The sequence below is a fragment of the Streptomyces sp. NPDC033229 genome, assembly GCF_055576875.1.
The window spans coordinates 1-57,671 of the sequence record NZ_JBVIQR010000018.1; the positions used below are offsets into that span (position 1 = coordinate 1).

Sequence of the window (57,671 nt, forward strand, 5' to 3'; positions counted from 1 at the left end):
GCCGCCGCGATCTGGCACAACCACAAGACCGGCCAGCCCGTCATACGCTCCTTGATCGCTTATGACCACTGATCACATCGGAATGACTCGTCTAGAAGGCACAGACCGAAAGGCCGCCGTGACCAGCACAGGCAATCCCTCCCCGGGCCGCCGGCACCGGGTCCGCGAGGACGCGCTGGAGGAGATCCTGCGCACCGCCCGCCGCCTGCTCGTCGAACAGGGCCCGGCCGCCGTCACCCTGCGGGCCATCGCCCGCGAGATGGGCATGAGCGCCCCCGGCCTGTACCGCTACCACCCCAGCCACCGCGACCTGATCCAGGCCCTGACGTCCCACCTGTACGAGGAGCTCGCCACCGCTCTGGCCACCGCACGCGACCAGGAACCCGCCTCCGAACCAGGGGAAAGACTGCGGGCGGTGAGCCGGAAACTCCGCCACTGGGCGCTGAGCCACCCCCGCGAGTTCGGCCTGCTGTTCACCAAGCCGCTCACGGACGCCGACACCACCCCCGGAACCGCCGCCCACGACCCCAGCTGGCGTTTCGGCGGCATCATCCTGGAGCTCATGGTCCAGCTGTGGCACCGCGGCGGCATCCAGCCACCCACCACACTCGACAGGGCCTGGATCACGCAGCTCGAAGAAGTGCGGGAGCACCTGGCCGGCGAGCCGGTCCCGCTGGAGGTGATCTACGTCTTCGTCGCCTGCTGGACCAGGCTCTACGGAACCGTCGCCATCGAGGCATTCGGCCACCTCGACTTCGCCCTCACCGACCCGGAACCCCTCTTCGAGCACACCATCACCGACATCCTGACCACCCTCGGCGCCCCCACGGACTGAACGCACGCCGGAGTACACGGCGAGACGACGTCGTGGCGGCGCTACTGGCGCAGGCTCGGCACGAAGGGCAGGGACGCGTGATCCCGATGCCGCCGCACCGTACGAAGGGGGCCGGGCCCGTAGGGTGAGCGGCAGCTCCGGGGTGCCCGGTGCGCAGGCGACGGATCCTTCCGAGGCGCATGAGCCTCTCGCAGGTTCGAATCCTGTCATCGGCTCGTGAGAGCCGATGTGGCCGAGCGGTCCAAGGCACGAGCACACCGTCACCGACCTTGATCTCGGGCACCCCGGCAGCGTGCCGCCCCTGTCAGTGGCGTCTGCTAAGACTGAGGCTGTGAGCAGCGAGAACGGGCGACCCGGGGAGCCCGCGGGGGAACAGGCGGAGCAGCTCGCGTTCATTCGCGAGACCGTGCGCAAGGCCAAGGTGCCGCGGGCCAAGCCGCGCACCTGGCGGGGGGCCGAGCTGGCCAAGGAGCTGCCCGTCGCGCGCGTGCTGGTCGACAAGGGCCCGGTCCACCTCGACCGCCTGTGGGACTACGCGGTGCCGCTCGAGCTGGACGCCGACGCTCAGCCGGGCACGCGGGTGCGGGTGCGGTTCGGCGCCGGTGCCCGGAATGTGCGCGGCGGTCGCCGGGAGGGCGGCGGGCTGCTCGACGGCTACATCGTCGCCCGGGTGGCCGAGTCCGACTATCAGGGCCCGCTGGCCGCCATCGCCCAGGTGCTGTCCCCGGAGCCGGTGCTCGGCCCCGCCCTGTTCCAGCTCTGCCGGTCCGTCGCGGACCGGTACGCGGGCTCCCTCGCCGATGTCCTGCAGTTGGCCGTGCCGCCCCGGCACGCCCGTATCGAGTCCGAGGCGTCGCCCGAGCCGGTGCCGCCGCCCGCGCCCCCGGAGCCCGGCAGCTGGGCCCGCTATCCGACGGGGCCCGCCTTCCTCGACGCCGTCGCGCGGGGCGACGCCCCCCGGGCGGTATGGACCGCCCTGCCCGGCCCGCACTGGCCCGAGGAGCTGGCGCGGGCCGCCGCCGCCGCGCTCGCCTCGCGTCGCGGCGCGCTGATCGTCGTGCCGGACGGCCGGGCCGCGGCCCGGGTCGATGCCGCGCTCACCGAACAGCTCGGCGCCGGCCGCCATGTGCTGCTGACCGCCGACATCGGGCCCGAGGAGCGCTACCGCCGCTGGCTCGCGGTCAGTCGTGGTTCCGTACGGGCCGTGGTGGGCACCCGGGCCGCGATGTTCGCCCCCGTCCGCGACCTCGGCCTCGCGGCCATCTGGGACGACGGCGACTCCAGCCACAGCGAGCAGCATGCCCCGCAGCCGCACGCGCGCGAGGTGCTCCAGCTGCGGGCCGCGCACGAGAAGGCCGCGTTCCTGCTCGGCGGGTTCGGCTGCACGGTCGAGGCGGCGCAGCTCGTGGACACCGGCTGGGCGCTGCCGCTGACGGCCCCGCGTGAGCGAGTGCGGGCCACCGCCCCCCTGATCCGTACGGTCGGGGACGCCGACCAGGCGCGGGACGAGGCGGCCCGCGCCGCCCGGCTGCCCACGCTCGCCTGGCAGGCCGCCCGGGAGGGCCTCAAGCACGGACCCGTCCTCGTCCAGGTGCCGCGCCGGGGCTACGTGCCCCGGCTGGCCTGTGAGCGGTGCCGGGAGCCCGCCCGGTGCGCGCACTGCGCGGGCCCGCTGGAGGCGCGCGGGGACGACGGTGCGCTGCACTGCACATGGTGTGGGGTGGAGGCCCGGGACTGGCACTGCGGGGAGTGCGGCGGCTTCCGGCTGCGCGCACAGATTGTGGGGGCCCGGCGCACTGCCGAGGAGCTGGGCCGCGCGTTTCCCGCCGTGCCCGTACGGACCTCCGGGCGCGACCATGTGCTGGACACGGTCCCGGACCGGCCCGCCATCGTCGTCTCCACGCCCGGCGCCGAGCCCGTCGCCGAGGGCGGTTACGCGGCGGCCCTGTTGCTGGACGGCTGGGCCCTCCTCGGCCGCCCCGACCTGCGGGCGGGCGAGGAGGCGCTGCGCCGCTGGCTCGGCGCGGCGGCGCTGGTCCGGGGCCAGGACGCGGGTGGCACCGTGGTCGTCGTCGCCGAGCCGACGCTGCGGCCCGTGCAGGCGCTGGTCCGCTGGGACCCGGCCGGACACGCGGTGCGTGAGCTGGCCGACCGCGCCGAGCTGGGCTTTCCGCCCGTGTCCCGGATGGCGGCGGTCGCCGGGCCCCCGGACGCCGTGGCCGAGCTGATCGCCGCGGCGCGGCTGCCGGACGGCACCGAGGTGCTCGGGCCGGTGCCACTGCCGGTGCCGGCGCCCGGCCGGCCGCGCCGCGCGGGTGACCCGCCGCCGGGGGAGAGCTGGGAGCGGGCCCTGCTGCGGGTGCGCCCCGGGCAGGGGGCCGCGCTGGCCGCCGCCCTCAAGACGGCGCAGGCCGCGCGGCTGGCGCGCCGTGACGGGGAGCCGGTCCGCCTGCGCATCGATCCGCCGGATATCGGCTAGCCGGGGCCGCGGCCCCGGCGTCGGCAACGCTCTCCCGGAACGGCCACGTGCCGCCCTCGGGCGCGGTGCCGCGCCGGTGGCAGCCGTCGCGTCGGGCCGTCAGCCGTTGCGCGGGCCCGGGAAGGCCGGGGGGCGGGGCTCGTCGCGGTGCGGCACGGGCGGCTGGCCCGGCATGGAGCGGGCGGCGGGGACGATCGGCACGGACTGCGGCTCGGCGGTGCGTACCGCCTCGGTGCCCTCGGCGGGGACCTGGCCGTTGCTGCGGCGGGCGCCGTAGCGGCGGTGCACGGCCTGCTTGGTGACGCCGAGCGCCGAACCGACCGCGTCCCACGAGAAGCCCAGCGAACGGTCGAAGTCCACCGCCGCCGTCACCAGCGTCTCGACGCTGTCGCGCAGCTCCTGTGCCAGCCGGACGGTCGGGGCGGGGGCGCGCCCGTAGACGACGAAGCCCGCGGAGGGGCCCGTGCGGCGGGGGCGGTAGACATTGCCCAGCTGGGCGGTGAGGGTACGCAGCGCGTCCACCTGTCGGCGGACCCGCTCGATGTCCCGCACCAGAAGATGCAGGCTGGCCCGTGCCTGGGCGTCGTGGGTTGCGTGGTCGGCCATGAACAAGCCTCTCGGACCGGCGGTGAAAAGGACGGAGAAAGCGGAACAAACGGAAAAGGTGCGAGCGGACCGAGAACGGGAGCGGGCCGCGGCAGCGGCCCGTTTTCGGTCAATCTCTCTTGACCACAACGCGCCACAGGCCGCCGGGTCACGGTATGGGGGCGCACGTCAGATGAAATGGGGCGCGCGGCGACCCCTTACGCCCCTCGATTCCGGGCCTTCCGGCACGGCGGACGGGGGAGCGGGCCGCGGCAGCACCCCGGCCCGGTCCCGTCGAGGCCCGGCCCTCGCCCAGCCGTGGTCCGCCCGTGATCACCGCACTAGACTGGGGCGCCGTTCCGCTCGGCGCTTGAGAGGTAGTTCGCCACCCATGAGGCTCGTCTTCGCCGGTACCCCCGAGGTCGCCGTACCCGCCCTCGACGCCCTGCTCGCCTCGGACCGGCACGAGGTCGTCGCCGTGATCACCCGGCCCGACGCCCCCGCCGGGCGCGGCCGCCGGCTCGTCGCGAGCCCCGTCGCCCAGCGCGCGGAGGAGGCGGGGATCGAGGTGCTCAAGCCCGCCAAGCCGCGCGAGCCGGACTTCCTCGCCCGGCTCCGCGAGATCGCCCCCGACTGCTGCCCGGTCGTCGCCTACGGCGCGCTGCTGCCGAAGGCCGCCCTGGAGATCCCCGCCCACGGCTGGGTCAACCTGCACTTCTCGCTGTTGCCCGCGTGGCGCGGCGCGGCCCCCGTGCAGCACGCGATCCTCGCGGGCGACGAGGTCACCGGAGCCTCCACCTTCCTGATCGAGGAGGGGCTCGACTCCGGGCCCGTCTTCGGCGTGCTGACCGAGCAGGTCCGGCCGACCGACACCAGCGGTGACCTGCTCACCCGGCTCGCGTTCGCCGGGTCCGGGCTGCTGCTGGCGACCATGGACGGCATCGAGGACGGCACCCTCAAGGCCGTACCGCAGCCCGCCGAGGGCATCTCCCTCGCCCCGAAGATCAATGTCGAGGACGCCCAGCTGGACTGGTCCGCGCCGGCCCTGCGCGTCGACCGCGTGGTGCGCGGCTGCGCCCCCGCCCCCGGTGCCTGGACGCTCTTCCGCGGCGAGCGGCTGAAGGTCATGTCGGTGGCCCCGGCCCCCGACCGCACCGATCTGACGCCCGGCGAGATCGCCGCCGCGAAGAACTCCCTGCATGTCGGCACCGGTTCGCACGCCGTGGAGCTCCTGTGGGTCCAGCCGCAGGGGAAGAAGCCGATGAAGGCCGCCGACTGGGCCCGCGGCGTCCGTATCGCCGCAGGCGAGCGGCTCGGCGTCGGGTAATCGCAGCGCGTACGCTGGACCCCTTCACCACCCCAGCTCCGGAGCACCTTTCGTGAACGATCGCGCGCCGCGTCGCCAGCCCAGCCGCCCTGCGAAGCCCTACCGCCGTCCCCAGAAGGACCCGGTGCGGATCCTGGCCTTCGAGGCCCTGCGGGCCGTGGACGAGCGGGACGCGTACGCGAACCTCGTGCTGCCGCCCCTGCTGCGCAAGGCCCGCGAGGGCGGCGGCTTCGACGCGCGGGACGCGGCCCTCGCCACGGAGCTCGTCTACGGCACGCTCCGCCGCCAGGGCACGTACGACGCGATCATCGCGTCCTGCGTCGACCGGCCGCTGCGCGAGGTCGACCCGCCGGTGCTGGACGTGCTGAGCCTCGGCGCGCACCAGCTGCTCGGTACGCGCATCCCCGCCCACGCCGCGGTGTCGGCCAGCGTCGAGCTGGCGCGGGTCGTCCTCGGCGACGGGCGGGCCAAATTCGTCAACGCGGTGCTCCGGAAGATCACCGCTCATGACCTCGACGGTTGGCTGGAACGAGTCGCTCCGCCGTACGAGGACGACCCCGAGGCGCACCTCGCCGTCGTCCACTCGCACCCGCGCTGGATCGTCTCCGCCCTCTGGGACGCCCTCGGTGGCGGCCGGGCCGGCATCGAGGACCTGCTGGAGGCCGACAACGAACGGCCCGAGGTCACCCTCGTCGCCCGCCCCGGGCGCTCGACGGTCGAGGAGCTGCTGGCCGCGGTGGGCGAGGACTCAGGCCTGCCCGGCCGCTGGTCGCCGTACGCCGTGCGGCTCGCCGAGGGCGGCGAGCCCGGTGCGCTGCAGGCCGTCGCCGAGGGCCGCGCGGGCGTCCAGGACGAGGGCAGCCAGCTGGTCGCCCTCGCCCTCGCGGGTGCCCCGGTGGAGGGCCCCGACGCCCGCTGGCTGGACGGCTGCGCGGGCCCCGGCGGCAAGGCCGCGATGCTCGGCGCGCTCGCCGCCCAGCGCGGCGCGAGCCTGCTGGCCTCAGAGAAGCAGCCGCACCGCGCCCGGCTCGTCGAGCGGGCCCTGGCCGGCAACCCCGGCCCGTACCAGGTCATCGCCGCGGACGGCACCCGCCCGCCGTGGCGCCCGGAGTCCTTCGACCGGGTCCTCGTCGACGTGCCCTGCACCGGCCTCGGCGCGCTGCGCCGCCGCCCCGAGGCCCGCTGGCGCCGCCGCCCCGAGGACCTGGACGGCTTCGCGCCCCTGCAGCGGGGGCTGCTGCGCGAGGCGCTGGCCGCCGTGCGGGTCGGCGGCGTCGTCGGCTACGCGACGTGCTCCCCGCACCCCGCCGAGACCCGCGCGGTGGTCGAGGACGTGCTCAAGGGCCGGGGCGGCCCGGCGGCGAGCGCCGAGTGGATCGACGCCCGTCCGCTGATGCCGGGTGTGCCCGCACTGGGCGACGGCCCCGACGTCCAGTTGTGGCCGCACATGCACGGCACGGACGCGATGTACCTGGCCCTGCTGCGCCGGACGGCCTGACGGCCGGTGGCGAGTGCACCTCCGCTGCGCGGCGGTGTCCTCAATCTCCCCCAGCTGCCGCTGGGAGGTGCCCCCAGCGGGCTGCTTGGCCGAGCTCGGCCACATCAAGCCCGTCCGGCGATTGAGGACGCGCCCGCAGGGCGCCCTCCGCCGCAGGCGGAATCTTCCCCTCCACCCGGCCGGCGGAGCCGATTGCTGACTCCGGCGTCAAGACCGCGGCGTGGGCATGGCAGGCTTGGGGCATGGCCGTGCAGATCAACCCCAGCATCCTGTCCGCGGACTTCGCCCGCCTCGCCGACGAGGCGGAGGCCGTGAAGGGCGCCGACTGGCTCCATGTCGACGTGATGGACAATCACTTCGTGCCCAATCTGACGCTCGGCGTGCCGGTCGTCGAGTCGCTGAGCCGGGCCACCGAGACGCCGCTGGACTGCCATCTGATGATCGCGGACCCGGACCGCTGGGCGCCGCAGTACGTCGAGGCCGGGGCGGGGTCCGTGACCTTCCACGCCGAGGCCGCCGCCGCGCCGGTGCGCCTCGCGCGGGAGATCCGGGCCAAGGGGGCCCAGGCCTCCATGGCGCTCAAGCCGGCGACGCCGATCGAGCCGTACGAGGATCTGCTGCCCGAGCTGGACATGCTGCTGATCATGACGGTTGAGCCCGGCTTCGGCGGGCAGGCGTTCCTCGACATCATGCTTCCGAAGATCCGCCGGACCCGTGAGCTGATTTCGCGGCACGGTCTGGAGCTGTGGCTTCAGGTCGACGGCGGGGTCTCGGCCGACACCATCGAGCGGTGCGCGGAGGCCGGCGCGGACGTCTTCGTCGCCGGATCCGCCGTGTACGGCAAGGACGACCCGGCCGCGGCCGTGCGGGCGCTGCGCGCGCAGGCGGAGGACGCCACCGCCGCGGCGGCCTGGTCCTGTCGGCACTGAGCCTTCGGTCCGCTCGCCCGAAATGCTGAGGGCGAAGGTCAAGGCCTGATCAAGGACCGCCGTTTCTGACAGGATGACGGTGATAAGTCCACAGCTTCAACGCAGTAGTGAGGAGACCGCGGTGTCGACGGGCCGTTCAGCCACGCCGATGGGGCCCGCCGAGCTGGTGCAGGCGGCGGCCATGGCCCGCCGCTTCTACCTCGAGGGCAAGTCGAAGATCCAGATCGCCGAGGAGTTCGGCGTGAGCCGCTTCAAGGTGGCCCGGGTGCTGGAGACGGCTCTCGAGCGCGATCTCGTGCGGATCGAGATCCGGGTGCCGGCCGAGCTGGACGCGGAGCGTTCCGACGCCCTGCGCGCCCGCTACGGCCTGCGGCACGCGGTCGTCGTCGAGTCACCGGCCGATGCGAGCGATGACGCGCCCGATCCGGAGAACCTCGGCGAGGTGGCCGCTGACCTGCTCGGCGAGCTGGTGAACGAGGGCGATGTGCTCGGCCTCGCCTGGGGCCGCTCGACCATCCACATGGCCGCGGCCCTGCACCGGCTGCCGCCGTGCACGGTCGTCCAGCTCACCGGCGTCTACGACGCGGGCACCGCCGAGCGCGGCTCGGTGGAGGCCGTGCGCCGGGCGGCGCAGGTGTCCGGCGGCGAGGCGCACCCGATCTACGCCCCGATGCTGCTGCCCGACTCGGCCACCGCCGCGGCGCTGCGCGGCCAGACAGGCATCGCCCGCGCCTTCGACTACTTCGACAAGGTCACCGTCGCGGCCGTCTCCATCGGTTCCTGGGCGCCGGGCATCTCGACCGTCTACGACATGCTCGGCGAGGAGGAGCGCGCGCAGTACGCCTCGCTCGGGGCGGCCGCCGAGATGTCCGCGCACCTCTTCGACGCCGAGGGCCGCCGCATCGGCCGTGACCTGGGGGAGCGCTGCATCACCGTCGAGGCCGACCGGCTGCGCCGCATACCGGAGGTCGTCGCGATCGCCGGCGGGCTCCGCAAGGCGGCGGCGATCGGCGCGGTGCTGCGCTCCGGGCTGGTCACCAGCCTGGTGACGGACACCGCCGCGGCGGACTATCTGCTGCTGGAGACCGGCCCGGGCCCCCGCCCGGCCCTGGACCGCGCGGACCCGGACGGCGCGTAGCGCCTGTCCGGCGGATCTTCCCGGGCTCCCGGCGCCCGGACGCGCTTCCCCGGCTACCGCCGGGAGGGGTGGCCCCGGCGCCGCTCGCTGATCCACGAAAATCCGCCGGGCAGGCCCCGGAGTTTGGAGAATCGGACCACGCCGTCCCGGGGAGCCTGGACGTTCGTCCCGGGCATCGCATTCAGGTCGACATGGGACAATGAAGTACGTGCTCTTTCCTCGGCATGAGCTTGTCGAGGGTCACCTCCGAACGACTTGGATGTTCAGCACGTGCGTTTCCTCAATGACCAGAAGCCGCCGTACGACCTGACGTACGACGATGTGTTCATGGTGCCGAGCCGCTCCGCGGTCGGTTCCCGGCAGGGCGTCGACCTGTCGGCGCCGGACGGGACCGGCACCACCATCCCGCTCGTGGTCGCCAACATGACCGCGATCGCAGGCCGGCGGATGGCCGAGACGGTCGCCCGCCGCGGTGGCCTCGTCGTCATCCCCCAGGACATTCCGATCGAGGTCGTCACCGACGTCATCTCCTGGGTCAAGAGCCGGCACCTGGTGCTCGACACCCCCATCGTCCTCGCCCCCACCCAGACCGTCGCCGACGCGCTGTCGCTGCTGCACAAGCGGGCGCACGGCGCGGGCGTCGTCGTCGACGGCGAGCAGCGTCCGGTCGGTGTCGTCACCGAGTCGGACCTGACCGGTGTGGACCGCTTCACCCAGCTGTCCGAGGTCATGTCGACGGAGCTGCTGCTCCTCGACGCCGACATCGACCCGCGCGAGGCGTTCAACCAGCTCGACGCGGCCCACCGCAAGCTGGCTCCCGCGGTGGACAAGGACGGCCGCCTCGCCGGCATCCTGACCCGCAAGGGCGCCCTGCGCGCGACGCTCTACACCCCCGCCACCGCCGCGGACGGCAAGCTGCGCATCGCCGCGGCCGTCGGCATCAACGGCGACGTGGCCGGCAAGGCCAAGCAGCTGCTGGAGGCCGGTGCGGACACGATCGTCGTGGACACCGCGCACGGTCACCAGGAATCGATGATCAGCGCGATCAAGGCCGTCCGCGCGCTGGACCCCCAGGTCCCGATCGTGGCGGGCAACATCGTCGCCGCCGAGGGTGTGCGCGACCTCATCGAGGCCGGCGCGGACATCATCAAGGTCGGTGTGGGCCCCGGCGCCATGTGCACCACCCGCATGATGACCGGTGTCGGCCGCCCGCAGTTCTCCGCCGTCCTGGAGTGCGCCGCCGAGGCCAAGAAGTTCGGCAAGCACGTCTGGGCCGACGGTGGCGTCCGTCACCCGCGTGACGTCGCCATGGCGCTCGCCGCCGGCGCGTCCAACGTGATGGTGGGCTCCTGGTTCGCCGGTACGTACGAGTCCCCGGGCGACCTCCAGCAGACCGCCGAGGGGCGGCTGTACAAGGAGAGCTTCGGCATGGCCTCGGCCCGTGCCGTGCGCAACCGCACCAGCGAGGAGTCGGCCTACGACCGGGCGCGCAAGGGCCTGTTCGAGGAGGGCATCTCCACCTCCCGCATGTTCCTCGACCCGGCCCGCCCGGGCGTCGAGGACCTGATCGACTCGATCATCGCGGGCGTCCGTTCCTCCTGCACCTACGCGGGCGCGGGTTCCCTGGAGGAGTTCGCCGAGCGCGCCGTCGTCGGCGTGCAGAGCGCCGCGGGCTACGCGGAGGGCAAGCCGCTGCACGCCAGCTGGCAGTAACGATCAGCGAACATTTACGCGGACGGCCGAGCGGCCGACCGCTGAGCGTTCCCGACGGGGCGTGGCCTTCCGGCCACGCCCCGTTGTCCTTTCCCGCTGCGCCCCCGCGTCCGGCGTGCGGCTTTTATGCCGCGCGAATGTCCGCCCATGCCCGTGAATATCTTCCGAACTCCTGTCGAACATCCCGGAAGGGGAGGTTCCCTCAGGTTCCTCCCGCGTGGCCGCCGGGCGGCGACATGTACCGATTCATGATGAGGTGTGCAACGATCACCCATTCCGGGCCCCCGCGCGCAACGTTCGTACGCGCATACGCAAGGATGGTGCATTACGAGCGCAGGCACCCACCTCGTAGGGTCTGCGCTGTACGTGGAGTGGCGGGTACCGCTTGCTCGGCGGTCCCCCTCGTTTTCCGGACATCGGCTTCGCCGTGCCCGCACCCCCCGAGTGGCCCGTCGTCGGACCTGCCCTCGACCGGCAGCGATGAACGGAGCCACCCAGTGTTGGACCAGGGCACAGCGCCACCCGCCACCGGCGACGACCAGTCGTCCCCGCGGCCCACCGCGGGTCTCGGCGCCCGTCTGATGCGGCGCAAGCCCGTCGAGCGGCTCGTGGCCGAGGGCGGTCAGGGTGAGGGCGGCTCGCTGCGGCGTTCGCTGGGCATGTGGCAGCTCACCATGATCAGCATCGGGGCCACGCTCGGCACCGGCATCTTCGTGGTCCTCGGCGAGGCGGTGCCCAAGGCCGGCCCCGCCGTGATCATCTCGTTCGTCCTCGCCGGTCTCACGGCGCTCTTCTCGGCCCTGTCCTACGCGGAGCTGGCCGGCACCATCCCCGTCTCCGGCTCCTCGTACTCCTACGCCTACGCCACCCTCGGCGAGATCGTCGCCTGGGTCTGCGGCTGGTGCCTGATCCTGGAGTACGGCGTCTCGGTCGCGGCGGTCGCGGTCGGCTGGGGCGAGTACCTCAACGAGCTGCTGGACGGCACGATCGGCGTGACGATCCCCGCCGCGCTGTCCAACCCGCCCGGCGACGGCGGCATCTTCAACCTGCCCGCACTGCTCGTCGTCCTGCTGTGCATGGCGTTCCTGCTGGGCGGAGCCAAGGAGAGCGCCCGCGCCAACACCATCATGGTCGGTGTGAAGATCGCGGCCCTGCTGCTCTTCTGCGCCGTCGCCTTCATGGGCATCCGCGCCGGCAACTACAAGCCGTTCATGCCGCTCGGCCTCGGTGGCGTCTCCGCCGCCGGCGCCAGCCTGTTCTTCTCCTACATCGGCTTCGACGCCGCCTCCACGGCGGGCGAGGAGGCCAAGGACCCGAAGAAGGACCTGCCCAAGGCGATCATGCTGTCGCTGCTCATCGTGACCGCGATCTACGTCCTGGTCGCCGCGATCGCCGTCGGCGCCATGCCGTGGGGCGACTTCCAGGACTCCGAGGCCGCGCTCGCGGGGATCATGAAGGACGTCACCGGCCAGAGCTTCTGGGCCGTGCTCCTCGCCGCCGGTGCCGTCATCGCCATCGCGAGCGTCGTGCTGACCGTGCTCTACGGCCAGACCCGCATCCTCTTCGCGATGTCCCGCGACGGGCTGGTGCCCAAGACCTTCTCCAAGGTCCACGAGAAGACCGGTGTGCCGCGCGCGAACACCATCATCGTCTCGCTGTTCTGCGGCCTCCTCGCCGCCGCGGTGCCGCTGGGCAAGCTGGCCGATGCCACCAGCATCGGCACGCTCTTCGCCTTCGGGCTCGTGAACATCGCCGTCATCGTGCTGTTCTTCACCCGCCCGGACATGCCGCGCAGCTTCAAGGTGCCGCTGTTCGGTGTCAGCGTTCCGTTCGGCTCGCACCGGATCCCGCTCGCCCCGGTCTTCCCGGCCATCGGCTTCGGCTTCTGCGTGTACATGATGCTGAACCTGCCGGGCATCACCTGGCAGTGGTTCGGCGGCTGGATGGTCGTCGGACTCGTGATCTACTTCCTGTACGGGAAGAACCGCTCGCGGCTCGCCCTGGAAGAGACGCAGGTAACCCTAGAGAAGTGATCCACCCGCAGTGCGACTGAACGATCTCGACGAACGCATCGTCCACGCCCTCGCCGAGGACGCCCGGCGCTCCTACGCCGACATCGGCACCGAGGTAGGCCTGTCCGCGCCCGCCGTCAAGCGGCGCGTGGACCGGCTGCGCGCCGAGGGCGCCATCACCGGGTTCACCGTCCGGGTGGACCCGGCGGCGCTCGGCTGGGAAACCGAGGGCTTCATCGAGATCTACTGCCGCCGGAACACCTCGCCCGAGGCGATCCACCGCGGTCTGTCGCGCTATCCGGAGGTGGCGTCCGCCTCGACCGTCACCGGTGAGGCGGACGCCATCGTCCAGGTCTTCGCCTCCGACATGCGCCACTTCGAGCGGGTGCTGGAGCGCATCGCGGGCGAGCCGTTCGTCGAACGCACCAAGTCCGTGCTGGTGCTCTCCCCGCTGCTGCGCCGCTTCACCTCCGGCGCGCCCTCCTGAGCGGGCCCGCCGTGGGACACGCCTTCGCGCACGGCACGCGGCCGGTACCCGGGCCATGAGCAACGAGCCCGGTGAGGGCGGGCCGCGGGGGACTTGTCGGGGATCGACCTCAATCTGCTCGTCGCCCTCGACGCGCTGCTCGCCGAGGAGTCCGTCACCGCGGCCGCCGGCCGGCTCGGCCTGTCCGGCCCCGCCATGAGCCGCACCCTGGGCCGGATCCGTCGGACCCTCGGCGATCCCGTGCTCGTCCGCGCCGGGCGGCACATGGTCCCCACCCCGCGCGCCCTCGCCCTGCGCGACCCGGTCCGCCGGCTCCTCGACGCCGCCCGCTCGCTGTTCGCGGCCGAGGAGACCCCCGACCCGTCCGGGCTGGAGCGCACCTTCACCCTCAGTGCCCACGACAGCAACGTGCTGGCCTTCGGCGCCGCCCTGCTCGAGGGAGCCTCCCGCGAGGCGCCGGGCGTCACCCTGTGCTTCCTCGCCGAGGGCCCCACGGGCGTGGCACCCCTGCGCGACGGGGTCATCGACCTGGAGATCGGGGTCATCGACCGCGACGAACCGGAGGTCCGCGTCGAGCCGCTGCTCGAAGACCGCATGGTCGGCGTCGCCCGCCCCGGCCATCCGCTGCTGGAAGGGACCGTGACACCGCGCCGCTTCGCCGCCGCGAGCCATCTGCTGGACTCCCGGCGCGGCAGGCGCTCCGGCCCGATCGACGTCGCCCTCGCCGCCCATGGGCTGCGCCGTCGCGTCCTCGGCACCGTGCCCACCTTCGGCGCGGCGCTGCACGTCCTCACGGGCACCGACGCCGTCGGCATCGTCTCCGAGCGGCTCGGCGGACCGGCCGCGGCCGCCCTGGGCCTCAAGACCTTCGAGATCCCGCTGGACCTGCCGCCGCTGGAGATCTCCATGGCCTGGCACCCGCGCCACGAGGCGGACGGCGGTCACCGATGGCTGCGCGGCCTGGTGCGGGACGCCGTGACCGGCTTCGGCCGGCGGACCTTCGGCTGCTGACCGCTGTGCCGCCTTTCGCCCTGGCCGGCGGATGTTCGGCTGCGGGCCGTCTTTGCCGCCTGCGGCGGCGGGCGTCCTGCGGGCGCGTCCGGGGTCGCCGGACAGGCTGAAATCAGCCCGTCCGGCGATTGAGGACACCGCCGGGCCTCACCCCCCGGGACCGCAGGCTACCGGTGAGTCACCTCGGCGTGTTGTCGATCATCCTTCAGTCGGCCCGCGCAACGAATCGGCGCGAAGGGCGGCCAACGCGCAACGAATCGTCCGTCGGTGCGCAACGGTCGCGCCTTGTCCGGTCGAGAGAGCGACCCGTACCGTCAGAACGTCTTGATGAATGTCTGACGAACACCTGTTTGCACGGCTGTTTGTCAGCCGCATCCGCCCCATCGGCTGAAGAGGACGCATGACGCCGCTGCGTATCGCGCTGTACCAAGGCCCCAGCGGCGTTCCCACCTCCACCGCCGACAGCCTCGCCGCCCTGGCCGGCGCCGCCCGCCGCGCCGCGGCCGCCGGCGCCCGGCTGTTGCTCACCAACGAGCTGTACCTCACCGGCTACGCCCTCGGCGACGCGGTCCGCGACCTCGCCGAGCCCGCCGACGGCCCCGGCGCCCGGGCGGTCGCGCGCATCGCCACCGAGCACGGCCTGGCCATCGGCTACGGCTACCCCGAGCGCGACGGCGCCGACCCGGCGGTGATCTTCAATTCCCTCCAGCTCATCGGGCCGGACGGCGAGCGCCTCGCCCACTACCGCAAGACCCACCTCTTCGGTGACTTCGAGACCACCTTCTTCCGGCCCGGCGACGAGCCCGTCGTCCAGGCCGACTTCGCCGGACTCCGGCTCGGCCTGCTGATCTGCTACGACGTCGAGTTCCCCGAGCCCGTACGGGCCCACGCGCTGGCCGGCACCGAGCTGCTGCTCACCCCGACCGCGCTGATGCGTCCGTACGAGATCGTCCCCCAGACGATCGTCCCGGCCCGCGCCTGGGAGAGCCAGCTCTACATCGCCTACGCCAACCGCTGCGGCACCGAGGGCGACTTCTCCTTCGCCGGTCTCAGCTGCCTCGCCGCCCCCGACGGGACGGTACGGGCACGGGCAGGGGCCGACGAGGACCTGATCGTGGCCGACGTCGACCCCGCACTGCTCAAGGCCTCCCGCGCGGAGAACACCTACCTGAGCGACCGCCGCCCCGAGCTGTACGGACGGCTCACCTGACCTGATCCGGCCCGGATCCGTCACCCCAGCACCCCCCAGCTCTTCCCCAGCCCTTTCGCACCCCCTGCCAGTAGGAGTCCCGCCGATGACGTCCACGGTGCCCACCGCCGTCCACGACGAGCAGCACGAGGCCCAGGCCTCGCCGCCGATCACCATGTTCGGCCCGGACTTCCCGTACGCCTACGACGACTACCTCGCCCACCCGGCGGGCCTCGGCCAGATACCGGCGACCGAGCACGGCAGCGAGGTCGCCGTCATCGGCGGCGGGCTGTCCGGCATCATCGCCGCGTACGAGCTGATGAAGATGGGCCTCAAGCCCGTCGTCTACGAGGCGGACCAGATCGGCGGGCGGCTGCGGACGGTCGGTTTCGAGGGCTGTGACGCCGAGGGCGACAGCGGGCCGCTGACCGCGGAGATGGGCGCCATGCGCTTCCCGCCGTCCTCCACCGCCTTCCAGCACTACATCGACCTCGTCGGGCTGGAGACCAAGCCGTTCCCCAACCCGCTCGCGCCGGACACCCCCTCCACGGTCGTCGACCTCAAGGGCGAGTCCCACTACGCCGTCACCGTCGACGACCTTCCGCAGGTCTACCGCGACGTGATGAACGCGTGGAACGCCTGTCTGGAGGAGGGCGCGGACTTCTCCGACATGAACCAGGCCATGCGCGAGCGCGATGTGCCGCGCATCCGTGAGATCTGGGCGAAGCTCGTCGAGAAGCTCGACAACCAGACCTTCTACGGCTTCCTCTGCGAGTCCGAGGCCTTCAAGTCCTTCAAACACCGCGAGATCTTCGGCCAGGTCGGCTTCGGCACCGGCGGTTGGGACACCGACTTCCCCAACTCCATCCTGGAGATCCTGCGCGTCGTCTACACCGAGGCCGACGACCACCACCGCGGCATCGTCGGCGGCTCGCAGCAGCTGCCGCTGCGCCTGTGGGAGCGCGAGCCCGAGAAGATCGTCCACTGGGCGCAGGGCACCTCGCTCTCCTCGCTGCACAACGGCGAGCCCCGTCCCGCCGTGACCCGGATGCACCGCACGGCCGGCAACCGCATCACCATCACCGACGCGACCGGTGACATCAGCACCTACCGCGCCGCCGTCTTCACCGCGCAGTCCTGGATGCTGCTGTCGAAGATCGAGTGCGACGACTCGCTCTTCCCCATCGACCACTGGACGGCGATGGAGCGCACCCACTACATGGAGTCCTCCAAGCTCTTCGTCCCCGTCGACCGGCCGTTCTGGCTGGACAAGGACGAGGAGACCGGCCGTGACGTCATGTCGATGACGCTCACCGACCGGATGACCCGCGGCACGTACCTGCTGGACGACGGCCCGGACAAGCCGGCCGTCATCTGCCTGTCGTACACGTGGTGCGACGACAGCCTCAAGTGGCTGCCGCTGTCGGCGAACGAGCGCATGGAGGTCATGCTCAAGTCGCTCGGCGAGATCTACCCCAAGGTCGACATCCGCCGTCACATCATCGGCAACCCGGTCACCGTCTCCTGGGAGAACGAGCCCTACTTCATGGGCGCGTTCAAGGCCAACCTGCCGGGCCACTACCGCTACCAGCGGCGTCTGTTCACCCACTTCATGCAGGACCGCCTTCCCGAGGACAAGCGCGGCCTGTTCCTCGCGGGTGACGACATCTCCTGGACGGCCGGCTGGGCCGAGGGCGCGGTGCAGACCGCGCTCAACGCGGTGTGGGGTGTGATGAACCTCTTCGGCGGCGCCACGGACGCCACGAACCCCGGCCCCGGTGACGTCTACGACGAGATCGCGCCGGTGGAACTGCCGGAGGACTGAGATGCGTCGAAGGGCCCTGGAACCACCCCGGTTCCAGGGCCCTCGGCCTTTCCCGTCAGCCCAGCGGGGTGAGCAGGCAGCGCCCCACCAGGCCGACGCTCGCGTCGACGCGGTCGGTGAACTCCGCCACCAGATCGGGCAGTCCGCGCACCGCCCACAGCGCGCGGAACGACGCCCACGCCGCGTCCCGCGCGGCCTCCAGGCTCCACGAGCCCACAAGATGCGTCAGCGGATCGGCGACGTCCAGCAGATCCGGCCCCGGCATCAGCTCCTCACGGATCCGCTCCTCCAGGGCGACGAGCAGTCCGCCGATCCGGTCGAAGTCGCCCTCCAGCGCGCGGGGTTCGACGCCCAGGATCCGGCAGGTATCGGCGAGGGCGAGCGCCAGGTCGTGACCGATGTGGGCGTTGATGCCCGCCAGCGCGAACTGCAGCGGGCGTACGGCCGGGTGGCCGCGCATCTGGAACAGCGGCCGCCAGCAGGCGGGCGGCCGCCGGCCCGCGGAACAGCGGTCCACCGCCGCGAGATACCGCCCGGCGAAGCGGACGTCCAGCTCCGCCGCCGCCACCGCGTTTCCGAACGCCCCCGCGCTCACGCGCCGGCCGATCTCCTCGGTGACCGACAGATACACCCGGTTGAAGACGGCCACCCCGTCGCCCGGGGGCAGCGCCGCCCGAAGCTCCCGCATCCGCGCCAGCACGCCGTCGATCCCGGTGGGCACGTGCGACTGTGCCCGCGTCGTCGTCATGCGCACAGAGTGACAGGCGCGTACGCAACGTAGGGGGACGCGTGCGGTGGTGCACCGGAACGGATGAACGGCGCCCGCCGGGCGGCCGGGGGCGGCGTCAGCCCGCGCGGCCCGTCGGCCCCTCACCGGCGGTGCTGTCGTAGCCGCTCGTGCCGGAATCCAGCAGCGGCTCCTGCTGCTTGAGGTGGGCCGGTGCCAGGGCGCGCAGCACGTGGTAGCCGGTGATGACGACGATCGTGCCGAGCGCGATGCCGCTCAGCTCGAAGTTGTCGCTGATCTTCAGGCTCACCCCGCCGACGCCGATGATGACGCCCGCCGCGACCGGCACCAGGTTCAGCGGATTGCGCAGGTCCACCTTGTTGTGCACCCAGATCTGCGCGCCGAGCAGGCCGATCATGCCGTACAGAATGACGGTGATGCCGCCCAGTACACCGCCCGGCACGGCCGCGACGACCGCGCCGAACTTCGGGCACAGGCCGAACAGCAGCGCGAAACCGGCGGCGGCCCAGTAGGCGGCGGTGGAGTAGACGCGGGTGGCCGCCATGACGCCGATGTTCTCGGAGTAGGTGGTATTGGCCGGGCCGCCGACCGCCGTGGAGAGCATCGTCGCCGCGCCGTCCGCGGCGATCGCGGTGCCCAGCTGGTCGTCCAGCGGATCACCGGTCATCTCGCCGACCGCCTTGACGTGCCCGGCGTTCTCCGCGATCAGGGCGATGACGACGGGCAGCGCCACCAGGATCGCGGACCAGCCGAAGCTCGGGGCGTGCAGCGACGGCAGGCCGACCCAGTCCGCCGTGGAGACGCCCGACAGATCGAGCCGCCAGTGGTCGACGGCCTCCGGGCCGCCGTGCACCGAGTGGATCTTCCCGAAGACCCGGTCGAGGACCCAGGAGAGGGCATACCCGAAGAGCAGCCCGAGGAAGATCGCGACGCGTGACCAGAAGCCCCGCAGGCACACCACGGCCAGACCGGTGAAGAGCATGGTGAGCAGCGCCGTCCACTGGTCCTGCGGCCAGTACGTGCTCGCCGTGACCGGCGCGAGGTTGAACCCGATCAGCATCACCACGGCACCGGTCACCACCGGCGGCATCGCCGCGTGGATGATCCGCGCGCCGAACTTCTTCACCGCGAGACCGCTCAGGAACAGCACCGCGCCGACCACCAGGATCGCGCCGGTGACGGCCGCGCTGCCGCCGCCCTGCGCCCGGATGATGGCCGCGACGCCGACGAAGGAGAGGCTGCAGCCCAGATAGCTGGGCACCCGGCCGCGGGTCGCCAGCAGGAAGATGATCGTGGCGACGCCCGACATCATGATGGCGAGATTCGGGTCGAGACCCATCAAAACGGGTGCGACGAACGATGCGCCGAACATGGCGACCACGTGCTGCGCGCCGAGGCCCGCGGTGCGGGGCCACGAGAGCCGTTCGTCGGGCCTGACGACGGCTCCGGGGGCGGGGGTGCGCCCGTCGCCGTGCAGAGTCCAGCGCACGCCGAGGCCCATGGTTGCTCCCTGTGTTCTTGAAATGGATCCGGACCATGCTAAGCGGGGGTACCCGGTGCTCCCCGCCGTCGTGGGCGCCCGGTTGGCGCAGCGCGTTGCGACGACCGGCCCAATTCGCCCCCCGTACGACTGTATGACCCGATACATCCGCTAGTGGCCGGGGTGTGCGAGGTATGCGTCCCAGTGTCCGATTCCTGCAAGACCGGGAGACATACATGCGCAAGCTCGTCGGCCGCACCGCGGCCGCCGCGATCGTCGCCGCGGCCACTATCGTGCCGATGTCCGGGGTGGCTCAGGCCGCACCGCAGGCCCCCGCCGCGGCGTGGGGTCACGACGACGACGACCGTAACGGCCACGACCGGGACGGTGACTGCCACCGTCGCTGCGGCGGCGGTCACCACAACGGCCATGACAACGGCCACCACAACGACGGCCACTACGGCGGCCACAACGGTGGCGGCCACTACGGCGGCTACTTCGGCGGCCACTACGGCGGCCACAACAACAGCGGCCTCTGGGCCTGGCTGGGTGGCTGGGGCGGCTGGGGCGGCGGCTGGGGCCACGGCCACGACGGCGACCACGACGGCCACGACGGCTGGGGCGGCCACCACGGCAAGTGGAGCCACCACAACGGCGACCACAAGTGGGGCCACAACGGCCACGACGGCGACCACAACGGCAACTGGGGTCACCACAACGGCGACAACGGCCACCACAAGGGCGACCACAACGGCGACCACAAGTGGGGCCACAACGGCCACGACAACGGCCGCGACCACAACGGCCGCGACCGCGACCACAACGGGCGCGACCGCGACCACAACGGGCGTGACCACAACGGCCGCGACCGCGACCACAACTGGGGCCACAACGGGCACCACAACGGTGACCACAACGGGCGCGACGGCCGCGACTGCGACCGCGACCACCGGTGGGGCCACGACAACGGGCACCACAACGGTGACTACGGCCACCACGGGAAGAACCACGGCGGCTACGGCCACCACGGCAAGGACCAGAACCTGCTGATCATCAGCCTCTGACAGCCGGCACACGACGGTCCGCACCGCGGGCCGTACGCCGGGCCCCTCGTGGGCCCGCCGTACGGCCCGCGGAGTCGTGCCCCAGGTACCCGGGCGGGGTGCGTCAGGTCTTCGTGGCGGAGGCCGCGCGGTGCGCGCCCGCCGCGCGGGCCGGAGCCCGCAGGACGCCCGCTCCGGCCACCAGCCCAGCGGTCAGGGCGGTCACCACGGCGAACGAGACCATCAGCGAAGTGGCGTCGGCGATCTGCCCGATGGCCGCCGGGGCGATCAGGCCCGAGGTGTAGGTGACCGTCGCGACCGTGGCGATCGCCCGGCTGGGGTCCGAGCCGCTGCGGCCGGCCGCGGCGAAGGCCAGCGGGACGACGACGGCGATGCCGAGGCCGAGGAGAGCGAAACCGGCGATGGCGGGCACCGGGCCGGCCGCGGTGACCACCAGCACCCCGCCCGTGGTCGCGGCCACCCCGCCCACCCGCACGGTACGCACCGGCCCGAACCGCCGTACCGCCGCGTCACCGGCGAACCGGGCCGCCGCCATCGTGCACGAGAACGCCGTGGTGCACGCGGCCGCGAGGCCCGGCCCGGAGCCGACGGCCTCCCGGAGATAGACCGCCGACCAGTCCAGGCTCGCCCCCTCGGCGAAGACCGCGCAGAACCCGACCGCGCCGATCAGCAGCGCGGAGCGCGGTGGCAGCAGGGCCCGCCCCCGTCCCCCGCCCGGCTTCGCCGTCGGCCGTTCCTCCGGGGGTGTGCGCAGATCGAGGACCCGGCGGCAGGCGGCCGCGCCGATGACGGCCAGGGCGGTCGCGGCGAGGGCGAACTGGATCCGGGCGTCGATGCCGGCGTGCGCGGCGACGGCGCCCACCGCCGACCCCACGAGAGCGCCCACGCTCCACATCCCGTGCAGCGAGGACATGATCGAGCGGCCCAGACGGTCCTCGGTCTGCACGCCCAGCGCGTTCATGGCGACGTCCGCCATCCCGGCCGTCGCGCCGTACACCGCCAGCGCCCCGCACAGGGCGAGCGGACCGGGGGCGAAAGCGGGCGGCACCAGGGCGGCGCACCACAGGACCAGCAGTCCGCGCAGCGCGGCCCGCGAGCCGAAACGGCGGCTGATCCGTCCCGCGAGCGGCATCGCGACCGAGGCGCCGATCGCGGGGAAGGCCAGCGCGATGCCGAGCTGCCCGGCGCTGATGCCCGCGTGCTCCTGGACCCACGGGACGCGGGCGGCGAAGTTGCCGGTGACGGCGCCGTGCACGGCGAAGACCGTGGCCACGGCGATCCGCGCGCGGCGCACCCGGGGGTCCGGACGGCTCTGTGTGGTGCTCATCGCCCCGCATCCTTCCCGACGGGCCCGCGCGGGTCGACCCCGTGTGCGTGCCGCCGGGGTCGGAGGCCGGCCCCGGGGAGCGGGCGGGAGGAGCCCCGGGGCCGGCCGGTGAGGGGGCGGCGGATTCCTCAGCAGCCGCCGAGGTCCTGCCACACCCCCCATTCGCCGGTGGTGCCGGGCTCTTCGCCCCGCGTCCACCACTTGGCCTTCCAGGAGTGCGCCTTCCAGGAGACGGTGGCGCCTCCGTTGTAGGCGCTCGCGCTGTTCCAGGACGGTGCCGTGCAGGCGCCGCCGGTCGGGGTGGCGGTGGGGGTAGGGGTGGCGGTCGGTGTGGGTGTGGGTGTGGCGGTCGGGGTGGGGGTGGGGCCGCCCGGGTCGACGACGGTGGTGCCGCGTGCCAGATCACCGGCGAGGGCGTAGGTCTTCCCGCCGAAGCTCACGGTCCAGTTCGAGGGGGTGGCGGCCGGCAGGTAGTAGACGAAGTCGAGGTCCGCCGAGGCCCCGGGTGCGAGCGGCTGCCGCTCGGGCAGTTTCACCGAGACCCGGTGGTAGTCGCCCTTGAGGCCGCCGATGTTGTGGGAGGCGGTGTGGTCGCTGCGGACGACCTTCAGGCCCCAGCCCGACTGGTCCTTGGCGTTGCCCGGCGCGGAGGTGCCGTAGTCGAACTGGAACTCCGCGCCGCCGGGGACGGTGGCCTTGGTGCGGTTGGTGATGCGGATCTTCGGGTTGATCGGGTAGTTGGAGTCGCCGAGCGGGAAGTTCGTGAGGCTCACGTCGAGGTCGAGCGCCTCGGCCGGCAGTGCGGTGGTGGCGCGCCGGTCGCCGTAGCCGGGGGCGGACTTGAAGGCGTCGTACAGCGTGGTGGTGAGGGTGTCGCCCACCTCGTACTGCCCCTTGCCCGCGTTCCAGTCGTAGTCGCCCGCGAGCTCCCAGATCATCGTGCCGCCGAGCCCCTTGTCGACCACGTACTGGGCCTTGGCCCTGACCGACTGCTCGTCCTCGGTGGAGAGGAAGACCTTCTTCTCGGCGTTCCAGAGCCAGGGGGCGGTCAGGGCGGTGTCGTACTGGCGGGTGTAGCTGCCGGTGAGCTTGGTGCCGGCCGGGAATCCGTACTTTCCGGCGTAGTCCCCGACGACGCCCTTCTCCAGGTTCTTCGCGTGCCACATCGGGTTCGAACCGGCCGGGGACTCCTTGCCGTCGTCGTCCTTGTCGTGCCAGAGGTTGTCGATGCCGACCGCGCCGTCCCCGCAGCTGGTCAGGCCGGACCCGGCGGGACAGGAGGTGGTCTTCGCGGTGCCCCACAGGCCGTTCGTACCGCCGGTGACGTTCTTCCAGCCGCGGGTGTAATAGGGCAGACCGAGATTGACCCGCCCGGGTGGCAGGGCCCCGCGGAAGTAGTGATACGCCCAGTCGCCGTTCAGATAACCGGTGCCGCCGTACTGTGCCGCGGAGTAGACGCCCCACTTGGCGAGTTCCGCGTCCTTGCCGTCGTCGTACAGCGCGGCGTTCGGCCCGACGAATTCGTTCCAGGCGCCGTGCAGGTCGTACGACATCACGTTGACGTAATCCAGGTACTTCGTCGTCTGATACGTCTCCATGCCACGCAGCAGATATGCCGACGACGGGGCGGCGACGGACAGCAGATAGTGCTTTCCGTCCGCGGCGCCGGCCCGGTCGAGCTTTTCCCGGAGCGTCTTCATCAGCGCCGCGTAGCCCTTGTTGAGACCGCCCCGCCGGGCGTTGGCGAGGGACCAGTCCTTGGGGTTCCCGGCGTCCTTCATGGATGTCGGGTATTCGTAGTCGATGTCGACGCCGTTGAATCCGTATTTCTTGACGAACGCGACGGCGGAGTCCGCGAAGGTGTCGATCCCGGCCTGGTTGACCGAGCCGTCGGCGTTCGTCGCGGTCCGGTAGAAGCCACCGGCGTCGACGCGTTTCCCGTTCTCGTCGATATAGCCGCCGGTCTCCGCCCAGCCGCCCACCGAAATGAGCGTCCGGACGTTCGGGTGCTGCTTCTTGAATTTGCTCAGCAGATTGAAGTGACCCTGGTAGGGGAGGGCCGGGTCCATTTCGGCGCCCGCGACCCCGGGCCAGGTCATCCCGGTGGCGGGGTTGCCGGCGCCGTCGGCGCCGACGGAGATCTTGTTGCCGCCGTCGACGTGCGCGAAGGCGTAGTTGATGTGGGTGACCTTGTCCCACGGGATGTCGGAGGCGAGATACGCGGGGGTGCCGTCCTTGCCGGTGCGCCAGCCGGTGAAGTAGCCGATGACGCGGCGCTGGTGGTCGGCGCCCATCTTCTCGCGGCCGGCGGAGTCGTAGACCGAGCAGTACGGGACGTTCACGCCCGGCGTGGCGTAGAGGCCGTCGGGGCGGCAGGCGGCCTGGTCCTCGGCGTGCGAGGCGGTGGCTGTGAGGGTTCCCAGCAGCAGGCCGGTGACGGCGGCGCCGGTCGCGGCCAGGGCGAGCCGGTTCCGGGCCGGGAAGGGCGACTTGGGGGGTCTCTTGTGGGGTCTCTTGCGGAACAACACGATCGGTTTCCTCCAGTGGGGGGCTCGGCTGAGCGGTGCGTGGGGGGTGCGACGTGCTGTGGCCCGTGGTCTGCGCAGAACCGGCGGGCCGTCTCCTCGGAGGTGTGGCAGAGGTTAAGAGGACTAGACCAGTGCGTCAATAGGTCTGAACCAAGTCCCGAACGGCGGGTAAGCAAGCGGAATCCGGGCCGTCTGCCTGGGGTCGCCGCCATGGGGTGCTCCAGGACCGGTCGAGCGGCCGTCCAGCTCCGGTCCAGTCCCCGTCCAGTCGCGGTCCACCTCGGGGGCGCCGTGTCAAATCCCCGTGGACATCGTGGCGCCCGGCGGCGTACGCTCGGAGTCGTCGGAGCTGCGGAATGATCAAACCCGCAGGTCAGACGCCATGTACCATAAGGTCGAAAGTTTTTTACGCAGCGCACTCCGGGGTCGGTGAAAGTCCGAACCGGCGGTTACAGTCCGCGACCCGTCCGCAGCCAGCGGCCGGTTGACCAGGTGAAATTCCTGGACCGACGGTTAAAGTCCGGATGGGAGGCAGTGCGCGGCGGGCACGCATCGGCACACCGTCGCAGGTGGTCCGTCCCCTCGTGGACGACGGCCCCACCCTGACCTTCGGTGTATCTCCCGTTGCGGCGTACCCGCTCTTCGTCGTCCCGTACGACAGCCCCGGAGTCCGTGCCCGAAGAGGCAGGAGGACCCCGGTGGGCACCGTGACCGAAGCCGAAGCGATGCGACGCGCCATCGCGCTCGCCGCCCGCGGCCTGGGCTCCACCAGCCCCAACCCCGTCGTCGGCTGCGTCGTCCTCGACGCGGCGGGCCGCACGCTCGGCGAGGGCTGGCACCACCGCGCCGGCGGTCCGCACGCCGAGGTCGAGGCCCTGCGCGACGCCGCCGAATCCGGCCATGACGTCCGCGGTGCCACCGCCGTCGTCACCCTCGAACCCTGCAACCACACCGGCCGCACCGGCCCCTGCGCACAGGCGCTCATCGACGCGGGCGTCCGGCGCGTCGTCTACGCCGTCGCCGACCCGAACCCCACCGCCACCGGCGGTGCCGCGACCCTCGAGGCCGCCGGCGTCGAGACCGCGGGCGGCCTCCTCGCCGACGAGGCCGCGGCCGGCAACACCGCCTGGCTCACCGCGGTCCTGCGCCACCGCCCGTTCGTGCTGTGGAAGTACGCCGCCACCCTCGACGGCCGCAGCGCCGCCGCCGACGGCACCAGCCGCTGGATCACCTCCGCCGAGTCCCGTGCCGACGTCCACCGGCTGCGCGCCGAGGCCGACGCCGTTGTGGTCGGCTCCGGCACCCTGCGCGCCGACGACCCGCACCTCGCCGTGCGCGGCATCGACGGCGCGAGCCAGCCGCTGCGCGTCGTCGTGGACACCCGCGCCACGATCCGGCCCACGGCCCGGGTCCTGGACGCGGCGGCACCCACGCTCGTGGCCGTCGCCGAGGACGCCGACACCCGCCACCTCCCGGACGCCCGGACCGTGCGCCTGCCGCGGGACAGGGCCGGCCTCGACATCCCCGCCCTGCTCGCCGAGCTGTACGCCCGCGATGTGCGCTCGGTCCTGCTGGAGGGCGGTGCGACCCTCGCCGGGGCGTTCCTCGCGGCCGGGGTCGTCGACCGGGTCGTCGGCTATCTCGCCCCCGCCCTCCTCGGCGCCGGACCGGCCGTCCTCGGCGACGCCGGAATCGGCACGATCGCAGGGGCGTTGCGCCTCGACGTCACCGACGTCGCCCGGCTCGGCCCCGATCTGCGGATCACCGCCACCCCGCTCGCCTCCCCCCTTCTCTCCCCTCCTGTCTCTCCTCTTGTCTCCGTCCCCGCCACCACCCCCGAAGGGAACTGACGTGTTCACCGGAATCGTCGAAGAACTGGGTGAGGTCGTCGCCGTCGAGAACCTCGGCGACTCGTCCCGGTTCACGCTGCGCGGACCCCTCGTCACCGAGGACGCCAAGCACGGCGACTCGATCGCCGTCAACGGCGTCTGCCTCACCGTCGTGGACACCGCCGACGGCGCGTTCACGGCCGACGTCATGGCGGAGACCCTCAAGCGCTCCAGCCTCGGCGCCCTCGGCGCCGGCTCCCGCGTCAACCTCGAACGCCCCATGGCGCTGGGTGGCCGCCTCGGCGGTCACCTCGTCCAGGGCCACGTCGACGGCACCGGCACCATCGTCGAGCGACAGCCCGGCGAGCACTGGGAGATCGTGAAGATCGCCCTGCCCGCCGAGCTGAGCCGCTACGTCGTCGACAAGGGCTCCATCACCGTCGACGGCATCAGCCTGACCGTCGTTCAGGCGGGCGACGACTTCTTCACCGTCAGCCTCATCCCCACCACGCTAGAGCTGACCACCCTCGGCGCCAAGGGAATCGGGGAGCCGGTCAACCTCGAAGTGGACGTCCTCGCCAAGTACGTCGAGCGTCTCCTCGGCACCGCGGACCGCACCCCCGGGGAGCCGGTCGCATGAGCGCCTTCGACTGGCTGAACGGCCAGGCCTTCGAGGTCTTCGGCCAGCACGTCATCTGGTCCGACATGATCGGCAACACCGTCGGACTCCTCGCCCTCGCCCTCGGCTGGCGGCGCTCCATATGGACCTGGCCCGCCCAGTTCCTCTCCGGCGTCATCCTCGTCGCCGCCTACGCCTCCGCGCAGCTCAGCGGTGGTGTGGGCAAGCAGCTCCTCGTCATCGGCGTCGCCGTATGGGGCTGGCGGCAGTGGCACCGCGGCCGGCAGCGCGCCCAGGACGGATCCATCGCGATCCGCTTCGCCACCTGGCGCGAGCGCGCCCTGCTCCTCGCCGGCACCGCCGTCGGCACCCTGGCCGTCGGCGGCCTCTTCACCGCCGTGCCCGAACTGTCCTGGAACCCCTGGCCGGACGCGTACATCTTCGTCGGCACCCTCGCCGCGATGATCGCCCAGGCTCGCGGGCTGGTCGAGTTCTGGTTCGCGTGGCTGCTCGTCGACCTGGTCGGCGTGCCGCTCGCCTTCGACAGCGGCCTCGCCTTCTCCGGCCTCGTCTACGTCGTCTACCTCGCCCTCGTCCTGTGGGGCATGCGCGATTGGTGGCTGCGCTCGCGTACGAGCGTCAAGCCCGCACTGGAAGGAGTGGCAGCATGACCGTCCTGGAGAGCTGGTTCACGGCCGAGGACCTCACCCTCGATCCCGTCGAGCGCGCCATCGCCGACATCGCGGCCGGCCGGCCCGTCGTCGTCGTCGACGACGAGAACCGCGAGAACGAGGGCGATCTCGTCGTCGCCGCCGAGAAGGTCACCACCGAGACCGTCGCCTTCATGATGTCCGAGTGCCGCGGCCTGATCTGCGTCCCGCTGGAGCAGCCCGACATCGACCGGCTCGACCTGCCGCAGATGGTCCGGGACAACACCGAGTCGATGCGCACGGCCTTCACGGTCTCCGTCGACGCCACCCGCGACCACGGCGTCAGCACCGGCATCTCCGCCGCCGACCGCGCCACCACCATCCGCCTGCTGGCCGGCCCCGGCACGGCCCCCGGCGACTTCGTCCGCCCCGGCCATGTCTTCCCGCTGCGTGCCAAGCCCGGCGGCGTCCTCGTCCGCAACGGCCACACCGAGGCCGGCGTCGACCTCGCCCGCCTCGCCGGGCTGCGCCCCGCCGCCGCCATCGTGGAGATCGCGGGCGAGGACGGCGCCATGCTGCGGCTGCCCGAGCTGATCCCCTTCGCCCGCAAGCACGGCCTGTCGATCATCTCCATCGAGGACCTGATCGCCTACCGCACCTCCGCCGAGCCCACCGTCCGGTGCGAGGCCGAGACCCGGCTGCCCACCGCCTTCGGCGACTTCCGCGCCTTCGGCTACCGCTCCACCGTCGACGGCGTCGAGCACATCGCCCTGGTCTCCGGTGACATCGGCGACGGCGAGGACGTGTTGGTGCGGGTCCACTCCGAGTGCCTGACCGGCGATGTCTTCGGCTCGCTGCGCTGCGACTGCGGCCCCCAGCTGCAGGCCTCCCTGCAGCGGATCACCGCCGAGGGCCGCGGCGTCGTCCTCTACCTCCGCGGCCACGAGGGCCGCGGCATCGGGCTGATGTCCAAGCTGCGCGCCTACGAGCTCCAGGAGGGCGGCCGTGACACCCTCGACGCCAACCTCGAACTCGGCCTCCCGGCCGACGCCCGGGACTACGCCGCCGGAGCGCGGATCCTCACCGACCTCGGGGTGCGTTCGCTGCGGCTGATGACCAACAACCCCGACAAGACCGCGGCCCTGGTCCGGCACGGCCTGAAGGTCACCGGCCGGGAGCCGATGCCCGTGCAGGCGGGCGAGCACAACCTGCGCTATCTGCGCACCAAGCGGGACCGGATGGGTCACGACCTGCCCTGGCTGGACACCGACGAGGTGTCCCCCTGCGGCAATCAGTGATCCGCCGTGCGTCTCCCGTTACGCGGAAAACCCCGTGACGTACGACCCGAGAACCCCCGTGACCCCCAAGACCGAACGAGCAGGAAACCGAGGACTGACGTGAGCGGCAAGGGCGCCCCCGAGCTGAGTGTGAAGAACTGCCAGGACCTGCGGGTCGCCGTGATCGCCGCGCAGTGGCACGAGAAGGTGATGGACGGTCTCGTCGACGGCGCCCTGCGCGCCCTGCACGACCTCGGCATCGACGAGCCGACCCTGCTGCGCGTCCCCGGCAGCTGGGAGCTGCCGGTCGTCGCCAAGGCCCTCGCCGGCCGCGGCTACGACGCGGTCGTCGCCCTCGGCGTCGTCATCCGCGGCGGCACCCCGCACTTCGAGTACGTGTGCCAGGGCGTGACCCAGGGCCTCGCCCAGGTCTCCGTCGACACCGGCGTCCCCGTCGGCTTCGGCGTCCTGACCTGCGACACCGAGGAGCAGGCCCTGGACCGGGCGGGCATCGAGGGCTCGAACGAGGACAAGGGCCACGAGGCGGTCACCGCGGCCGTCGCCACGGCGGTGATCCTCCGTTCGGTCTCCGAGCCCTGGCACTGACACCGGGAGCGGACCCCGTAGGGTAGGAGCACCATGTCCAAGAAGACGTTCGAGGAGCTGTTCACCGAGCTCCAGCAGAAGGCCGCCTCCGGCGACCCCGCCACCTCCCGCACCGCCGAACTCGTCGACAAGGGCGTCCATGCCATCGGCAAGAAGGTCGTCGAGGAGGCCGCCGAGGTGTGGATGGCCGCCGAGTACGAGGGCGCCGACGCCACGGCCGAGGAGATCTCCCAGCTCCTCTACCACGTTCAGGTGATGATGGTCGCCCGGGGCATCTCGCTCGACGACGTCTACGCCCATCTGTAGACGCCCGCCCGTTCGACGAGCCCCCGCGGTCGCCCGCGTCCCCTGTATTTCCCCGCAAGTCCCCACGCACAAAGGAAACCGACCTCATGCTGCGCATCGCCGTTCCCAACAAGGGTTCTCTCTCCGAGCCTGCGTCGGCGATGCTCCATGAGGCCGGCTACCGCCAGCGCAAGGACCGCAGGGAACTGGTGCTGGTGGACGCGGCCAACGACGTCGAGTTCTTCTTCCTGCGCCCCCGCGACATCGCCGTCTACGTCGGCTCCGGCAAGCTCGACATCGGCATCACCGGCCGCGACCTGCTGCTGGATTCGGGCTCGCAGGCCGAGGAGATCATGCAGCTCGGCTTCGCCGGGTCGACGTTCCGCTACGCCACCCGCCCGGGCACGGCCAAGGACGTCAGCGAGTTCGGCGGGATGACCGTCGCCACCTCCTTCTCCGGCCTGGTCACCAAGCACCTCGCCGACAACGGCGTGGCCGCCTCCGTCGTGCACCTCGACGGCGCGGTCGAGACCGCCATCCAGCTCGGCGTCGCCGAGATCATCGCGGATGTCGTCGAGACCGGCACCACACTGCGCAACGCCGGGCTGGAGATCATCGGCGAGCCGATCCTGGAGTCCGAGGCCGTCGTCATCCGGCGCGCCGGCGCCCCCGCCGACGACCCCAAGGTGCAGCAGTTCCTCCGCCGCATGCAGGGCGTCCTCGTCGCCCGCCGCTACGTGATGATGGACTACGACATCCGGGTCGAGCACGTGGAGCGTGCCGTCGCCCTCACCCCCGGCCTGGAGTCGCCGACCGTCTCCCCGCTGCACCACGAGGGCTGGGTCGCGGTCCGCTCGATGGTCCCGGCCACCGACGCCCAGCGCATCATGGACGAGCTGTACGAGCTGGGGGCCCGCGCCATCCTCACCACGGGCATCCACGCCTGCCGCCTCTGATCCGCGCACGGGCCGGCGCCGACCGGGGCCGGCCCGGCCCGACCGCGAAAGAACGTACGCCGTGCCTTCCCCCGTACCCCCGACCGGCCTGCCGGACCTGCCGGTCACCTTCCGCCCGACCCGCACCCGGATCGTGCTGCTCAGCATCGGCGCCGCCCTGCTCGCCGTGCTCACGGTGATGTCACTGGCGCTGCCGACGCTGAACCCGGGGGACCGGGCGTCCTTCATCGGCACCGGGCTGCTGGTCTTCGGCGTCCTCGCGCTGCTCAGCCGCCCCAAGGTGGTCGCCACGCGCGACGGGGTGACGGTCGTGAACCTGACGACGAAGCGCCGGCTGGCCTGGGCGGAGATCGTCCGGGTCAATCTGCGTGCCGGTGACGCCTGGGTCCATCTGGACCTCGCCGACGGCACCAGCCTGCCGGCCATGGGCATCCAGCCGGGCGTCTCCAAGGCACAGGCGATCGCCGACGCCCGCGCCCTCCGGGCCCTCGCCGAGACATTCGGAACCGGCACCTCCGCGACCTGAGGGTGGTTGCCCGCCCCCGTCGGGGACTCCTTGATTACTCTGGTGTCACGGGCACGACCTGCCCCGCCCCGCACCGAAGCGGCCGCGTTCCCCGCGCGGCACGCGCGGGAGCACCTGCGAACCAAGGAGTGAATCCCTCCGGCGATGGACGGATCGTCCTGTAGTACCTGCGCCGCCCCCCACCGCGAGGCGGCGTCATGAGTATCACCGTGTCATTGCTGCTGCTCGCGGCGGCACTGCTCCTCATCCTCGCGAACGGCTTCTTCGTCGCCGCCGAGTTCGGTCTGGTGACCGTCGACAAGCCCGCGGCCGAACGGGCCGCCGCCGAGGGCGACCGCCGGGCCCGTTCCGTGGTCGGGGCCCTGCGGGAGCTGTCCTTCCAGCTCTCGGGCACCCAACTGGGCATCACCATCACCTCCTTGGTGGTCGGCATGCTCGCGGAGCCCGCCCTCGGCCATCTGCTCACCGGCCCGCTCGGCGCGGCGGGCCTGCCGCACGGCGCCGCCCCGGGCGTCGCCGTCGTGATCGGCATGCTGGTGGCCTCCGCCGTGCAGATGGTCATCGGCGAGCTGGTGCCCAAGAACTGGGCGGTCTCCAGGCCGCTGCAGGTCGCGCGCTTCGTCGTCGGCCCGCAGAGCGCCTTCGCCCACTTCTTCCGGCCCGTGATCACCCTCCTCAACACCGTCGCCAACCGGCTCGTGCGGGCCTTGGGGGTGGAGCCCGCCGAAGAGCTGGCCTCCGCCCGCACCCCCGGCGAACTCGTCTCGCTCGCCCGGCACTCGGCCCGGGCCGGCACCCTGGAGCAGGACACGGCCGACCTGTTCGTCCGGACCCTCTCCCTCGGCGACCTGACCGCGCAGCACGTCATGACGCCCCGGGTGAAGGTCAGCGCCCTCCAGTCCTCGGCGACCGCCGAGGACGTCCTCAACCTCACCCGCGCCACCGGCCTCTCCCGCTTCCCGGTCTACCGCGAGCGCCTGGACGAGGTCGTCGGCATGGTCCACCTCAAGGACGCCCTCGCGGTGCCCGGCCACGACCGGCTGCGCACCCCGGTCGGACGGATCGCGGTGGCCCCCATGCTGGTCCCCGGGACGCTGCCCGTGCAGCCGCTGCTGGAGCAGCTGCGCAGCGAACAGCCGATAGCCGTCGTCGTCGACGAATACGGCGGCACGGCCGGTGTGGTGACCCTGGAGGACATCGTCGAGGAACTGGTCGGCGAGGTCCGTGACGAGCACGACCACGCGGACGCCCACCTTCCGGAACTGGCGCCCGTCCCCTGCGACGACGGCCGGTCCGCGTGGGACGCCGACGGCGGCTGCCGGGTCGACACCCTGCGCCGCATCGGCCTGGAGGCGCCCGACGGCCCGTACGAGACCGTTGCCGGACTCGTCGCCGACCTGCTGGGCCGCATCCCCGCCCCCGGGGACACCGCCGAGCTGCCCGGCTGGCGGCTCTCGGTGCGCCAGGTCGGGCACCACCGCGCCGAGCGGGTCCGGATCGTGCGCACCGCCGCGGTGCCCGCGCCGCAGGGGGAATCGCGATGAGCGTGCTGCAACTCCTCTTCGCCGTCCTGCTGGTGCTGGCCAACGGCTTCTTCGTCGGTGCCGAGTTCGCGCTCGTCTCCGTACGCCGCAGCCAGATCGAACCCCGTGCCGCCGAGGGCTCCGCCCGGGCCCGTACGGTCCTGACCGGGCTCGAGAACCTGCCGCAGATGATGGCCGCGGCCCAGTTCGGCATCACCGTCTGCTCGCTGACGCTCGGCGCGGTCGCCGAACCGACCGTCGCGAAGCTGCTGGAGCCCCTCTTCCACGCCGTGGGACTGCCCGAGGGGCTGATCCACCCACTGGGCTACGTCATCGCTTTGGCCTCGGTGGTCTTCCTGCACCTGGTGATCGGCGAGATGGTGCCGAAGAACCTGGCCATGTCGGCCCCCGACCGGGCGGCCCTGTGGCTGGGGCCGGGTCTCGTGACCTTCGCCCGGCTCTGCCGGCCGGTCACCGCCCTCCTCGGCGCGTGCGCGCACGGGGTGCTCCGGCTCTTCCGCGTCGAGCCCAAGGACGAGGTGGAGGCGGTCTTCACCAGCGAGCAGCTCACCCATTTGGTAGAGGACTCCCGGCAGGCCGGGCTCCTCGAACCGGCCGAGCAGGAGCGCCTGGAGGACGCCCTGGAACTGGGCAGCCGCCCGGTCACCGACGTCCTCCTGGACCCGGCCACCCTGGTCACCGTCGCCCCGACGGTCACCCCCCGGCAGATCGAGGAGCTGACCGTACGGACCGGCTACTCCCGTTTCCCGGTGCGCGCGCCCGGCGGCGCCTTCATGGGATACCTGCACGTGAAGGACGTCCTGGACCTGGAGGACCGGGAGCGGGCCGTGCCCCAGCACGTCTGGCGGCGCGTCGAGACCCTGCGGGCCGAGCTGCCCCTGGACGACGCGCTGACCGTGATGCGCCGGGCGGCCTCGCACCTGGCGGCGGTCACCGATGCCTCCGGGCGGGTGCTGGGCGTGGTCGCGTTGGAGGACGTGCTGGAGATGCTGGTCGGCGAGGTCCGTGACCCCGCGCACCGGAGGGCGTCCCCGCGCCCGGCCGAAGCCCCGCCCGGCACCCGGCTGAACCGCCCCCGCGCGGCGGCCGCCGTCCCGGTGGAGGCCCCGGCCCCCGTGCCGACGGAACGGGACGCGATGGCAGGGTGAGACTCGTCCTCAAGCGCTGGACGGGCTGGTTGCGGCCGAGCCCGTCCAGCGCTTGAGGACACGGCGCGGCAGCCCGTCCAGCGCTGAGGACGCGCCCGTCCGAAGATCCGCCGGACACGGCCGAGCGCCCGGCGTCACGGCGGCGGGTCCTGCGGGTCACGGGTCATCGGCCCGCGGCCCGACAGGACCTCGCCGTACGCCTGCATCAGATCCGGCAGCCGCAACGTGGCGAGGTCGCCCCGGGTCGGCGTGCCCGCGTAGCCCGACAGCCGCAGATCGCGGTAGGCACAGCTCTTCTCGTACAGGGTGCGCAGGAAACGGCCGTTGCCCAGCTCGTCGATCCAGCCCTGGGCGACCACGTGGCCGCTGATGCTGCGCAGCTCCTCCAGGGCCTCCTCGTCCCACTTGTCGCCGTTCTCCCCGGCCAGCACCTCGCCGATGCGGGTCAGCTCCAACGGGCGATAGCTGGGGAAGTCCACCCGGGTGGTGAAGCGGGAACCCAGCCCCGGATTGGCGGCCAGCAGCCGGTCCATGCCCTCCGGGTAACCCGCCAGGATCACCACCAGCCGGTCGCGGTTGTCCTCGGCGCGCTTGAGCAGCACCTGCAACGCCTCGTCGCCGTACGCGTCGCCCTTGCTGTAGCCCGAGTTGGACAGGCTGTACGCCTCGTCGACGAACAGCACCCCGCCGAGCGCCGAGTCGATCAACTCGTTGGCCTTGACCGCCGTCTGGCCCAGAAACTCACCCACCAGGTCGGCGCGCTGCGCCTCGACCAGATGGTCACCGCCCAGCAGCCCGAGGGCGTAGAATACCCGGCCGAGAATCCGGGCGACCGTGGTCTTGCCGGTGCCCGAAGGACCGGAGAAGACGAAATGACGCTTGGGAGGCTGCACGGGCAGCCCCTGACCGGCACGCAACCGCGCCATGTGCAGCTGCGCGGAGAGCGCCCGCACCTGCCGCTTGACCGGCTCCAGCCCCACCATCCGCTCCAGCTCGGCCAGCGCCTTCGCCAGCAGGACGGGGTCGGAGCGGCCGGGCAGCGGCTGGGTGGTGGGCTGGGCCGGAATGCGGATCTTCTCGCGCACGCCGTCGGCGTCGACCGGCGCGGTGCCGGTGGTCTCCGGGTCCGTGCCGGTCAGGACGTCGCGCCCGTCGAGGGTGTCGGGGTCGGCCAGCAGATCGGGGTCGCCGGGAGGATCGACGGGGTCCTGGCCCGAGCTCCCCAGCGGCACCGGGGCGAGGTCGTTGTGATCGTCCAGACCGTTCCCGTCCGCGATGGCGGTGAGTCGCGCCGAGGTGTCCATGAAGGAGGGGTCCACCCGGTGCACGGCCCGGTAGAGGGGCAGGGCGGCGGCGCTGCGCCCGGTTCCCTCGTGGGCGCGGGCCAGCCAGTAACGCAGCTCCTTGCGCTGCGGCTGCTCGCTGCGGCAGCGCATCAGCGCGGCGGACAACAAAGGCTCCGCCTGCCCGAACATCTCCAGCCGGACCCGGGCCATGCCGCCGAACAGCCCCGCCTCGATACCCAGCAGCGGGTCGCCCAGCAGCGGCTCGGTGTGCCGTACGAGCTGCTCCCAGTCCTTGACCAGATAGGCGCGGCAGGCGTGCAGGAAGCGCACCTGCGGGTCCGCCTCGACCGGCGGACAGCCGGCCAGCGCCCGGTCCAGCTCCGGCACATGGCGGCCGTCGAGCCAGTGCGAGGCGTGCGCGAGCAGCAGATCACGGCCGCTCTCCAGCACGGGCTGGACCCACCAGCCGAGCCAGTACCAGGAGTTGAGAGTGCGCCGGTGGCGGGCGCGCTGCTCGCCGAACCGGTCCCGGTGGCGGTACATGCGCAGCAGCGCCGTGGTGGTGTCGGCGCGCAGCGCGTGCAGGCCGAGCCAGGCGTCGGCCATCCCCGGGTCGGCGTGGACCGCGGCCCGGAACTCCTCCTCGGCCTGCGCGTAGGCGCCCATCGTGTAGGCGTCGACGGCGCGCAGCCAGGCGAGATCGGCCGGGGCGGGTGGGCCCTGCATGCCGAAATCCATCACGTCCCCCACAAACCGTTCCCCCGTAGCGTGCTGCCGGGCGAGTACCTGGCGCGCCTTTCCGAACCGCTCTGCTGTGGACGGGAGTTGACCAGTGTGCCAGTGCACCCGCCGATAGGTGCACCGACTCGCATCGTACCTGCGCAGGCGGCATCGGCCGAAGGGTGGCGCACCGCCGATCGCGGCATGATCGCGGCGTGAAAGCGATCCCGCGGTGAAGGGCCTACAGGGGCCGGGGCCGGGAAGCGGTCCGGAATGCGGTCACTCAGGGTGACGCATGGCGAGCGAACGATGGCGCAAAACGCCCAAATCGCAAGGGTGGAGGTGGTACGAAGCCCCCGATCACGGGGGAACAACCGGGGGCCTCGCGTCCGCAGGCGGCCTGCGTGGGCCGCACATTGAGAACGTAAGTCCTGTACGCCCCCTCGGTCAAGCGAAGTTGAGGCACTCGGCGGGGATCGGCCGGGGGTGACGGGCAAGGTGACCGCCAATGGTCACGGACGGTAACGATCGGGGGAGCTCAAGGGGATCCATGGGGCCCCGGCAGCACCTCGTATCCCTCCAGGCGCTGGTGCACCAGGAGTTCCGCATACGGGCGCGTGGGGTCGGCCGTGAAATGTTCGCGCTCCGCTCGCTTCCAGCCGTCCCAGAATGTGGACATGCCCGGGCCGTCGCGAAGTTGACCCCGCTCCCAGGAGCTCACATCCGTCAACTCCATCCACATCAGGCACGCCAGATACGGCCGCAGCGCCCGGCGTCCCGCCCCGACCCCCTCGACGATCACGACCGGCGCCGCGGCCAGCTCGCGCTCGCCCGCGAACCGCCGTGCGACCCAGTCGTAGGTGCGATAGCGGGCGGTCTCCCCGCGGGAGAGGGGAGCCAGAATCCATGCGTCCAGCCGGTCGGACCAGTCGAAGAGCTCCTCGTGAGTGGCGAGATCGTCCAGATGCAGTACGGGGGCACCGCCCAGCGCCGCCGCGAGCCGGGCGCTGAAGGTGGTCTTCCCCGACCCCGCGTGTCCGTCCACGGCGACGAGCCGCACCGGCCCGACGGACGGCGGCAGTGCCCGGAGTCGGCGGGCCAGCGCGTCGAGCGCGGGCGGGGTGTGCGGGCCGGGGCGGAGAGGATCGTTCACCGGACCACCCTAGGGTGGCCGGGGCATCGGGGCGCGGCCGCGGCTTGGGCGTCACGGTCAGGGCTCGCGTGCCACGGCCAGGGCTCGCGTGCCACGGTCAGGGCTCGTGCGTCACGGCCAGGGCTCGCGCACAGCGGAACCGGCTCGCGGTATTGGGGACGCGCCCCACGGGGAATCACTGGCCCATGTCGCCGAAGCCCAGCAGACCCGCGTCCGCCGATCAGCCCCCGACCTCACCCGGCTCACCCGCCCCTCCCACCCTGCCCGCCTCTCCCGCCCCGCGCCGCAGCGTGCTCGCAGCCGCCCTCGGGGCCGCGGCGGCCGCGACGGTCGCGGCCGTGTCCTCGTTCACGGTCGTCAACCCCGCGTTCGCGGCCGCACCCGGAGACGGCTCCCGGGCCGGGGCGCCCTCCGTCGACTACCACGCCTGGACGACCCTCGCCGACTGGCGGCGCGGCAGAGCCGCGGGCACCCGGGTCCGGCCGTGGACCCGCCCCGGCGTGGTCATCGACCGTCCCGTCGGCACCTTCGAGTACACCGACCCGCACACCCGCACCACGGCCACCTGGGAGTACGCCACGTGGACCGCCCCGGTCCGCGTCCTGCCCACGCCCGCGACCGAACTCGTCGCGTCCTGGAACGCCCGCACCCCCGCCGGCACCTGGCTCCAGGTCGAGCTGCGCGGTACGTACACCGACGCCACGACGACCCCCTGGTACGTCCTCGGCCGGTGGACCTCCTCCGACGCCTCCGGCGACATCCGGCGCACCTCCGTCGACGGACAGGGCGACGGCAGGAGCAACGTCTCCACCGACACCCTCGCCATCGACAAGCCCGAGAGCGGGCTGCGCTTCACCTCCTACGAACTCCGCCTCACCCTCCACCGCAAGCCGGGCACCGGCCTCACCCCGACGGTCTGGCGGCTCGGCGCGATGGGCTCCGACATCCCCGACCGCTTCACGGTGCCCGCCTCACGGCCGGGGGAGGGGGCGGGGCGGACGCTGGCCGTGCCGCGCTACTCGCAGGAGATCCACAAGGGGCAGTACCCCGAGTACGACAACGGCGGCGAGGCGTGGTGCAGCCCGACCTCCTCGCAGATGGTCCTCGAGTACTGGGGACGGGAGCCCACCGCCGAGGACCTCGCCTGGGTGGACCCCGCCTACGAGGACCCGCAGATCTGCCACGCGGCCCGCTTCACCTACGACTACCAGTACGCGGGGTGCGGCAACTGGCCCTTCAACGCCGCGTATGCCGCCACGTACCGCGATATGCAGGGCCTGGTCACCCGGCTGGGGTCGCTGCGCGACGTCGAGAAGCTGATCCGCGCACGGATCCCCGTGATCACCTCCCAGTCCTTCCTGGCCTCCGAGCTCGACGGCGCGGGGTACGGCACGGCGGGTCATCTGATGTGCGTCGTCGGCTTCACCGAGGCGGGTGACGTGATCGCCAATGACCCGGCGAGCCCGTCGAACGCGGCGGTCCAACGCGTCTACAAACGACGTCAGTTCGAGAACATCTGGCTGAGGACCAAGCGCTACAACGCGCAGGGCCAGGTCAGGAGCGGCTCGGGCGGCGTCTGTTACCTCTATTTCCCGACGCGCCCGGTGGCACGGCAGCTCGCGGCACTGGCTGAACTGGGCATTCGCTGAGGGCGAGTTGCCTAAGGCTCCTGGAGGGCTACCCCGCCGACGCCGGCATTTGGGCGTCCGTACGATCGTCGCGACGCATGCGTATCACGGCACCACCCGTATCGCAGGCGTCACTTCATTCATACGGTGCTGGAGGGGAACGCAACCATGAGTCGGGTCACCACTGTCCTGCCGGGCGTCTTGCCGGGAATCCGTCGGGCCCGGAAGGAGGAGAGGGAGGAGATAGCCCGGTTGCTGGGCGAGGCGTTCATGGCGGACCCGGTCAGCTGCTGGGTCTTCCCGGACGAGGAGCACCGGCGGGCCGTCCACCCGCGCTTCTTCGGCGTGTTCCTGGACGCGGCGCTGCGCGACGGCTGGGTCGATGTGATGGAGGACCACTCGGCGACGGCGCTGTGGCTGCCGATGATGGTGGGGGAGGGGGCGGGTGCCGGTTCCGGTGCCGAAGGTGGTTCCGGTGACGGTGCTGGTTCCGGCGGTGGCGAGGACGACGGCCACGACGAGATGACCGAGGCGCTGGCGGCCGCGGACCCGGGCAACGAGCGCACCCGGATCGTGGGCGAACTGACGGCGCTCGCCCACCCGACGGACCGGTCGCACTACTACCTGCCGAACATCGTCGCCGCCCCCGGCCGCACGGGCGAGGGGCGGGGCAGCGCGCTCCTCGAGGCCGTACTCGAGCGGTGCGACCGGGAGGGCATGCCCGCGTATCTGGAGGCGAGCAACGTGCGGAGCAAGGCGCTGTACGAGCGCCACGGCTTCGTCTTCACGGGCAGGACCGTCGATCTGCCGGGCGGCCCGCCGATGTGGCCGATGTGGCGGGAGCCGCGCGGCTGACAGTCGGGTGCGCGTCCCCGGCCGGGCGGCCGGCCGCAGGCCCCCCGGTCGGGGTATCGGCGCGGCCGCCCCGCCCGGGTCCGGCTTCGGGGTACCCCCGCACGCCTGTCACCTCGCCCCTTCATATGATCATTTGGGTGATGTGGTCGATGAAGTGGTTCATAACGTGATGGATCACGCACACCGATGCACTGATCAGTGATGCCGAGGGCCTGTGGGCCGTGTGGAGAACACCCGATGGGGGAGACGCATGTCACGCGTGTGGGTGGTTTCGCGCGACCTTCGAGGACGCACCCGCAGGGGGTGCGGGAAAGCGGTGGCCGAATGCGGACCGCCGATTTCCGCTTGCTTCTTCCATTCGAACGAACGATCAGTAGCCTCTGCTCAAGACCCCTGCGATGAGCTGGAGAGACAGACTGATGGACCGTCCACTCTGGGCCCCTCATGGCATCGACCTGTCTGTGCCGAGCGTGTCCCGCATCTACGACTACTACCTGGGCGGCTCGCACAACTTCGAGGTCGACCGTGAGGCCGGGCGACGGGCCATCGAGGCTTTTCCGGGGCTGCCGAAGATCATGCAGGCCAACCGGGCCTTCATGCGACGCGCCGTGCGGTACGCGGTCGACCAGGGCGTGACGCAGTTCCTCGACATCGGCTCCGGCATACCGACGTTCGGCAACGTCCATGAGATAGCGCGGGCCGCGGCCCCCGAAGCACGGGTCGTGTACGTCGACCACGACCCGGTCGCCGTCGCGCACAGCCGGGCCGTGCTGGCGGGGGACCAGCGGACCGATATCGTCGCCGCCGACCTGCGGACACCGCATGACATCCTGGCCGCCGACGAGGTGGCCCGGCTCCTGGACCTGCGTCGGCCGGTCGCGTTGCTGCTCGTCGCCGTGCTCCACTTCATGGAGGACCGGGACGAGCCCTGGAAGGCGGTGGCCGAGCTCCGTGACGCGCTCGCGCCGGGCAGTCTGCTGGTCCTGACCCACGCGTCGACCGACGAGGGTCCGATGAAGCCGGAAGAGGGGGAAGAGGGGGAAGAGGTGCAGGGTGTCTACCGCAGGGTCGGCTCCCCGCTGCTGATGCGCTCGAAGGGGGGCGTGGCGCGGTTCTTCGAAGGGTTCGAGCTGCTCGAGCCGGGCCTCGTGCCCATCTCGGCCTGGCGGCCCGACGCGGACGACGACTCGGCCGACTGTGCCGGTTACGCGGGAGTGGGGCGCAAACCGTGACCATGACGCCGGGCGTCAGAACGCCGGTCGGGGGCGGCGCGGGGAGAAGCGGTACGCAGGTTCGTACCGGGGCGGGGAAGACGGCCCTGGACGAGACCATGGACATAGCCGTGGATAAGGCCGTGAACAGGACGATGGACAGGGCAACAGGCGGTACGACGGGCAGGTCCGGCGGGGGCGGGACGTGGGAGGGCGGCATCGGGGCACAACCTGACGGAAGCGGAAGCGGGAACGGGGGCGCGGGGTTCGTGCGTTCGCCAGGCGCCGCCGTGCCCGGCGACGACGCGGTGGTCGGCGACGCGACCCGGTCCGGGGACGTCGCCGCGAGGGACGACCGTCTGCGGCGGTTCGCGGCGATCTGGAGCCGGGCCGTCTACCCGGCCACGACGACGTCCATGACACGCGCCGAGTTCGAGGACTACCTCGTCCCGCTCGCGGGCCGGCTCAGTGAGACCCTGCACGCGCAGCCCTTCGACCCGCGGCCCGCCGCCGAGGTGGGTGTCGCCCTGATCCAGGCGCACTGCACCGACCCCGATGCCCTCCCGCTGATCCTCAATGTCATCGACGCCTATCTGGTGCTGTACTGCCCGCCCGACGACGCCATGCCCGCCGAGGAGAGCCGCGCCCGCTGCTCCCGCCTCCAGCACGCCGTGGCCGCCGGCTTCGCCCGCTCCCTGCGTGAGCGCACCCGCGTCGAGCAGGAGGCGATCTCCCGCGCCGCGCTCGCCGCGGCGGCCGAAACCGAGCGGGCCCTGCACACGAGCGAGGCCCGGTTCCGCGCGGTGTTCGAGGGCGCGGCCATCGGTGTCGGCATCGCCGACGTCAAGGGCCGCATCACGGACGTCAACGAAGCCCTCACCAGGATGTTCGGCAGCATGGAGCACCATGTGAAGGGCCGCAACGTCGGTGAGATGGTGCACCCCGACGACTCGCCTGAGGTCTGGGGCCTGTACCGGGAACTGGTCCGCGGCGACCGCGACCAGTTCCGCGTCGAGAAGCCGTACTACCGCACCGACGGCAGCGTTCTGTGGACCGACCTCACGGTCTCCCTGCTCCGTGACGCCGCGGGCGAGCCCCAGTACCAGCTCGCGCTCCTGGAGGACATCACCGAGCGCCGCGTGCTGCACGAACGGCTGCGCTACGAGGCCACGCACGACGCCCTCACCGGCCTGCCCAACCGCACCCTGTTCTTCGAGCGCCTCGACCGGGCCCTCGAACCCGGCGGCGAGGGCGCCCGCTTCGGCCTGTGCTACCTCGACCTCGACGGCTTCAAGGCCGTCAACGACAGCCTCGGCCACGCGGTCGGCGACCGACTGCTCCTCGCCGTCGCCGAACGGCTGCGCTCCTGCGCCACCGAGCCGGACGAACTCGTCGCCCGTCTCGGTGGCGACGAATTCGTGGCCCTGGTCACCGGCCCCGCCGCGCAGAGCGACGTGACGGCCCTCGCCCGCCGGATGCTGGCCGCCCTCGACGAGCCCGTGACCATCGACGGCCGCGACCTGTCCGTACGGGCGAGCATAGGCATCGTCGACGGGCCGGCCGGTGAGCTGGGCGCCGCGGAGGTGCTGCGCAGCGCCGACATCACCATGTACCGGGCCAAGGCCGCCGGTGGCAACCGCTACGAGCTCGCCGACGCCGACTCCGACGCCCGCGTCATCGCCCGGCACAGCCTCACCAACTGCCTGCCGGCGGCGCTCGACAACGGTGAGTTCTTCATCGAGTACCAGCCGCTGGTACGGCTCACCGACGGCACCGTACGCGGCGCGGAGGCGCTCGTCCGCTGGTTGCACCCCCTGCACGGGGTCCTCGGCCCGGACCAGTTCATCCCGCTCGCCGAGAGCACCGGCCTCATCGTGCCCCTCGGCCGCTGGGTGCTGGAGGAAGCCGCCCGACAGGCCCGCGCCTGGCGCAGCGAGGGCATGTGCCGGGGCCCGATGCGGGTCAACGTCAACCTCTCCCCGTCCCAGCTCCGCTACCCCTCGCTCGTCCCCGACACGGTCGCGGTCCTGAAGAACGCCGGTCTGGACCCCTCGGCCCTCTGCCTGGAGGTCACCGAGAACGCACTGATCGGCGCCGACGAGGAGGAGCTGCGCCCCTTGCGCCAACTCGCCGACATGGGCGTGGACATTGCCCTCGACGACTTCGGCACGGGCTACTCCAACCTCTCCTACCTGCGCCGACTCCCCGTCAGCACGCTCAAGCTGGACCGCTCGTTCACCCGCGGCATGCAGTGCTCACCCGCGGACCCGGTCGACGTGAAGATCGTGGAGGGCATCGTCTCGCTCGCCCACACCCTCGATCTGTCGGTCACGGTCGAGGGCGTGGAAACCGGGATACAGGCCGACCACCTCCGGTTACTCGGTTGCGACACCGCGCAGGGCTGGTACTACGCCCGCCCCGGCCCGCCGGAACGCCTCCACACGCTCTCGCACGTGGACGCGACCACGTGAGGGCCCCGCTTCTCCAGTAACCGGGTCTCCTCATCGGTCAGCAACCGCGACCGGATCAGAAACCGCACCCCTTCGGGGGCCTCGAGCGAGAACCCGCTGCCGCGCCCGGGCACCACATCCACCGTGAGGTGGGTGTGGCGCCACCGCTCGAACTGGTCGGCCGACATCCAGAATCCGACCGCCTCCGCGACCCCCTCGACGTCCAACTCCGCGAGCAGCACATCGGACGCACCCGTACGGAACTCTCCCCGCGGGTAACACATCGGCGAACTGCCGTCACAACACCCCCCGGACTGGTGGAACATCAGCGGCCCGTGCTCGGCGCTCAGCCGCCGCAGCAACCGTGCCGCGCCGGGCGTGAGCGCGATCCGGGAGACGCCGGTGTCCATGGACCCCGTCGGGCGTATCGAGCTCATCGTGCACCCCTCCTCCGACCGGCCCGACCCCCGCCGGGCACCCCGACAGCCTGCCCCGGACGCCGCGCTGATCGCCAGGGGCAGGAAGGTGAGGGCTACCCCTTGACTTGGGTTAAATAGGGAGGAAAATAGCGAATACACCAGAAAACCAGAGCGAGCCGCACCGTCGGCGAAGACGTTCACCGACGAGCGTGACCACTTGTTGGCTCTGGCCAGGCCCCCGGCAGGTCCTGCCGATCCCGGAGCGTTCAGCGACGGCTGGAACTCAGGGGATGGAGATGGACTGCCGGGGACTGCCTTGTGTGCGAAATGCGGGCGCGCGCGGCCTACGGCTTAGCGGGTCGGCTGTCAGCAGTCCTTGCCGCCCCGGGTGATCGCTGCGCGCAGCGATGCGGCCATCGAGCGGCCGGCCACGCGCAGTGGTTCCGGGTCTCGGGCGGTTCGGGAGAGCATGAACGCTCCCTCCAGGTTGATGATCAGTGCATAGGCAAGTGACCGTGCCTCGTCAGGATCGGGCACCCACCGGGCGAACCACTGCCCACCTGCGCTCACCCACTCGGCGAACACCTCCGCTGTCGCAACTCGTAGGACTTCGTCGGTGCCGGCCACCTCCAATGCGACCGTCGCGATCGGGCAGGCATCGGCATACCCCGTCGCAACAAGGTTCTCGGCGGCCGTCTCGAAGGCGTGCATGACGGACTCGACGGGGTCCGGGACGCTGTCCAGCAGCGCCAGCACCATGCGGCCGTACTCGGCGCCGGCCGTGCGGAGCGCCTCCTCGGCCAGTTGCTGCTTGCCGCCGGGGAAGAAGTGGTAGATCGAACCGAAGGGCGCGTCGGCTTCCGCCGCGATCCGTTTCAGACCGGTGCCCGGGTAGCCGGCGCGGCGAAAGAGCATGGTGGCGGCACTCTGGATCCTGGTTCGCGTGTCCGGCTCGTCCTGTCGCATGACAACTCCCTTTTCGTACCACGTCCTTGGCGCTGCCGCCCCGCCTCCGCTACCTTCCAGTAGAACAATCTATCAAGGGGGTTCGATGCCGGAAATAGAGTTGTCAGCCGGGCCGATCGACTACCAGGACACCGGGGGGAACGGGCCGGTGCTCGTGTTCGGCCACGGCGTACCGATGGACGGTGCGCAGTGGCGCAAGGTGGTGCCCCTGCTGGACGGGTACCGGTGCATCCTGCCGACGCTGCCCATGGGAGGTCACCGCCGGCCGATGGATCCCGGCGCCGATCTCTCCCACCGCGGTGTCGCACGACTACTGGGCGGGTTCATCGAGCGGTTGGGGCTGGACGATGTGACCCTCGTCCTCAACGACTGGGGTGGCGGCCAGTTCCTCGTCCTGGAGGAGCAAGGCCGTAGGGTCGCGCGGCTGGTGCTGGTGGCCTGCGAGGCGTTCGACAACTATCCCCCGGGACCGGCCAAGGCACTGGCCGCCGTGTGCCGGATCCCCGGCGGCCCCCGGCTCCTGACCCAGCTGATGCGCATCCCCGCCGTCCGGTCCCACCCCAAGGGATACGGCGGGATGAGCCGTCGCGGCATCCCGGACGAGATCATGAAGAACTGGTTCGCTCCGGCCACCCGGAGCAAGGGCATCCGCAGGGACTTCGCCAAGTTCGCCACCTCTGCCCCCGACCGCGGGACGCTGCTGGACTGGAGTCGGCAGCTGAGTGGTTTCGACCGTCCGGTCCTGGTCGTCTGGGCCACCGAGGACCCGTTGATGCCGCGAGAGCACGGCTCCCGGCTGGCCGAGCTGTACCCGAAGGGTCGGCTGGTCGAAATCACCGACTCATCCACCCTCGTCCCCGAGGACCAGCCCGAGGAACTCGCCGCCGCCCTCCGGGACTTCCTGCATCAGACCGGCGCGGCTCCTTCTGCCGGCGCATCGTCCGAGGGCAGGTAGTACCTACCGGGCACCGCCTCTGTGGTGCCGCCTGGAGACGGGTGACTGCCTTGCGGTCGCTGAGGCGGTCGGTGTTGCGTGAGTCGCATCTACGCTCGGGAGCGCTACTGGGGGCTGTGTGGGGTGGTGATCATCCTCGGGTACCGTGCCTGTGCTGGGGCGGCCCCTGTAGGAAACTGGCTGTGACACGCAAATAACTTGCCTACGGGCAGTGGGAGTTCCTCGATCCGCACCGTCGTGCTTTAACGGGCAGGTCCACAGGCTGCCCGACGCGCCGAAAGCTTACGAGGCCATGATCATTCGCCCCCATGGCAACTCCAGCCCAAAGCCGCTACGCCAACCTCGCGCAGTAGGTAGCTCTCAGATCGGGGGTCCTGAAAGAGCTCATGTCTTGATCGCTGCAGCGCTATGCTGCATTTCGACGCCACGTCGAGGTGCAGAGGGCGAATCGTAGATCGACATGGGTTACTGCAACGTGGGTCAGTCCGACTGCGTGGGGGGATCGAGAATGAGGCCATCCTGGTGGTGCGAAGCCCGGTTGCGGCGACGCCAACTTCCTGCCATGTGGGCTGGCCCGCGAGTGATTGACAACATCGCGGCCGCCGGAGCCCAGCCCTAAGCCTACGGGAAGGCTCCTGATCACTGACATGCAGGAAGCCGAACCGGGTTTCTACAGGTCACACCAGGTGCGCGGCCCATCCCCGCCACGTTGCTCGGAATTCTGGAGAACTGATGCTTCACTTCGCCGATGTCGACGCCACCCACTTCATCGCCTGGATGCTTGATGGGGTCGTCGCCGAGGCTCGTGGCGACCACATGACAGCCCTGCCTGTGGCCCCCAGCGGTCGGCTCTGGCTCGGTCGACTCGCACCCGAGGTCGTCGTGCAGAATAGCCCGCTTGGCGAGCGGAGTGAGCGACTTGAGCCCTGCGAGGTCGGCATGCGGCTTCGACCTGAAGTGCTCGACGGACGAACGGTCACCTGCTACGCCCGGCTCGTCGTCTGGAACGAATTCGACGGAGGCGACGCCCCCGACGCGACGCGTTGGCGCAAGAGCGCTCCCATCGAGATCACAGCTGACCTGCGGACGCCCACAGCCATCGGTGCTGCCGCCACGAGCTCCGGTAGGGCCGACTTCGAGGCCGCTTTTCACGCCATTGGCGCTGACGGCATGGCATGCGAGTTCCACGCAGAGGCGGAGGCTGGAAAAGACGGCCCTGAGCTCGTGGTCACTCTCGTTAACGTCTCACCCCAGGAGATACCTCACTGGGACACCAACGTCTACGAAGCGCGCCTCACGGTCCGTGTCGGCCAAACCCGGCCCTTCACTCTAGACAATCTTCCTGACTCGTTCCGCTACAGCAGGGAGGTTCCCGCCTACGGGGTCAACGGCGGTGTAGTTCAAGTCGCCTCAGATACGTTCCGCACCGAGGACGCCGCGACCTACGATCAACCGAGACCTTCCTACTGGGATCCGGGAGCCGGGTCGGTACCGGACCTGAGTTTCGCAACGCTCGCCACTGATCCTCTCCCCTCCCTGCGTTCCCTTGTCGCGGCATGTGAGAAATGGGGTGCCACGCACTGGGCGGAACACGTGCTCGACGATCGCGCCATCGAAGAGGAGTGGGACGCCAAGATGCGGCAGACCGCCGCCGACGAGGCAGCTCTATTCGAAGGGGAACTACAGCGTCTGCGCGCCGGACTGACCCTGCTTGAGAACAACGCCGACCTGCGGCGCAGTTTCATGCTCGCCAACCGCTCATTCGCCGATTCTCCGCTGATCACGCACACCGACTGGCGCGCCTTCCAGCTCGGCTTCGTACTCGCGAACGCTGTCTCCATCGTCGACGAATCTGCTAACGGTGATCGCTCGATCGTTGATACTCTCTGGTTCGCAACGGGCGGAGGCAAGACCGAGACTTACCTGCTCTATGTCGTGACTACGGCCTTTTATGATCGCATGCGCGGCAAGGTGGAAGGCATCACTTCATGGGGCCGTTTCCCTCTGCGGATGCTTTCCCTGCAGCAGACTCAGCGCTTTGCCGACGTTATGGCTGCCGCCGAACTGGTTCGCCGCGACGAGGGCATTACTGGTCGGGAGTTCTCACTCGGCTTCTTGGTCGGCGCTGGCGGCACTCCGAACCGCATCCAACGCGGCAATAGCGCCCGCCCCGGAGAGCCTGATCTGAATGACCCAGGCATGCCAGAGCGCTACCGGATTCTGTTGCGCTGCCCGTTCTGCGGCTCAGAGCACCTGCGCATGAGCTTCGATCAAAAATATTGGACGCTCAACCACACGTGCATCGCACCCGAGTGTCCGTGGGGTGGACGACCGCTGCCATTTCGCATCGTGGATGACGAGATCTTCCGCTCGCTCCCGACCGTGGTGTTGGGCACCCTCGACAAGGCCGCGAGTATCGCGATGCAGGCAGCGATGCGAGGCTTCTACGGCCCCCCATCTGGCCGCTGCCCGGAGATTGGGCACGGCTTCACATATGCGCCGCGAAGCAGTTTGCCCGGCCCAGGCGGGTGCCTTTTCCCCGGCTGCCAATCCGCGACCGGGCCACTGGCCCAACCTGAAGCGCTCTACGCCCCGACCGTGCGCATGCAGGATGAGTTGCACCTGCTTCGAGACAGTCTCGGTGCAGTCGACTCGCACTACGAGGCCGTTCTCGACGCACTGCAGCAGCACTACGGATCGGTTCCGAAGGTCATCGCCTCGTCGGCAACCCTCGCCGGCCACGACGAACAGGTGCGCGCACTGTATCGCCGCAGAGGGCGCACATTTCCCCGCCCTGGGCCCCGGGCAGGCTGGTCGTTCTGGTCGCGTGCGACCAGCGACCTCGCTCGCCGCTTCGCGGGTCTCGCCCCGCGCGGCGTCACGCTTGAGTACGCGACAGACCAACTGACCGAGTCACTGCAGCGCCTGACCCGAAGCGCGCTCGAGAATCCCGAGGCCATCGCCAAGCTGACGGGCATCGACGTCTCGGCGATCCCGCACCTGGTCGATGCCTATGGCGTCGACGTCGTCTATGGCTCCAACCTCAAGGACGTTGAAGCCGTCGCCCGGTCCTTCGACACACAGCTCCAGCTTGACCGCACGATCAATGCGGCAACCCTCACCGGACGCACTCCGCTAGACGAGGTCCGCACTAGCTTGGACCGGCTCGTCACCCCCGAGCCTGACTTCTATGATCGACTCCACCTCGTGGCAGCTTCGTCGATGCTCTCTCACGGCGTTGATGTGAACCGCCTCAACGTCCTGGTCATGCTCGGGCTGCCTCTGGCGACCGCAGAGTTCATCCAGACGACGTCGCGTGTCGGCCGCACTCATCCCGGGCTCGTGATCGTTCTGCACAAAATCGGGCGTGAGCGGGACGCCGCCGTGTACCGAACTTTTCCATCCTTTGTGGCACATGCCAACCGGCTGATCGACCCCGTTCCGATCACTGCAAAGAGTCGCCGTGTCCTGGAACTTACCTTCGCTGGCCTAGTCCAAGCTCGAGTCTACGGCATCCACGAACCCGCCGCGATCGCGTCGAAAATGCGCCAGCTAACCAAACCCATGACGGTGCGGCGAGCCTTCAGTCAGCTGCCGGTGCTTGAGCAGGACGAGTTGCAGGCGCTTATCGAGATGCTCGACATTGAAGGGCCACTCGACGAGAACCTCCGTTGCGACCTGGAGCGCTATCTGCGCGAATTCTACCGGGCACTCAATGACCCGGCGAGCAACGCCGAGTGGGTCAGCGACCTCTTCCCCACGGGCGGGCCGATGCGCTCTCTGCGGGACGTCGAGGAACAGGCACCCGTCTTCTCGCGGGGAGGTCGGTCGTGAGAGTCGAGCGCGGTGCGTCGCAAATCCTTTTCGGCCTTCTCCCCGGGCAGACCGCCGACCTGGAGGGCCGTATCTGGAAGGTCGCACAATGGATAGATCCAATGCCCATGACCCTCGACCAAGATGCAGTACGAAGGGCACTACTTGGCGCAATCACACCGTGGTCGGTGACCAAGAACGACGACGGGCTGGAACGCGACCTTCGCGCTCGTGTCAGTGTCGAAGTAGTTGAGCTAAACAAGCACCGCGGTGTGCTCGTTGAGCCGTTCCCGAACCAGTGGCGCTGCAAGGCTTGCGGCAGCATCGCAAAATCCCGTGATGAGCGATGCCGTTGCGGCGGAACTACTCGGGCGCAGATGCAGTTCGTTACATACCACACGTGTGGCGCATCGGGCGAGCCGTACCTACCACGATGCAGGGCGCACAACGCGGTTGCTGTCCGCCTTCCTGGCACAGCGACGGCACGCGAGCTCCGCATCTTCTGTCCGCAGTGCCATCAGCAGCTGACGCCAGGCGGTATCCCCTTCCAACTCTGCAACTGCGGGGACGGCGGCATGTCCTTCACCGTCCATCGAGCGGCTGTCGTCTTCTCGCCCCACTTCGCCGTACTCGTCAACCCCCCGGATCCCGCCGAGGCGGCCCGCCTACGTGCTGGCGGCGGAGGAGCTCGTGCGCTTGACTGGGTCCTTAACGGAATGACATCGAACGACCCGGCAACAGGGAGACAGACCGTCGCCGGGCTCATCGAGACACTTCGCCTCGCGAATCTGTCCGAGGAGACCGCGCAACGAATGGCTCAGGAGGCCCTCAGGCGTGGCGAGGTTGACGCCGGGCATAGTGGGACCGAGATCGTTTTGTCCGACACCACTCGTGACAAGGTGCATGAGGAAGCGTTGAGCCTCGCCTCCGCAGTCAATGGCGGTCGGGTCAGGATCAAAGACATGGTTGCGGGTGCGACCCCACCATTGCGGACGCTGTACGAGGGTGCGTACGGGAACTCGATGCGCCAGGCGCAGCTTGAGGAGGTTGAGCTGCTCGCCAACTTCCCCGTGGCCACACTGGCATTCGGGTACTCCCGAGGAGATCTCTCGCCCGGAGCCACTCGCCTGGTTCCGTTCCGCGAACGCGGACGCATCCGCGCCTACGGATCGCTGTCCCGTACTGAAGCCCTGCTCTTCCGACTGGATCCTCTCCAGGTGTATCAGCACCTCGCGAGTCGGGGACACGCACTGCCTGACGTGAAGGAGGCCCGCGCGGCGCGTATTGCCCTGCTTCAGGCTATGGAGCTGCCGTACCCAACGCAGGAGAGGGCCCAACCGCTCGGCGGCGACCTGCTCCGGCTCGTGCATTCATACGCGCACCGGACGATCCGAAGACTTGCTTCCTTCGCCGGCATCGAACGCGACGGCCTTGCCGAGTATCTTGTCCCGCACCACCTCAGTTTCGTCGTTTACGCCGCATCGCGGGGGGACTTCGTGCTCGGTGGACTCCAATCCGTCTTCGAGTCCTCTCTGCACCGCTTCCTTGAGGACCTAGTTGAGGGCGAGTCGCGCTGCGCACTGGACCCCGGTTGTCGTAGCGGCGGTGGTGCCTGCATGGGCTGCCTCCACCTTGGTGAGCCGTCCTGCCGCTGGTTCAACCGGTTCCTCGATCGCTCGGAACTCTTCGGCGCTCATGGCTTCTTCAACGCTGGGGCGTGACGCAGTGGATCACGCCGAACTAGTGGGTGGTGTGCTCGTCGATTGCGCTGACCCCAGGGCGTCTGCCAGCGACCTCACTCGGATCCTGATGGCGCCGCAGTTGAACCGCGCCGCGGCCATTCAAGCCGGATTGGAGCCAGAACTCGTTGAGGTACTGCGTAGCCGGTTCGCCAATGAACACGAGCGGATCCCCGCGCTGTGCCAGGAAGCTGCGGCTTGGGCGCTGGGGCGGAGATCGATAGCCAGCGTTGAACCGTGGGATCTCGTGGCATCCCTGCCGAGAGTAGAAATACCGGAAGGTTTGCGCCGTACAACAGGGGAAACCCTTATCCAACTCGTCGTCCAGGCGAGACGGACCCTCCGCCTCGCGGCCCCCTTTATCGATCAGCCCGGTATTTCATTCATGGCTGAGGCGCTCGCAGCTGCCACGACACGAGGCGTGCGAATCGAGATCCTTCTCCCAACCCGTTCAACCCATGCAGACCACGCCCTCGGCGACCTGACTGCGACTATCGCAGCCGAGGGACGCTCGGCGAACTTCTCGGTATCGAAACTACGAGAGGATGCGCCTTGGGTACACCTAAAGGTCCTCACCTCTGACTCCGAAGCGGCCTATATTGGCAGCGCCAATATCACAGGAGCTGGCATTGGTGGTCGCAACCTTGAGCTCGGCGTTCTCGTCCGAGGCGAGCCCGTCCTTGTAGTTGAGCGTGTCCTCGACACCTATCGCAGATCATGACTGGCCAGCGGTTCTCTCAGTTCGCGCAGACCTGGGCAACCGCGAGCAAATCACCAACTGTAGTGATCTTATGACCGTCAGTTTCCATACGTACGATACTGTCATGGGCGGACGAGGGGACTCGCGAGTGGCGCAGGCCGGCTACGGCGTCGGCGATGTAGTGGTCCCCGAATCGGATCAGCGGAGGCGTACTGGGCCGCGCGGCGATGACGCATGAGCCGCAGTTCGGCGACGGCGCTGTCGGGTCCCTCGGGTTTCTGAGCGATGGAACGACGCAGATGCACCATCGAGTACGCGAGGGTGACGTGCCGTTCACCGTCCACGATGTCGGCTTCCAGGAGCGCGCCCCGTGCCTCCGTCAGCTCCGGGGCGCGGGCCGCCAAGCGGTCTTGGGAGTCGGGAACGACGGACAGCAGGCCCTTCATCGCCGCCCGGAACAGCTTGTATCCGCGATGCTGGCGCCCGCTCAACGGCATGTCCACCGACGGAGGCGCCATGGTGTGGCGTTTCGCCGCCATGTAGTAGTCGGCCGGGATCGTACTGGCGTGAGCCATCGCCGCTCCGGGAATCCACGCACATACACCGTCGCGTCCGCCAGCCGCAGCAGCGCGGCATCACCGTCGCCGAGCCGCAGATGGCGGGTGGCGTCGGCCACGGCGACCGCGGCGCAGACGTTGAACAGGACATGGACCTGGTGACCGATGAGCCACCGAGCACTCCACACGCTCTCCAGTGACGATCCCGCATCAGCCTCGGGGACGGGCACCGGCGGGACGGAGTCAGGGTCGGTGCCCGGCGCCGCACCGGTGAGATCGAGCACCGACTGCCGCATCCCGGTCATCTCCAGCGCCAGGTCGGAACCCGACAGCGGAGCACCACACAGATCTTCCAGACCGCGGTGGATGACCAGGGCGCCGTGCAGGGCAGCCTGCTGGTCCGACAGTTCCTCCTCACGGACCCGGAAGAACGACTGACTGGTCGACTCCGCCAGCAGCCCCTCACCGACCACGGCCGGAGCCAGATCCGACAGCGCGGCCGCCAATTCACCGGCAACCGTGGCGGCCTGCCGCAGTGCGAGGGTGCGCTCGACAGGTCTGGCATGCGTCGACACCGCGGCCAGCACACGCGCGGTCCGCTTCGCCTCGGCATCGGCCCGCGGGCCGAACTGCGGGATGGGTCGCCTGCCTCAGGGCTCTCGGAAGGCCGCGACAGCAGGATGACCGGCAACCGGTGATAAGCCCATGGTTGAAGTATTTCGCCAAGGACACTCCACACGAAACCCTGATCTGCAAGCCCATTCTGCGCGGTGCACCGGAGTTGGCCGGGCAGTGCCGGTGGCGGCGAGCCCGGTATGGCGAGTTGTGCGAGCGGCCCGGTATTTCGCGGCGGCCGGAGAGGTCGAAGGGCCGCGCCCGCACTGGGTGAGGTGACGGGCGGTCGTCGCGCCGGGTGGCGGGAGCGTACGGGTTCGACCATGCCGCATGCGCCGGCCCGGGCACGATGGCCGCAGGCAGAACTCGATGGCCGCGGTCTGGACCGCTGCTGTTGTGGTCGGTGGGGCCTTCAAACCCCGATGCACCTGTCCGCGCGAGCAGAGCGTTCTCTCTTACCGGACTCCCGGTCGGATGGCCGGCGCCGTCGGTGTCGGCGTATCCATGCGCAACGCGCACAGTGACCGTGACGGGATGCCGCCTCATGACGCCTTCATGAAACGGGGACTCTGCCCGAGGGGGCACATTGCGGATGTGACCTGCGCTTCTCGAGCTCTGAATCAGGCAGTCAGGGGTACACCCCGGAGGTCGCATACTCAGTGAGTGCTGCGATGCCGGGGTGCGGTGGCGGCCGGGCTCTGTGCGGCGAGGTAATGGAAAGGTTGATGGGGGTTATGAAGGACGCGAACGAACTGGCCGTTCCGGAAACGGTGGACAGTCCTGCCCAGCACAGCCAGCCGACCGGTGGCGTGGCGCGGTGGTTGCTGCGTCACCAGGTCCAGCCGGTCGGGCCGGCGGCGGGCAAAGAGCCGGAGAAGCCGCACGCCTGGTGGAAGGTGATGTGCCTGACCGGCGTGGACTACTTTTCCAGCCTCGCCTACGTCCCGGCGATCGCCGCCCTCGCGGCGGGCGCGGTGTCGCCACTGGCGACGCTGTTGATCGTGGCGCTGACCCTGCTGGGGATGCTGCCGATGTACCGGCGGGTGACCAAGGAAAGCCCGCACGGGGCGGGCTCGGTGGCGATGCTGGAGGACCTGCTGCCGTTCTGGTGGGGCAAGCTGTTCGTGCTGGTCCTTCTGGGGTTTGTCGCCACGTCATGGATCATCACGATCACCCTGTCCACGGCGGACGCCTCCGTGCACGTGGTGGAGAACCCCTTCTTCCCACAGGCCCTGCACGGTCACGAGGTCGGCCTCACGGTGGCCCTGCTGGTGGTACTCGGAGGGGTGTTCCTTCTCGGGTTCAGCGAAGCGGTCAGCGTCGCCATCCCGCTGGTCGCGATCTTCCTGGTCCTCAACACAGTGGTCATCGCCGTGGGTGCGGTGCATGTGTTCACCACACCGGGCGCATGGTCACAGTGGACCCATGCTCTCATCGACGGCGGGGGTGGCCCGGGCGATCTGATCGGGCCGGCACTTCTGGCGTTCCCGCTGCTCGTCCTCGGGCTGTCGGGCTTCGAGACCGGGGTGAGCATGATGCCCCTCGTGGCCGCTGAGGGCGAGAGCACGGAGCAGCGGTTGGCCTCACGCATCCGCAACACCCGCAAGCTGCTCACCACCGCCGCACTCACCATGAGTCTCTACCTCCTCGCCGCCAGCCTCGTCACCACCATCCTCATCCCGCACAAGGAATTCGAATCCGGTGGCGGGGCCAACGGCCGTGCTCTGGCCTGGCTCGCACACGAACACGTCGGGGAGGCGTTCGGCACCGTCTACGACGTGAGCACCGCCCTGATCCTGTGGTTCGCGGGCGCGTCCGCGATGGCAGGACTGATCAACATCGTGCCCCGCTACCTGCCCGATTACGGCATGGCCCCCGAATGGGGACGCGCGGTACGCCCCGTCGTCCTGGTCTATACGGCCCTGTGCATCGTCATCACCATCGCGTTCGACGCCGACGTCGACGCGCAGGCCGGCGCCTACGCCACCGGCATCCTGGCCATGATGGTCTCCGGCGCCTTCGCCGTCACCGTCTCCGCCCTGCGCCGCCACCAGCGCGCCACCACCGCAGGATTCGCCGTACTGACCGCGGTGCTCCTCTACGCCCTCATCGCCAACATCGTCGACAAACCCGAGGGCATCGCCATCTCGGGCATCTTCATCACCGGCATCATCGCCGTGTCACTGATCTCCCGGGTCTCACGCACCACCGAACTTCGCGCGGACCGCATCACGTTCGACCAGGCCGCCCGCCGCTTCATCACCGACACCCTCGCCCACGACGGCTCCATCAACATCATCGCCAACCGCCGCCAGGCCGGCGACGCAGCCGAATACGCCGACAAAGAGCGCGAACAGCGGGGCACCAACCCGGTGCCCCGCCCCGCCGATGTCCTGTTCCTGGAAATCGACGTCATCGACCCCTCGGACTTCAGCGAAACCCTCTCCGTCCACGGCGTCGAAGTCGACGGCTACCGCATCCTGCGCGCCCAGGCACCGGCAGCGCCGAACGCCATCGCCACCATCCTGCTCGCCCTGCGCGACATCACCGGAGTACGGCCGCACTGCTACTTCGCCTGGGCCGAAGGCAGCCCCCTGCGCCACATGTTCCGGTACTTCCTCCTGGGCCGCGGCGACACCGCACCAGTCACCCGCGAGATCATCCGCAGCCACGAAAGCGACCCCGCCAAACGCCCCGGCATCCACGTCGGCGGCTGACATCCCCGGCGTCTCGCCTGCGCCAGCTCGGCGGCAGCAGTCGAAGTGCCATGGAAGCCGCCACCTGAGAACTCGGCGGTGGCGGCGCGGTCGCACGATCCTGCCCCGGCCGTCGGCGCCTGTCGGCCGTCGAACTGACCGTGCGCGGGTTCCCGGGGCCGCCGGTGCGGTGATCTCCGAGGATGGCCCCGCGAGACCCGGGTGACACGCGGTGCGCACGGGTAGGGCGTGGTGGACCGGTGTGTACGAGGAAAGGGCGACGACGTATGAACAGATCTGCCTCCAAGGGCTCCGTGCAGGCAGGCCTCGCGCTGAGCGCGGCTCTGGTGTGGGCCGTGTGCAGCGCCACCGTGAGCGCGGCGCTGCCCGAAGACGCGAGCGGAGTCACGAGAACGGCTGCCGCCGCGCGTGAACGGGCGTGCCCCATCGTGTACTTCGACCTGGGCGAGACCCTCGTGCACACCGCCGACGACGGCAGCACCGGCTATCAACCCGGCGCGGCCTCTTATCTGCGTGCCCTGCGCCTACGCCGCATTCCCGTCGGCCTGATCACCAACGTGCCGCCCTCCTGGGGCACGACCGACGCCGAGCGCGCCGCCAGGCTGCGGCAGGAGGTCGACGCCACCTGGCGGGGGCCCGCGCCCTTCGCCTGGAAGGACTTCGGCGACCGCGTCCTCACCCCGCGTACCGAGGCGGAACGCAAACCGGCTCCCGCTCTCTGGCAGCGGGCGAAGGCCGGCTCGGGCCGCTGCCGAGTGGTCTATCAGGCGGAGACGGCCGAGGAGGTCAGAGCGGCTTCCTCGCTCGGTTTCGTGCCGTACCAGGTCGGTCGGCCGCACCGGCCCGCGTTTCTCCCGGTCCGGCTGGTCGAACTCCTTGGCCGGCGCTCTCCCGCTTGACCACCCCGCTGCGCAAAAGCAGTTGGAAAACCCCGAGCAGCACCGCCGTGGCGAGCGCGCTGTGCCACAGCAAGGCGTCCAGGCGCCCGGCGGCGAGATAGGCGCCCGCGGCGATCGCGGCCAGTGCGCACACCGCGCGATCCACGATGCTCTCGACCGAGAGCAGCGTGGCGCGCGGGGCGTGCGCGGGCACCGCGTCGTTCACCAGCTTGCGTTGGACGGGGTACGCGAAGCCGGTCGCGGCGGCGAACAGGCAGAGCAGCGCGACGACGGCCCACGGCCCGCCGAATGTCATGGCCGCCAGGCTGCCCGCCAGCGCGAGGCTGAGGACCGAGACCCAGGCGACCGGTGGCAGGCGGCGGCTCAGCCACTGTGGACGGGCCGATGCCACGGCCTCCGCCACCGTCATCGCCGCCATCACACTGCCGTGCGAGGCCTCCGCGATGCCGTGGTCCAGCAGGATCGGCTGGAAGAGGTTGACCTGGCAGATCCGGGAGAGCGTGAAGATCGCCACGCCCTGCACCATCACCAGGGTCAGCCATCGCGAGGAGGCGACACAGCGCAGCGCGGCGCCCGCGTCCCGCAGGAACGCACCGCCCCCGTGCCCTCCGTCCGTCTTCCCCGTACCGCCGCCCGCCCCCGCAAGGCGGGGCAGTGCGACGGCGCAGGCGAGGGAGCCCGCCGCGCTGGCGGCGCTGAGCACGTACGGGGCCGGATGTGCCACGGCCATCAGGGGCCCGACCAGCGGCCAGCACACGACCTTCGCAACGAGCCCCAGCGCCCGAGCGGTGCCCTCCGCCCTCAGGTAGTGCTCGTCGCACTTCTCGGCGCGCAGACCGTCGTACAGGTAGGCGCTGGCCGCTCCCGAGGTGAGTGAACGGCCCGCGGCGATGGCCAGGAAGTGGACGAGGAAGCCGGTGTAGGAGGCGCTGACCACCGGAGCCAGGTTCGCCGCGGTCATGACCACCGCGCCGGCGAGCAGGCAGTTGCGGGTGCCGATCCGGTCGGCGATCAGGCCCGTCGGGATCTCGAACAGGCAGAAGGCCACGTAGTAGATGCTCTGGATGCCGAAGATCTGCGCGTCCGAGAGCCCGGCCGCCTTCTGGTAGGCGTAGAACACCGGCATCCACCACAGCAGATTGAACAGCAGTTGGAAGCCGTAGTTGAGCCGGATGATCCGGCGGGCGGTGACGGTCGGGCCGGTGCCCGCCCCCTGCCGGCTGGAGCGCGCCCTCACAGCGCGTACGGGCGGACCTGGACCAGCCGGAAGTCGCCCCGTTCGGTCATCAGCCACTCGATGTCCAACGGCCGGTCCACGTCGGACCCGCTGAAGTGGGACTGCAGGAGTCGCCCGGTCAGGCACAGGTCGGCGA

Annotated in this window: 44 protein-coding genes, 1 pseudogene and 1 riboswitch (1 of these 46 running past the window's edge); of the genes and pseudogenes, 33 read left to right on the top strand and 12 right to left on the bottom strand. The window is 70.8% G+C overall.

Annotated features, from left to right (window positions below; genetic code table 11):
- Positions 1-118 precede the first annotated feature (118 nt).
- Both ACZ53N_RS17715 and ACZ53N_RS17720 read left to right on the top strand, forming a co-directional pair.
- Complete coding sequence (locus ACZ53N_RS17715) at positions 119-835, top strand: TetR/AcrR family transcriptional regulator (RefSeq protein WP_469141749.1); 717 nt, start codon at positions 119-121, stop codon at positions 833-835.
- 331 nt (positions 836-1,166) lie between these two features.
- The gene (locus tag ACZ53N_RS17720) at positions 1,167-3,314 is read left to right on the top strand and encodes a primosomal protein N' (RefSeq protein WP_469141750.1); all 2,148 of its coding nucleotides are present in this window, start codon (positions 1,167-1,169) and stop codon (positions 3,312-3,314) included.
- Between the two features lie 99 nt (positions 3,315-3,413).
- On the opposite strand, the gene ACZ53N_RS17725 is transcribed toward ACZ53N_RS17720, so the two are convergent.
- Positions 3,414-3,920 carry a hypothetical protein gene (locus ACZ53N_RS17725; RefSeq protein WP_469141751.1) on the bottom strand — a complete coding sequence of 169 codons (507 nt, stop codon included), beginning with the start codon at positions 3,918-3,920 and terminating at the stop codon, positions 3,414-3,416.
- A 370-nt stretch (positions 3,921-4,290) separates the two neighbouring features.
- Here ACZ53N_RS17725 and fmt point away from each other — a divergent pair, with 370 nt between their 5' ends.
- From fmt to ACZ53N_RS17775, 10 genes are all read left to right on the top strand, one after another.
- Entirely contained in the window at positions 4,291-5,226 is a 936-nt protein-coding gene (fmt, locus tag ACZ53N_RS17730) for a methionyl-tRNA formyltransferase (RefSeq protein ID WP_469141752.1), read from the top strand.
- 52 nt (positions 5,227-5,278) lie between these two features.
- A complete protein-coding gene (locus ACZ53N_RS17735; protein WP_469141753.1) occupies positions 5,279-6,724 on the top strand; it encodes an RsmB/NOP family class I SAM-dependent RNA methyltransferase in 1,446 nt (481 codons plus the stop codon).
- 242 nt (positions 6,725-6,966) lie between these two features.
- The gene (gene rpe / locus ACZ53N_RS17740) at positions 6,967-7,653 is read left to right on the top strand and encodes a ribulose-phosphate 3-epimerase (RefSeq protein WP_469141754.1); all 687 of its coding nucleotides are present in this window, start codon (positions 6,967-6,969) and stop codon (positions 7,651-7,653) included.
- Positions 7,654-7,801: 148 nt separating this feature from the next.
- Entirely contained in the window at positions 7,802-8,791 is a 990-nt protein-coding gene (locus ACZ53N_RS17745) for a sugar-binding transcriptional regulator (protein ID WP_469141859.1), read from the top strand.
- 270 nt (positions 8,792-9,061) lie between these two features.
- A complete protein-coding gene (locus ACZ53N_RS17750) occupies positions 9,062-10,504 on the top strand; it encodes a GuaB1 family IMP dehydrogenase-related protein (protein WP_469141755.1) in 1,443 nt (480 codons plus the stop codon).
- 497 nt (positions 10,505-11,001) lie between these two features.
- The gene (locus ACZ53N_RS17755) at positions 11,002-12,537 is read left to right on the top strand and encodes an amino acid permease (RefSeq protein ID WP_469141756.1); all 1,536 of its coding nucleotides are present in this window, start codon (positions 11,002-11,004) and stop codon (positions 12,535-12,537) included.
- Positions 12,538-12,547: 10 nt separating this feature from the next.
- On the top strand, positions 12,548-13,003 hold the full coding sequence (locus ACZ53N_RS17760; RefSeq protein WP_398051722.1) for an Lrp/AsnC family transcriptional regulator: 456 nt from the start codon (positions 12,548-12,550) through the stop codon (positions 13,001-13,003).
- 93 nt (positions 13,004-13,096) lie between these two features.
- Entirely contained in the window at positions 13,097-14,014 is a 918-nt protein-coding gene (locus ACZ53N_RS17765; RefSeq protein ID WP_469141757.1) for a LysR family transcriptional regulator, read from the top strand.
- A 400-nt stretch (positions 14,015-14,414) separates the two neighbouring features.
- Entirely contained in the window at positions 14,415-15,224 is an 810-nt protein-coding gene (locus ACZ53N_RS17770) for a carbon-nitrogen hydrolase family protein (RefSeq protein ID WP_469141758.1), read from the top strand.
- A gap of 85 nt (positions 15,225-15,309) precedes the next feature.
- Positions 15,310-17,028, top strand: coding sequence for a flavin monoamine oxidase family protein (locus ACZ53N_RS17775; protein ID WP_418098548.1), 1,719 nt, complete (start codon positions 15,310-15,312; stop codon positions 17,026-17,028).
- A 55-nt stretch (positions 17,029-17,083) separates the two neighbouring features.
- Here the strand turns inward: ACZ53N_RS17775 and ACZ53N_RS17780 are convergent, their stop codons facing one another.
- Together ACZ53N_RS17780 and ACZ53N_RS17785 are read right to left on the bottom strand one after the other, a co-directional pair.
- The gene (locus tag ACZ53N_RS17780; RefSeq protein WP_469141759.1) at positions 17,084-17,776 is read right to left on the bottom strand and encodes a DUF5995 family protein; all 693 of its coding nucleotides are present in this window, start codon (positions 17,774-17,776) and stop codon (positions 17,084-17,086) included.
- A 97-nt stretch (positions 17,777-17,873) separates the two neighbouring features.
- Positions 17,874-19,277: a uracil-xanthine permease family protein gene (locus tag ACZ53N_RS17785; RefSeq protein ID WP_469141760.1), complete on the bottom strand. Its 1,404-nt coding sequence runs from the start codon at positions 19,275-19,277 to the stop codon at positions 17,874-17,876.
- Between the two features lie 215 nt (positions 19,278-19,492).
- Between ACZ53N_RS17785 and ACZ53N_RS17790 the strand changes: the two genes are divergently transcribed.
- The gene (locus ACZ53N_RS17790) at positions 19,493-20,320 is read left to right on the top strand and encodes a hypothetical protein (protein WP_469141761.1); all 828 of its coding nucleotides are present in this window, start codon (positions 19,493-19,495) and stop codon (positions 20,318-20,320) included.
- A 103-nt stretch (positions 20,321-20,423) separates the two neighbouring features.
- On the opposite strand, the gene ACZ53N_RS17795 is transcribed toward ACZ53N_RS17790, so the two are convergent.
- Both ACZ53N_RS17795 and ACZ53N_RS17800 read right to left on the bottom strand, forming a co-directional pair.
- Entirely contained in the window at positions 20,424-21,647 is a 1,224-nt protein-coding gene (locus tag ACZ53N_RS17795; RefSeq protein ID WP_469141762.1) for an MFS transporter, read from the bottom strand.
- Between the two features lie 128 nt (positions 21,648-21,775).
- Positions 21,776-24,175, bottom strand: coding sequence for a chitinase C-terminal domain-containing protein (locus tag ACZ53N_RS17800; RefSeq protein ID WP_469141763.1), 2,400 nt, complete (start codon positions 24,173-24,175; stop codon positions 21,776-21,778).
- Positions 24,176-24,586: 411 nt separating this feature from the next.
- Positions 24,587-24,717, top strand: a riboswitch (FMN riboswitch).
- 183 nt (positions 24,718-24,900) lie between these two features.
- Between ACZ53N_RS17800 and ribD the strand changes: the two genes are divergently transcribed.
- The 10 genes from ribD to ACZ53N_RS17850 all read left to right on the top strand — a co-directional run bounded on the left by ribD (position 24,901) and on the right by ACZ53N_RS17850 (position 33,615).
- The gene (gene ribD, locus ACZ53N_RS17805) at positions 24,901-26,025 is read left to right on the top strand and encodes a bifunctional diaminohydroxyphosphoribosylaminopyrimidine deaminase/5-amino-6-(5-phosphoribosylamino)uracil reductase RibD (protein ID WP_469141860.1); all 1,125 of its coding nucleotides are present in this window, start codon (positions 24,901-24,903) and stop codon (positions 26,023-26,025) included.
- A gap of 1 nt (position 26,026) precedes the next feature.
- Positions 26,027-26,644: a riboflavin synthase gene (locus ACZ53N_RS17810; protein WP_469141764.1), complete on the top strand. Its 618-nt coding sequence runs from the start codon at positions 26,027-26,029 to the stop codon at positions 26,642-26,644.
- Positions 26,641-27,294 (top strand): nicotinamide mononucleotide transporter family protein, encoded by a 654-nt coding sequence (locus ACZ53N_RS17815; protein WP_469141765.1) that lies wholly within the window; start codon positions 26,641-26,643, stop codon positions 27,292-27,294. The genes ACZ53N_RS17810 and ACZ53N_RS17815 overlap by 4 nt, the downstream gene beginning before the upstream one ends.
- Complete coding sequence (locus tag ACZ53N_RS17820) at positions 27,291-28,571, top strand: bifunctional 3,4-dihydroxy-2-butanone-4-phosphate synthase/GTP cyclohydrolase II (RefSeq protein ID WP_469141766.1); 1,281 nt, start codon at positions 27,291-27,293, stop codon at positions 28,569-28,571. The genes ACZ53N_RS17815 and ACZ53N_RS17820 overlap by 4 nt, the downstream gene beginning before the upstream one ends.
- A 99-nt stretch (positions 28,572-28,670) precedes the next feature.
- Positions 28,671-29,156: a 6,7-dimethyl-8-ribityllumazine synthase gene (gene ribH / locus ACZ53N_RS17825; RefSeq protein ID WP_130876831.1), complete on the top strand. Its 486-nt coding sequence runs from the start codon at positions 28,671-28,673 to the stop codon at positions 29,154-29,156.
- Positions 29,157-29,189: 33 nt separating this feature from the next.
- Entirely contained in the window at positions 29,190-29,462 is a 273-nt protein-coding gene (locus ACZ53N_RS17830) for a phosphoribosyl-ATP diphosphatase (RefSeq protein ID WP_087929011.1), read from the top strand.
- An 86-nt stretch (positions 29,463-29,548) separates the two neighbouring features.
- Positions 29,549-30,397, top strand: coding sequence for an ATP phosphoribosyltransferase (hisG, locus tag ACZ53N_RS17835; RefSeq protein ID WP_362209210.1), 849 nt, complete (start codon positions 29,549-29,551; stop codon positions 30,395-30,397).
- 61 nt (positions 30,398-30,458) lie between these two features.
- Positions 30,459-30,923, top strand: coding sequence for a PH domain-containing protein (locus ACZ53N_RS17840; protein ID WP_469141767.1), 465 nt, complete (start codon positions 30,459-30,461; stop codon positions 30,921-30,923).
- Positions 30,924-31,120: 197 nt separating this feature from the next.
- Positions 31,121-32,467 (top strand): hemolysin family protein, encoded by a 1,347-nt coding sequence (locus tag ACZ53N_RS17845; RefSeq protein WP_469141768.1) that lies wholly within the window; start codon positions 31,121-31,123, stop codon positions 32,465-32,467.
- Positions 32,464-33,615: a hemolysin family protein gene (locus ACZ53N_RS17850; RefSeq protein WP_469141769.1), complete on the top strand. Its 1,152-nt coding sequence runs from the start codon at positions 32,464-32,466 to the stop codon at positions 33,613-33,615. Before ACZ53N_RS17845 ends, ACZ53N_RS17850 begins: the two co-directional genes overlap by 4 nt.
- Before the next feature lie 134 nt (positions 33,616-33,749).
- Here the strand turns inward: ACZ53N_RS17850 and ACZ53N_RS17855 are convergent, their stop codons facing one another.
- Both ACZ53N_RS17855 and ACZ53N_RS17860 read right to left on the bottom strand, forming a co-directional pair.
- Positions 33,750-35,639 (bottom strand): AAA family ATPase, encoded by a 1,890-nt coding sequence (locus tag ACZ53N_RS17855; protein WP_469141861.1) that lies wholly within the window; start codon positions 35,637-35,639, stop codon positions 33,750-33,752.
- Positions 35,640-36,159: 520 nt separating this feature from the next.
- Positions 36,160-36,774 carry a uridine kinase family protein gene (locus ACZ53N_RS17860; protein WP_469141770.1) on the bottom strand — a complete coding sequence of 205 codons (615 nt, stop codon included), beginning with the start codon at positions 36,772-36,774 and terminating at the stop codon, positions 36,160-36,162.
- 185 nt (positions 36,775-36,959) lie between these two features.
- Here ACZ53N_RS17860 and ACZ53N_RS17865 point away from each other — a divergent pair, with 185 nt between their 5' ends.
- The 4 genes from ACZ53N_RS17865 (at position 36,960) to ACZ53N_RS17880 (ending at position 42,939) form a co-directional block, all read left to right on the top strand.
- Positions 36,960-38,423, top strand: a complete 1,464-nt coding sequence (locus ACZ53N_RS17865; protein ID WP_469141771.1) for a peptidase C39 family protein — start codon at positions 36,960-36,962, stop codon at positions 38,421-38,423.
- A gap of 147 nt (positions 38,424-38,570) precedes the next feature.
- Positions 38,571-39,257 carry a GNAT family N-acetyltransferase gene (locus tag ACZ53N_RS17870; RefSeq protein ID WP_469141772.1) on the top strand — a complete coding sequence of 229 codons (687 nt, stop codon included), beginning with the start codon at positions 38,571-38,573 and terminating at the stop codon, positions 39,255-39,257.
- Between the two features lie 419 nt (positions 39,258-39,676).
- Positions 39,677-40,489 carry an SAM-dependent methyltransferase gene (locus ACZ53N_RS17875; protein WP_469141773.1) on the top strand — a complete coding sequence of 271 codons (813 nt, stop codon included), beginning with the start codon at positions 39,677-39,679 and terminating at the stop codon, positions 40,487-40,489.
- A 287-nt stretch (positions 40,490-40,776) separates the two neighbouring features.
- The gene (locus ACZ53N_RS17880; protein WP_469141862.1) at positions 40,777-42,939 is read left to right on the top strand and encodes a putative bifunctional diguanylate cyclase/phosphodiesterase; all 2,163 of its coding nucleotides are present in this window, start codon (positions 40,777-40,779) and stop codon (positions 42,937-42,939) included.
- 26 nt (positions 42,940-42,965) lie between these two features.
- Here the strand turns inward: ACZ53N_RS17880 and ACZ53N_RS17885 are convergent.
- A pseudogene (locus tag ACZ53N_RS17885) lies at positions 42,966-43,328 on the bottom strand (DUF779 domain-containing protein); the annotation flags it as partial.
- Between the two features lie 375 nt (positions 43,329-43,703).
- On the bottom strand, positions 43,704-44,303 hold the full coding sequence (locus tag ACZ53N_RS17890) for a TetR/AcrR family transcriptional regulator (protein WP_469141774.1): 600 nt from the start codon (positions 44,301-44,303) through the stop codon (positions 43,704-43,706).
- An 85-nt stretch (positions 44,304-44,388) separates the two neighbouring features.
- Between ACZ53N_RS17890 and ACZ53N_RS17895 the strand changes: the two genes are divergently transcribed.
- The 4 genes from ACZ53N_RS17895 (at position 44,389) to ACZ53N_RS17910 (ending at position 51,531) form a co-directional block, all read left to right on the top strand.
- Positions 44,389-45,258 carry an alpha/beta fold hydrolase gene (locus ACZ53N_RS17895; RefSeq protein ID WP_469141775.1) on the top strand — a complete coding sequence of 290 codons (870 nt, stop codon included), beginning with the start codon at positions 44,389-44,391 and terminating at the stop codon, positions 45,256-45,258.
- Positions 45,259-45,990: 732 nt separating this feature from the next.
- A complete protein-coding gene (locus ACZ53N_RS17900; RefSeq protein ID WP_469141776.1) occupies positions 45,991-49,092 on the top strand; it encodes a helicase-related protein in 3,102 nt (1,033 codons plus the stop codon).
- A gap of 554 nt (positions 49,093-49,646) precedes the next feature.
- Positions 49,647-50,792, top strand: a complete 1,146-nt coding sequence (locus ACZ53N_RS17905) for a hypothetical protein (RefSeq protein ID WP_469141777.1) — start codon at positions 49,647-49,649, stop codon at positions 50,790-50,792.
- 4 nt (positions 50,793-50,796) lie between these two features.
- Positions 50,797-51,531: a phospholipase D-like domain-containing protein gene (locus ACZ53N_RS17910; protein ID WP_469141778.1), complete on the top strand. Its 735-nt coding sequence runs from the start codon at positions 50,797-50,799 to the stop codon at positions 51,529-51,531.
- 466 nt (positions 51,532-51,997) lie between these two features.
- Here ACZ53N_RS17910 and ACZ53N_RS17915 read toward each other — a convergent pair whose 3' ends face one another.
- Entirely contained in the window at positions 51,998-52,642 is a 645-nt protein-coding gene (locus ACZ53N_RS17915) for a hypothetical protein (protein WP_469141779.1), read from the bottom strand.
- Between the two features lie 774 nt (positions 52,643-53,416).
- On the opposite strand from ACZ53N_RS17915, the gene ACZ53N_RS17920 reads away from it, so the two are divergent.
- On the top strand, positions 53,417-55,399 hold the full coding sequence (locus ACZ53N_RS17920) for an APC family permease (protein ID WP_469141780.1): 1,983 nt from the start codon (positions 53,417-53,419) through the stop codon (positions 55,397-55,399).
- 266 nt (positions 55,400-55,665) lie between these two features.
- On the top strand, positions 55,666-56,298 hold the full coding sequence (locus ACZ53N_RS17925) for an HAD family hydrolase (RefSeq protein ID WP_469141781.1): 633 nt from the start codon (positions 55,666-55,668) through the stop codon (positions 56,296-56,298).
- Here the strand turns inward: ACZ53N_RS17925 and ACZ53N_RS17930 are convergent.
- Positions 56,186-57,535: an MFS transporter gene (locus ACZ53N_RS17930; protein ID WP_469141782.1), complete on the bottom strand. Its 1,350-nt coding sequence runs from the start codon at positions 57,533-57,535 to the stop codon at positions 56,186-56,188. The two genes, ACZ53N_RS17925 and ACZ53N_RS17930, sit on opposite strands and share 113 nt — an antisense overlap.
- Positions 57,532-57,671: the 3' end of a PEP/pyruvate-binding domain-containing protein gene (locus tag ACZ53N_RS17935; protein ID WP_469141783.1), read on the bottom strand. The gene runs 1,870 nt beyond the window's last position; 140 of the gene's 2,010 nt are visible here — the last part of the coding sequence; its start codon lies off the right edge, out of view; the stop codon is at positions 57,532-57,534. Before ACZ53N_RS17935 ends, ACZ53N_RS17930 begins: the two co-directional genes overlap by 4 nt.

Excerpts from the sequence above, each read along its gene's own strand:
- ACZ53N_RS17725 (WP_469141751.1), bottom strand. The coding sequence starts at position 3,920 with ATGGCCGACCACGCAACCCACGACGCCCAGGCACGGGCCAGCCTGCAT.
- fmt (WP_469141752.1), top strand. The coding sequence starts at position 4,291 with ATGAGGCTCGTCTTCGCCGGTACCCCCGAGGTCGCCGTACCCGCCCTC.
- rpe (WP_469141754.1), top strand. The coding sequence starts at position 6,967 with ATGGCCGTGCAGATCAACCCCAGCATCCTGTCCGCGGACTTCGCCCGC.
- ACZ53N_RS17745 (WP_469141859.1), top strand. The coding sequence starts at position 7,802 with ATGGGGCCCGCCGAGCTGGTGCAGGCGGCGGCCATGGCCCGCCGCTTC.
- ACZ53N_RS17770 (WP_469141758.1), top strand. The coding sequence starts at position 14,415 with ATGACGCCGCTGCGTATCGCGCTGTACCAAGGCCCCAGCGGCGTTCCC.
- ACZ53N_RS17775 (WP_418098548.1), top strand. The coding sequence starts at position 15,310 with ATGACGTCCACGGTGCCCACCGCCGTCCACGACGAGCAGCACGAGGCC.
- ACZ53N_RS17780 (WP_469141759.1), bottom strand. The coding sequence starts at position 17,776 with ATGACGACGACGCGGGCACAGTCGCACGTGCCCACCGGGATCGACGGC.
- ACZ53N_RS17785 (WP_469141760.1), bottom strand. The coding sequence starts at position 19,277 with ATGGGCCTCGGCGTGCGCTGGACTCTGCACGGCGACGGGCGCACCCCC.
- ACZ53N_RS17790 (WP_469141761.1), top strand. The coding sequence starts at position 19,493 with ATGCGCAAGCTCGTCGGCCGCACCGCGGCCGCCGCGATCGTCGCCGCG.
- ACZ53N_RS17795 (WP_469141762.1), bottom strand. The coding sequence starts at position 21,647 with ATGAGCACCACACAGAGCCGTCCGGACCCCCGGGTGCGCCGCGCGCGG.
- ribD (WP_469141860.1), top strand. The coding sequence starts at position 24,901 with ATGCGACGCGCCATCGCGCTCGCCGCCCGCGGCCTGGGCTCCACCAGC.
- ACZ53N_RS17815 (WP_469141765.1), top strand. The coding sequence starts at position 26,641 with ATGAGCGCCTTCGACTGGCTGAACGGCCAGGCCTTCGAGGTCTTCGGC.
- ACZ53N_RS17820 (WP_469141766.1), top strand. The coding sequence starts at position 27,291 with ATGACCGTCCTGGAGAGCTGGTTCACGGCCGAGGACCTCACCCTCGAT.
- ACZ53N_RS17830 (WP_087929011.1), top strand. The coding sequence starts at position 29,190 with ATGTCCAAGAAGACGTTCGAGGAGCTGTTCACCGAGCTCCAGCAGAAG.
- hisG (WP_362209210.1), top strand. The coding sequence starts at position 29,549 with ATGCTGCGCATCGCCGTTCCCAACAAGGGTTCTCTCTCCGAGCCTGCG.
- ACZ53N_RS17845 (WP_469141768.1), top strand. The coding sequence starts at position 31,121 with ATGAGTATCACCGTGTCATTGCTGCTGCTCGCGGCGGCACTGCTCCTC.
- ACZ53N_RS17850 (WP_469141769.1), top strand. The coding sequence starts at position 32,464 with ATGAGCGTGCTGCAACTCCTCTTCGCCGTCCTGCTGGTGCTGGCCAAC.
- ACZ53N_RS17855 (WP_469141861.1), bottom strand. The coding sequence starts at position 35,639 with ATGGATTTCGGCATGCAGGGCCCACCCGCCCCGGCCGATCTCGCCTGG.
- ACZ53N_RS17865 (WP_469141771.1), top strand. The coding sequence starts at position 36,960 with ATGTCGCCGAAGCCCAGCAGACCCGCGTCCGCCGATCAGCCCCCGACC.
- ACZ53N_RS17870 (WP_469141772.1), top strand. The coding sequence starts at position 38,571 with ATGAGTCGGGTCACCACTGTCCTGCCGGGCGTCTTGCCGGGAATCCGT.
- ACZ53N_RS17875 (WP_469141773.1), top strand. The coding sequence starts at position 39,677 with ATGGACCGTCCACTCTGGGCCCCTCATGGCATCGACCTGTCTGTGCCG.
- ACZ53N_RS17890 (WP_469141774.1), bottom strand. The coding sequence starts at position 44,303 with ATGCGACAGGACGAGCCGGACACGCGAACCAGGATCCAGAGTGCCGCC.
- ACZ53N_RS17895 (WP_469141775.1), top strand. The coding sequence starts at position 44,389 with ATGCCGGAAATAGAGTTGTCAGCCGGGCCGATCGACTACCAGGACACC.
- ACZ53N_RS17900 (WP_469141776.1), top strand. The coding sequence starts at position 45,991 with ATGCTTCACTTCGCCGATGTCGACGCCACCCACTTCATCGCCTGGATG.
- ACZ53N_RS17905 (WP_469141777.1), top strand. The coding sequence starts at position 49,647 with ATGTCCTTCACCGTCCATCGAGCGGCTGTCGTCTTCTCGCCCCACTTC.
- ACZ53N_RS17920 (WP_469141780.1), top strand. The coding sequence starts at position 53,417 with ATGAAGGACGCGAACGAACTGGCCGTTCCGGAAACGGTGGACAGTCCT.
- ACZ53N_RS17925 (WP_469141781.1), top strand. The coding sequence starts at position 55,666 with ATGAACAGATCTGCCTCCAAGGGCTCCGTGCAGGCAGGCCTCGCGCTG.